The organism is Teichococcus aerophilus, assembly GCF_014490485.1.
In the GTDB taxonomy this organism is placed as follows: Bacteria; Pseudomonadota; Alphaproteobacteria; order Acetobacterales; family Acetobacteraceae; genus Pseudoroseomonas; species Pseudoroseomonas aerophila.
The window spans coordinates 1-50,570 of the sequence record NZ_JACTVA010000040.1 but is presented as its reverse complement, the minus strand read 5'-3'; the positions used below and the strand labels follow the sequence as shown (position 1 = coordinate 50,570).

Sequence of the window (50,570 nt, the reverse complement as noted above, 5' to 3'; positions counted from 1 at the left end):
CCCGGCACCGGTCACGCCTGCCCCGGACGCGCCTGCCCCTGGCGCCCCCGCCCCGGGCGCGCAGCCGCCGGCGCGCTGAACAGGGTAGGGATGCCCCGCCGCGCGGCCGGCACGGCGGGGCATTTCACTCCGCGGCGCTCGCCGGTTACGGCGAGAGGCCGGCAGGCTAGCAGGACGCAGGGGTGCGCCTATTTGTAGGGGGTGTGCTGCTTGGGCTGTCTGGCCTCGCCGGTGCCGGAGGGTCTCTGCCAGGGCCTGTCCGTGACGATCGATGCCCCGGGGAAGCCGTCTCCGGGGCATGCTGCGTCCGGTGGCTGCGGCCAAGCAGAAACGCAGCGATCAGCCGCATCTTTGCGGTGCCGCTGGGGTTAGTCTGGCGATGTGGAGAAAGTCCCCGATGGTGGGCGCGACAGGGATTGAACCTGTGACCCTTCGCGTGTGAAGCGAATGCTCTACCGCTGAGCTACGCGCCCATCGGGGACGGCGCGGGAAATACGGTCCAGGCGCTGTCGTGTCAAGCGGGTGTCACGCGTTCTGCTTCCATTCGTCGCATGCGGAGATCAGTTTATGCCGATGCCCATCCAAGCCACTGTTTCCCATGCGTCTCTTGCCGCGGCCTCCCTGCTGGCGGCGTGTGGGCTGCTGGCTGCGGCGCCAGCTGCGGCGGAACCATTGCGCGCTCTGTACAGCGTGCGCGGCGGTGGCCTGCAAATGATGCAGGTGGAAGCGATTTTCGATGTGGATACGCCGGGCAGATATTCGGTCACCGCCGCCTGGCGCACCACCGGCATGGCGCGGCTGTTCGGCGGGGCGGAATTCAGCGGCGGCGCCGAGGGGCGTTGGGTGGGCAACCAGGCGCGGCCGCAGCGCTACAACGTCGCCGGCACCATGCGGGGCGAGGCCCGCCGCACCCTGATGGAGTACCCCGCCGGCCAGCCCGTCGTGCGCATCCGTCAGGCCGACCCCGACGAGCAGCGGGACCCGGTGCCGGAAGCGCAGACGCGCAACACCACGGACCAGTTCTCCGCCGTCGCGCAGCTGGCGCGCATCATCGCCGAGACCGGCCGCTGCGATGCGCAGACCGTGATCTATGACGGGGCGCGGCGGGTGGAGATGCAGACCCGCACCGCCGGCCGCGACCGCCTGTTTCCCTGGAGCTCCGCCTGGCATGGGGAGGCGCTGCGCTGCGCCTTCACCGGCCTGCAGACCGCCGGCTTCAAGCAGGATGATTCGGAGCGGGCGCGGGAGCCGCAGGAAGGCGTGGCCTGGATGGCCCCGCCGCGCCCGGGTGACATGCCTATCCCGGTGCGGCTGGAAATTCCCAGCCGCCTGTTCGGGGCGATGACGATCTACTTGATGGAAGTCGGGCCGGCGGCGCCGGCGGCCAGGGCGGCGTCCAGCAGCGCCGGCAGTGCGGCCGGGGCTTCCGCCGCCGGCGCGCCATCCGCCGCTTCCCGTGGGCCATAGCCCCAGGCGGCGAACACCGCCGGGACCCCGGCGCCACGGGCGGCGGCCACGTCGTTATGATGGTCGCCGATCATGACGGCGTGGGCCGGGTCACCACCCGCGGCCTGCAGCGTCGCCAGCAGGTGGGCGGGGTCCGGCTTGCGGGTTGGGAAGCTGTCCCCGCCGCCCAGCGCGGCGAAGCGCCCGCTGAGGCCCAGCGCATCCAGCAGGATGCGCGCGGCGGCTTCCGGCTTGTTGGTGCAGACGGCCATGCGCCAGCCCGCGGCTTCCAACTGGTCCAGCACGGCGGGGATGCCGGCGAATGGCTTGGTGTGCACGGCGGCATTGGCTTCGTAATCGGCCAGGAAGTCGGGCAGGGCGGCGGCGTCCTGCGTCGCTTCCCGCGCGGCGAAGGCGCGGGCCAGCAGCGTTGGTACCCCGTCGCCAATGAAGCCCATGACGTCCTGCCGGGTGAAGCCGCGCAGCAGGCGGGAGCCCATCAGGCGGTTCAGGGCGGCGTGAATGTCGGGAACGCTGTCCACCAGCGTGCCGTCCAGGTCGAAGATCGCGGTCGGTTGCATGGGGGTGGCATGCCATGTTTCGGTCGGCAATGCGATGTGACAGGCGCGACCGCTGCGTGACCCTTGCCGGAATGGGGGTGCTACAGGCAGATGGGCGGCATGCAAGCAGCCGCCATCCTCCTCGCCGCCGGTCTCGGCACCCGCATGCGCTCGCAGTTGCCGAAGGCGCTGCACCCGCTGGCCGGGCGCCCGATGCTGAACCACCTGATCGCGGCCTGCGAAGGGGTGTTCGACCGCATCGTCGTCGTGGTCGGGCCGGATATGCCGGCCCTGGAGGCCGCGGCCTCGCCCCACCCGACAGTGGTTCAGGCCGAGCGCCTGGGCACCGGCCATGCTGCCCTGCAGGCGGCCCCGTTGCTGGATGCGTTCGAGGGCGACGTGGCGGTGCTGTACGCCGATAACCCGCTGATCTCGGCCGAGACGCTGCGGCGCCTGCGTGCCGCACGGCAGGAATCCGGCCTGGCCCTGCTGGCGATGCGGCCGGCCGACCCGGCGAAGTATGGCCGCGTGGTGCAGGACGCCGCCGGCAACGTGGAACGCATCGTCGAATTCGCTGATGCGAGCGCCGAGGAGCGCGCCATCGGCCTGTGCAATGCCGGCGTGCTGTGCGCACCCGCCGCAGACCTGTTCCGCTGGCTGCGCGGCGTCCGCAACGACAACCGGGCCGGCGAGTATTATCTGCCCGACATCATCCCCCTGGCCGTCTCCGATGGTCAGCGAGTGCGCGCGGTGGAAGCGCCGGAGGCCGAGCTGCGCGGCATCAACAGCCGGCTGGAGCTGGCCGATGCCGAGGCCGAGGTGCAGGCCCGCCTGCGCCATGCCGCCATGGCCAACGGCGCCACGCTGATCCAACCCGGGAGCGTGGTGTTCTGCCACGACACCGTGCTGGGCCAGGATGTCACGATCGAGCCACATGTGGTGTTCGGCCCGGGGGTCCAGGTGGAAAGCGGAGCGACGATTCGCGCCTTCAGCCACCTGGAAGGTTGCACCGTACGGGGGGGTGCTGTCGTCGGACCTTACGCCCGGCTGCGGCCGGGGACCGATGTCGGGCCCTTTGCCCATGTCGGAAATTTCGTGGAGCTCAAGAATACTACGCTTGGTGTCGGCGCGAAGGCTAATCACCTGAGTTATTTGGGTGATTCGGACATTGGAGCCAAAACAAATATTGGAGCCGGAACGATTACCTGCAATTACGATGGCTTCGCGAAGTATCGCACGACCATCGGCGAAGGGGTTTTCGTGGGTTCGGACAGCGTTTTGGTGGCCCCGGTGAAGCTGGGTGATGGCGCCTTCGTCGCGGCCGGTTCGGTCATCACGCAGGATGTCGCCGCCGATGCCATGGCCTTCGGCCGGGCGCGGCAGGCGGAGAAACCCGGCGCAGCGGCGGAATTCCGCGCGGCACGGCAGAAGAACAAGGGTCAAAGCTGATGTGCGGCATCGTCGGAGTGGTGGGGCGCGTGGACGCCGCCCCCCGTCTTCTGGAAGCTCTGCGGCGGCTGGAATACCGCGGCTATGACAGCGCCGGCATCGCCACGCTGGTCAACGGCCATATCGAGCGCCGCCGCGCCGAGGGCAAGTTGATCAACCTGGAGCATGTGCTGGACCGGCACGCGCTGCCGGGCACCACCGGCATCGGCCACACCCGCTGGGCGACGCATGGCGCGCCGACCGAGCGCAACGCCCACCCGCACGGCACCACGCGGGTCTCCGTCGTGCATAACGGCATTATCGAGAACCACGCCGAGCTGCGCGCGGAGCTGGAAGCCGAGGGCGTGGTGTTCGAGACGGAGACGGATACCGAGACCGTCGCCCGCCTGCTGGACCACCACCTGGCCGCCGGTGCAACGCCGGAAGGCGCGACCAGCGCCACGCTGAAGCGGCTGAACGGCGCCTTCGGCCTGGCGATGATCTTCGCCGGCCATGGCCGCAAGATGATCGCGGCACGGCGCGGCAGCCCGCTGGCCGTCGGCTATGGCGAGGAGGAGATGTTCGTCGGCTCCGACGCGCTGGCGCTGGCGCCGCTGACCCGCCGCATTGCCTACATGGAAGAGGGCGACTGGGCTGTCGTCACCGATAGCGGCGCCCAGTTCTTCGATGCCGAGGACCGGAAGGTAGAGCGCGCGGTGAAGCTGACCGCCTTCTCCGGCGCCGCCGTCGGCAAGGGCAACTACCGCCACTTCATGGAGAAGGAACTCCATGAGCACCCGGTCGTGCTGGGCGATACGCTGCGCCAGTATATCGACCCGTCCAGCCGTGCCGCCGTGCTGCCCGAGCTGCCGTTCGACCCCGCGGTGGTGCCGCGCCTGACGCTGTCCGCCTGCGGCTCGGCCTATCTGGCTGCGCAGGTCGGCCGCTACTGGTTCGAGCAGATCGCTCGCATCCCGGTGGATTCCGACATCGCCAGCGAGTTGCGCTACCGCGAGCCGGTGGTGCCGAAGGGCGGCGCCGCGGTGATGGTCAGCCAGTCCGGCGAGACCGCCGACACCCTGGCGGCGCTGCGCCTGCTGAAACAGCTGGGCCAGAAAGTGCTCTCCGTCGTCAATGTCGACGAGAGCAGCATGGCGCGGGAGAGCGACGGCAAGGTGCTGACGGTGGCGGGGCCGGAGATCGGCGTCGCCTCCACCAAGGCGTTCACGGCGCAGCTGGCGGTGCTGGCCTGCCTGGCGCTGGGCTTCGGCCGTGCGCGTGGCGTGCTCTCGGCCGAGGACGAGGCGCGGCTGACGGCGGCATTGCTGGAAGTGCCGGCCCACGCGGCGGCGCTGCTGGAGAATGGCGAGGATATCCAGGACCTGGCGCGGGAGGTGGTGCAGGCGCGGGACGTGCTGTTCCTCGGCCGTGGCAGCCTCTACCCCATCGCCCTGGAAGGCGCGCTGAAGCTGAAGGAGCTGAGCTACATCCACGCCGAGGGCTACGCTGCCGGCGAGATGAAGCATGGCCCGATCGCACTGATCGACCCGGCTGTGCCGGTGATCGCGCTGTGCCCGAGCGGGCCGTTGTTCGAGAAGACCGCTTCCAACCTGCAGGAAGCGGCGGCGCGCGGCGGCCGTATCATGGTGTTCACCGATGCGATCGGCGCCCCTTCGTTGCGCCGCTTCGCCGAGCGGGTGGTAGTGCTGCCGACGGTGGACCCTTTCGTCGCCCCCATCCTGCACGCCATTCCGGTGCAGTTGCTGGCCTATCATGTCGCGGTGCTGAAGGGCACGGATGTGGACCAGCCGCGCAATCTGGCGAAGGCCGTGACGGTCGAATAACCCGGGTTGCATGATCAGACTGGCCTGGTGCGCATGGCTGGCGGCACCGGGAATTCTTGGCATCTCCGGCGGGGAAGCAGTATGTTGCAACGCAGCATAAGCTTGTCACCGTCGGAGCCATGCCGTGACCTGGACCCGCCCTGCCCAGACCGAATTGATGGCCCGCCGTTACCTCGCCAGCCGAGGTGGGGCGCCGATGGCACCGGACCCGTTGAAGGCCGCCCTGCCACGCTTGCGGATTGAGGCGGCGACCGCCCTGCGGCTGGCGCGGCTCGACGTTATTCTGGCGGTTGGATTGACCTTGGCGGCCATGTTCGTCGCGGTGGTTGTTATCATGGCGCCGCTGCACGGCGGTATGCTGCTCGTCCTGGCGCAAATCTACGTTGCCCTGGCGGCGGGGGTAGCGGCGGCCATCTGGGCCGCAATTGTGCTGGAGAGGTCGGCGCCCCGCATGAAGGCCGCGCGGCGGATCATCCAATCCCTGCAGAGTGGCGCCATGCTGGAAGCGCTGGAGCTGGCTTTGCGGGCCCTGCCCATCAGCCATGCTGATGCCTGAAAACCACAACGCTCTCGAAACCGTGAACAAACGCTAGCTTTGGCTTGTCTGTTCGTTGCAGGTCAGCAATAGCGCCAGGGTTCATAACCACCCTGGAATATTTCTGATGCGGTTGATCTTTCTGGCTCCACTGGCCCTGCTGTCCGCCTGCGCCACCATGATTGAGGGCACGAGCGACAACATCACCGTCACGACGACGCCTGCGGGCGCCACGTGCACGATTGATCGGGAAGGGCAGCGTGTGGGGGCGGTCGCGGCGACCCCTGCCAGCATCCGCATCAATAAGAGCCGGCAGGATTTGTCGGTGAAGTGTGGGAAGGAGGGCTACATGTCCTCCACCATCGTCGTGGAAGCCGGCTTCACCGGCACGACCTTCGCCAACATCTTGCTGGGTGGCGTCGTGGGTGTGGTGGTGGATGCGGCTTAGGGGGCCAACAGCCGCTATCCGGCTGATATCCGCGTCGATCTTGCGGAGACGCCTCGGCCCGCTGCGGCGCCGATGCAGGGCCAGGTGCCGGCCGGAATGCCGCAGCTCACGGAAGCCGCGCCCCTGGCGGGCGTGTGATCTCAAGATCCGCGCCGCCCCTCTGCAGGGGCGGCGCGGGTTAGCGTCAGATCCGGCCCATCAGGAGCAGGATCAGCAGGATGATCAGGATCAGGCCGAGGCCGCCCGACGGGCCGTAGCCCCAACCCGAGCTGTAGCCCCAGCGCGGCAAGGCGCCGACCAACAGCAGGATCACGATAATCAGTAGGACGAGACCCATGATGCCCTCCCAGGCGTAAGATAGTCTGCGGGGTGGCAGAAACGGCCGCCCGGTTTTGCCACCGGAGGTTTCCGGTGTGGGCTCTGAACGCGCGGCTCGCGCGAAATGTTGCAGCCCAAGGTTGATAATCCGCCCGGCCCAGGCTGACAGGGGCCTGCCGCAGGCCTACCTTTCCCCGGACATGCAGCGGCCCCCGAAGCGAGAGCCGCGCCGGAGAAAGGGAAACGCGATGCTCGACGCCATCTCCAAGCTACCTCTGAAGGACCCGGACCTGCTGCGGCAGGCCAATTTCATCGACGGGCAGTGGGTCCAGGCCGATAGCGGCAAGACCCTGGAAGTCCGCAACCCGGCGACGGGCGATCTGGTCGGCACCGTGCCTGCCATGGGCCAGGCCGAGACGCGCCGGGCCATCGAGGCCGCCCACGCCGCCTGGCCCGCCTGGCGCGCCATGCTGGCCAATGAGCGCGCGGCCATCCTGAAGAAGCTGGCCGCCGCGATGCTGGCCAATACGGACGACCTGGCCGCCATCATGACGGCGGAGCAGGGCAAGCCCCTGGCGGAATCGAAGGGCGAGGTGGCCTATGCCGCCAGCTTCATCGATTGGTTCGCCGAGGAAGCGCGCCGGGTGAATGGCGAGACCATCCCGCAGAACGCCAAGGGCCGCCGCATCCTGGTGACGAAGGAGCCGGTGGGCGTCTTCGCCGCCATCACGCCGTGGAACTTCCCGGCGGCGATGATCACCCGCAAGGCCGGCCCCGGCTGGGCGGCAGGCTGCACCGGCGTGATCCGCCCAGCATCGCAGACGCCGTTCTCCGCCCTGGCCATCGCCGTGCTGGCGGAGCGCTGCGGCATGCCGAAGGGCGTGTGCAACGTCATCACCGGCCCGTCCTCCGGCACCGGCAAGGAGCTGACGGGCAACCCGCTGGTGCGGAAGCTGTCCTTCACCGGCTCCACCGAAGTCGGCCGCATCCTGCTGGCCCAGTGCGCCGAGACGATCAAGAAGACGTCGATGGAGCTGGGCGGCAACGCGCCCTTCATCGTCTTCGACGACGCGGACCTGGACGAGGCGGTGAAGGGGGCCATTGCCTCGAAGTACCGCAACACCGGCCAGACCTGCGTCTGCGCCAACCGCCTGCTGGTGCAGGAGGGAGTCTATGACGCTTTCGCCGCCAAGCTGAAGGTGGCGGTCGAGGCGCTGAAGGTCGGCAACGGTATGGAGCCGGGCGTTACCCAGGGCCCGCTGATCAATGCCGATGCGGTGAAGAAGGTGCAGGAGCATATCGACGATGCCCTGGCCAAGGGCGCCAGCGTCGTCACCGGCGGCAAGCCGGATGCCAAGGGCGGCAACTTCTTCCAGCCGACCGTACTGGCCAACGTGTCGCATGACGCGCTGATCTTCCGCGAGGAGACCTTCGGCCCCGTCGCGCCGCTGTTCCGCTTCAAGACGGAGGAGGAGGCGATCAAGCTGGCCAACGATACCGAGTTCGGCCTGGCCTCCTACTTCTACGCGCGCGATGTCGGCCGCATCTTCCGCGTCGCCGAGGCGCTGGAATACGGCATCATCGGCATCAACGAGGGCATCATCTCTACCGCCGAGGCGCCGTTCGGCGGCTTCAAGCAGTCTGGCCTGGGCCGCGAGGGCAGCACCCACGGCATCGAGGAATATCTGGAGACGAAGTACATGGCGCTGGGCGGCCTTGGCGGCTGAGCACGCCTGCCGCCGGCCAGCCTGAGCTGGACGGCCAGGCTTTGAACGGCCAGGCTTGAACGATACGGCGGCGGGGAGCATCTCTGCCGCCGTTCCTCCTTTTTGTGCCCACCTCCGGGAGTTGCTGCATGTCCGCCTATGATTTCGACCTCTTCGTCATCGGTGGCGGATCGGGGGGCGTCCGTTGCGCCCGCATTTCCGCCGGCCACGGTGCCCGGGTGGGCGTGGCGGAGGAGCGTTTCTGGGGCGGCACCTGCGTCAATGTCGGCTGCGTGCCGAAGAAGATCATGGTCAATGCCGGCGAGTACGGGCTGTGGGCCGAGGAAGGCCCTGCCTTCGGCTGGACCGGCATGCAGGCCGGCACGCATGACTGGTCCGTGCTGGCAAAGGCGCGGGATGGGGAGGTCGAACGGCTCTCCGCCATCTATAACCGCCTGCTGACCAACGCCGGCGTCACCAGCTTCGATGCCCGCGCCACCTTCATCGACGCGCACACGCTGGATGTCGGCGGCAAGCGGGTGACGGCGGAGCGCATCCTGATCGCCACCGGCGGCCATGCGGTGAAGCCGGAGATCCCCGGCGCCGACCTGGGCCTGATCTCGGACGACCTGTTCACGCTGAAGGCGTTGCCGAAGCACGTGGCGGTGGTGGGCGGCGGCTATATCGCGCTGGAATTCGCCTCCCTGCTGCGGGCGCTGGGGGCGGAGGTCGAGCTGGTCTACCGCCAGCCGCTGCCGCTGCGCGGCTTCGACCACGACATCCGTGAAGCGATGCGCGACGCGCTGGACCATCTCGGCATCCGCCAGCATGCGGGGCACGAGGTGGCGCGGCTGGACCAGGTGGCGGGCGGCATCCAGCTGACCACCGTGCTGGGCCATACCGTGACGACCGACGCCGTGATGTTCGCCACGGGGCGGGAGCCGAACAGCAAGGGCCTGAACCTGGATGCGGTGGATATCCTCACCGGCCGCTTCGGCGCCATCCCGGTGGATGCACACCAGACGACGCGGCAGCCGCATATCTTCGCCATCGGCGACGTGACGGACCAGTTGAACCTGACCCCGGTGGCGACGGCCCAGGGGCATGCGCTGGCCGACACGCTGTTCGGCCACAAGCCGCGCATGGCCAGCCTGAAGAACGTGCCCACCGCCGTCTTCACCATCCCGCCCGCCGCCACGGTCGGCCTGACGGAGGAGGAGGCGGTGTTGCAGGAGCCGGTGGATATCTACCTGACCCGCTTCACCCCCATGCGCCATACCATCAGCAAGCGGACGCGCCGGACGGTGATGAAGCTCGTCGTCTCCCGCGCCACGCGAAAGGTGCTGGGCGCGCATATGCTGGGGGATGATGCGGCGGAGATGATGCAAGGCATCGCCATTGCCATCGTCGCAGGCGCCACCAAGGAGGATTTCGATGCCACGATCGGCATCCATCCCACCGCGGCGGAGGAGTTCGTCACGCTGCGCACCATGACGCGCCAGGCGGGCTGAGACGATGCACCGGATCGACCCCGAGATGGCCGCCTTCAACGCGATGATGGAGGAGCGCGCCAAGGCCTTCCCGCCCATCCGCCTGATGCGGCCCTTCGATGAGCCGCGTGCCATCAATGACGCGCTGAATCTGACGCTGACCGGCGGTCCGGACATGGCGGAAAGTCAGGATCTGTGGCTGCCGGTGCGGGGCCGCCGCATCGCCTGCCGGCTGCACAAGCCGAAGAATGCGGCGACCGGGCCGTTGCCGGTGCTGATCTATCTGCATGGCGGCGGCTGGGTCTGGAACAGCATCGATACGCATGACCGCACCATGCGCGAATACGCCGCCGCATCCGGCTGCGCCGTGCTGGGGCCGGACTATGCGCTGAGCCCGGAGGCGGTGTACCCGCAGGCGCTGGAGGAATGTGCTGGCGTCACCCGCGCCATCGCCGCGCGCGGCGCGGAATGGGGGCTGGACCCGGCGCGCATCGTCCTTGGTGGCGATTCCGCCGGGGCCAACCTGGCGCTGGGCGCCGCGCTGATGTTGCGGGAAGTGGCGCCGGAGGTCACGTTGCGTGGCCTGCTGCTGGGTTACGGCGTCTATGACAGCCGCTTCGATACCGCGTCCTACGAGGAATTCGCCGAGGGCTACGGCCTGACGCGGGAGCGGATGCGCTTCTACTGGGATTGCTATGCACCCCAGGCGGCCGACCGGGTGAACCCCTTTGTCGCACCGTTGCGCGCCGACCTGCGCGGCCTGCCGCCGGTGCACATGACGCTGACGGAGTTGGATGTCCTGGCCAGCGAGAACCTCGCCATGGCGGCCAAACTGCGCGAGGCTGCTGTTACGGTCAGCGAAGAATATTTTCCCGGCACCGTGCACGGGTTCCTGCGCTCCGCCGGGCATGTCGGTGCGGCGGACCGCGCCATTGCCGCCAGCGGGCGGTGGCTGGCGCAGGTCATGGCGGGCTGAGGCTTCTGGGCCTGAAACGGCCCCGCCGAAGGCTCCTGCCTGCCAGCCTGTGCTGTGCAGGCCGGGTGCCGGCGGGGGCGGCAGCCGGGCTCGCGGGCTTTGCAGCCCGCGCCGTTTCTCCTGATCCGGAGCCAGTTTCGCCGCCGTTCAGCGCGACGCGCCCAGGGTGAGGGCGCTGCGCATTGGTTCTCCCTCGCCGCCGCTGCCATGGATCGGCGCATGAAGGTTGAGCTCCGCATCGGCCAGGGTCGTCGCTCAGTTGCCAGCTCCTATCAGGGCTTGTCCGATGAGCTGATAACGGCCTCGCCAGTGTAAACTTTGGCTTGGCCAATTTCGCTGCGGTGTCAACATCACCGTCAACCATAGTTAGAATTTCGGTTTCGAAATAAATTGACTTCGCGCGTGCACCAGGTTCACGGTTCGCCTCCCACGCCGGCTGTGCGGAGACCCGCAAGGTACGGGGGTGAAGCGTGAGGAGGCCGCGTTGTCTCGCATCAGCTGCATCATGCCGACGCGGGACCGTGGTGAGTTCGTGGCCCAGGCCGTGCGCTATTTTCTGCGGCAGGACCACCCGGACAAGGAACTGATCGTCGTCGATGACGGCGCGGAACCGGTACGCAACCTGCTGCCGGACGATGCCCCTATCACCTATATCAGGCTGGAAGGCCGTACCCCGCTGGGCGCCAAGCGCAACATGGCGTGCGAGGCGGCGCGGGGTACGCATATCGCCCACTGGGACGATGACGACTGGTGCGCGCCGGACCGGCTGAGCCGCCAACTGGCGACGCTGCGGCAGACAGGTGCCGCCGTCTCCGGCGCACGGGACATGCTGCACTACGTGCCGCTGACCGGCGAGGCCTGGATGTACCGCCGCCCGGCTGGCGACCCGCCGTCCTTCTGCGGCGGTTCCCTGCTGTATGAGCGGGCGGCCTGGCAGGCGAATCCGTTTCTCGCAGTGGATGTCGGGGAAGATGAAGCTTTCATGCGCGGCGTGCCGGCCACGCGGCAGGCGCCGATCGACGCATCGTCGCTGTATGTCGCGGTGCTGCACCAGGGCAATACGGCACCGCGCCGGCTGAAGGGGCCGCGCTGGGAACGGCGACCGCTGGAGGAAGTGACGCGGCTGCTGGCCAGTGACCGTGCCTTCTACGCCGGCCTGCGCAAAGGCGGCGCAGCCCCGGCAGCGCCGCGCCCGCCGGGCGACGACATCACCCTGGTTGCTCCCTTCGTTGTCTATGACGGCTACGGATCGCTGGCGGAGCATCTGGCGCTGGGATTGGTGGAAGCCGGGGCCAAGGTATCCCTGCAGCCATTGGCGGTAGATCCGGCCGGGCTGGCTCCCGCAACCCGCGCGCTGCTAGCCCGCCAACCGGCCACCGCGCCGCGCGGGCCCGTCCTGTACTTCGCCTGCCCCGGCGCGGAGCTGGAGCGGTATGCCGGGGCGCAGGACCTGTTCATCTCCACCATGTGGGAAGCCAGCTTGTTGCCGCCGGGCTGGGCGGCGGCGCTCAACCGCGCGCGGGCGGTGCTGGTGCCGTCCCGCTTCCTGGTCGATGTCTGCCGCCGCAGTGGCGTGACGGTGCCAGTGGACGTGGTGATGCCGGGCGTGGACCCGGCCATCTACGCGCCCGTGCAGCGGCCGGAGCGGCAGATGTTCACCACCTTGCTGGTCGCCACCATGATCGGCCGCAAGCATGCGCGCGAAGCGGTGGGAGCCTGGCGCCGTGCTTTCGCCGATGACCCGGAGGCACGGCTGCTGATCAAGTCGCGTTTCCGCCACGGCCACTTCGCATCCGACGACCCGCGTATCCGCTTCGTCGATGAGAACCGGCCCAGCCGCGGCATCGCTGATTTGTATGCGGAGGCCGACGTGCTGCTGGCGCTGGGCAGCGAGGGCTTCGGCCTGCCGCTGGTGGAGGGCATGGCGACCGGCCTGCCGGTGGTGGCCTTCGACTCCGAAGGCCAGGCGGATATCTGCGAAGATGCGCGCGGCCTGGTGCTGCCCGTGGCGCGCGCCGGCATGGAGCCGTGCGAGGACACGCCCTTCGGCCCCGGCGGCGTGCGTGGCGTGCCGGACGTGGAGCAGGCGGCAGCGCAGCTGCGCTGGGCCGCCACGCACCGCCAGGAAGCACGCCAGATGGGGGCGGAGGCGGCGCGCTGGGTGGCACGGCACCGGGACGTGCGGAACATGGGCCCGGCGACGCTGGAAGTGATGGAAGCGCGGCTGACCCGCCCGCGCCCGCTGGCCCGCCGCGTGGTGCTTTGGACCTCCAGCCTCGGGCGGCCCTGCGGCGTGGCGGAATATGCGGCGGCGGTGGCCGCCTGTGCCGGGCCGCGCGCCACGGCCGTGGGGCGGGAGCCTGACCTCGCCGGCGCGGCGGTGCTCCAGATCGAGCACGAATTTGGCCTGTTCACCGATGCAGAGATGAGCCGCGCACTCGCCTTGGCCCGCCACCAGCGCGTGCCGACGGTGGTGACGGAGCACACGGTGATGCCTCACGCCTCGCCCTGGGAGGCGGAGGCGGGCGCCCTGGTCTCGCTGACGGCGCGCGGGGCGGAGATGCTGCGGCGGCGCCTGCCCGGCGCCAGGGTGGCGCATATCCCGCATGGAAGGCCGACCTGGTTTCCGCCACGCAAGACGCAGCGCGGGCGCGTCATCGGCGCCTTCGGCTTCCTCGGACGGCACAAGGGCTTCTGGCGGTTGCTGGACGTGCTGCGCGCCCTGCCGGGCACCGAGCTGCTGATGTTCAGCCACACGCAGGACCCGCGCCTGGAAGCGGAGTGGGAGCAGGCCTCGCGCGGCCTGAAGGTCCGCCGCGTGCGCGACTACTCGCCCGCCGAATATTGCGCTGCACGGCTGGCCGCCGAGGCGGATGTCGTCGCCTATCACTACGACGGCACGGCCCATGTCTCGGCCAGCGGCGCCATTGGCGTCGGGCTGGCCAGCGGCGTGCCCGTGCTGGCCAGCACCGCCAAGTGGTTCGAGGAATTCGGCGAGGCGGTGCACCGCGAGGCTGACCCGGTGGCCGGCATCGCCCGGCTGCTGGAGGACACGGCCCTGCGGGACCGAACCGCCGCAGCGGCACAGGATTTCTGCCATGCCAATGACTGGGCCAGCTCGGCCCGCCGCCACCGCGCGCTGTGGGACGAACTGGCCCGATGAGCGCGCACCACCCCCTGCCAACACAGTGAGAGGACCACGCTGATGCCGGCCAGCTACACCTATCCTGGCGTGTATGTGGAGGAGGTGCCGAGTGGCGTGCGCCCCATCGCCGGGGTCAGCACCTCCGCCACCGCCTTCGTCGATGCATTCGAACGCGGGCCGTTGAACGAGGCGGTGCGCATCACCTCCTTCGCCGATTTCAATCGCCGCTTCGGCGGACTGAGCGCCGGGAGCGAGGCGAGCTACGCCGTGCAGCAATTCTACCTGAATGGCGGCAGCATCGCCTGGGTGGTGCGTGTGGCAGGCGGTGCGCCGGTGCCGTCCTTCGCGCCGCTGCTGGGTGGCTCCCCGGCGCAGGAGACGCTGAACGTCAGTGCCATCGACCCCGGCTTCTGGGGCGATAATCTGCAGGTGGCGGCGACCACGGCCGGTACGCCGGGCCGCTTCAACCTGTTCGTGCGGGAAGTCAGCCGCACCGCCGGCACGCTGAGCGTGGTGCGGGACGAAGCCTTCCTCAACCTGGCGATGGATACCACCAGCCCGCGCTACGCGGTCTCCGTGGTCAATGCCGCGTCCTCCTTGGTGAAGCTGGAGGATGAGGGGCTGGGGTCGCTGCCCATCGCCGTGGCGCCGGACCCGCGCGGCGGCCCGCCCGCGGGCGCGTGGCAGGATCTCGGCGGTGGTGATGATGGCGACCCGCCTGACGCCAACGCCATCATCGGCGACCCGGACCAGAAAGAAGGGATGTATGCGCTGGACCGCATCGCGCCCGAGGTGTTCAACCTGCTCTGCCTACCGCGCGCGGCGGCGCTGGATGATGGCCCCTACAGCCAGGTGATGGCCGCCGCCGGCACGTTTTGCGAGGAACGCCGCGCCTTCGTGCTGTTCGACATCCCGGCCTCCGTCCGCACCGAGGCCGCGATGCGCGGCTGGATGGGCGCGCACGATACGCTGCGGCACAAGAATGCCGCGCTCTACTTCCCCCGCCTGATCGTGCCGGACCCGTTGAACGAAGGCCGCCCGCGCGAGGTCGGCGCCAGCGGCACCATGGCCGGTATCTATGCTCGCACCGATGCCGGGCGCGGCGTCTGGAAGGCCCCTGCCGGCGTCGATGCCAATCTCCGCAACGCCGAGGTGACAGTAAAGCTGACGGACGGAGAGAATGGCGCGCTGAATCCCGTCGGCGTCAACGTGCTGCGCAACTTCCCGGTTTATGGCTCGATCGCCTGGGGCGCACGCACGCTGGATGGCGCGGACCAGAAGGCCAGCGAATGGAAATACGTGCCGGTGCGCCGCACCGCGCTCTACATCGAGGAAAGCCTGTTCCAGGGCCTGAAATGGGCGGTGTTCGAGCCGAATGACGAACCGCTTTGGGCACAGATCCGGCTGAATGCCAGCGCCTTCATGCAGACGCTGTTCCGCCAGGGTGCCTTCGCCGGCACCACCCCCGCCCAGGCCTATCTGGTGAAGTGCGACAAGGAGACGACGACGCAGAACGATGTCGATCGGGGGATCGTCAACATCCTGATCGGCTTCGCGCCGCTGAAGCCGGCCGAGTTCGTCGTGCTGCGCATCCAGCAACTCGCCGGCCAGACCGAAGCAGCGTGAGGAGGGACGGACCATGGCCCAGTTCACAGTCAACGCCCAGCGCTTCGACCCCTACAAGAACTTCAAGTTCCGGCTGAAATGGGATGGGCGCTACGTCGCCGGCGTCAGCAAGGTCGGCGCGCTGAAGCGGACGACGGAGGTGGTGAAGCACCGCGATGGCGGTGACCCGTCCACCAGCCGCAAATCCCCTGGCCGCAGCGAGTACGAGGCGCTGACGGTCGAGCGCGGCGTGACGCACGATACCGAATTCGAGAAATGGGCGAACAAGGTGTGGAACCAGGGTTCCGGCCTGGGCGCCGAGATCTCGCTGCGCGACTTCCGCAAGGACATGATTCTGGAAGTCTACAACGAGGCCGGGCAACTCGCGATCGCCTACCGCCTGTACCGCTGCTGGGTGTCGGAGTTCCAGGCGCTGCCGGAATTGGACGCCAACGCCAATGCCGTCGCCATCCAGAGCCTGAAGCTGGAGAACGAGGGCTGGGAGCGGGATTACGAAGTGGTCGAGCCCACGGAGCCCACCTTCAGCGAGCCGGTGTAGCCCGTGCGTGCCCCGGCGGAGGCCCAGCTGCTGGATGCGTGGGACGGTGCCGTCTCGGCCGGACCCACCGGGCGGGCGCTGGCCTTGCTGGCGGCCGCCGGCGTCGCGCCGGAGGAGGCGCGCGGCTGGAGCATCGGCCGGCGGGATGCCGCCATCCTGGAGCTGCGCCGCGCCGTGTTCGGCGATGCGATGGAAGGCGTGGCCGATTGCCCGCATTGCGGGGCCCGGCTGGAGGCCCGTCTTTCCGCCAAGTCCCTAGGCCCCGAGGCCACGACGGCGGCGCGGCACGTGACGGTGGAGCAGGATGGCTATCGCCTGACCGCGCGCTGCCCGGACAGCGACGATGTGCTGCTGCTGGAAGCCGCGCCGCGCGGCGCCGACCTGCCTGGCCTGCTGTTGCAACGCTGCCTGCTGTCGGCGGAGAAGGATGGCGAGGCCATCTCTGCTCCGGCGCTGCCAGCGAAGCTGCGCGAGGCGCTGGAACAGGCGATGGAGCAGGCCGACCCGCTCGGCGATGCGTCGCTGGCTCTGGACTGCCCGGAATGCAGCCAGGCCTGGGCAGCGGCGCTGGACCTGGCGGACTGGACCTGGCGCGAAGTGGAGCTCTGGGCCGGCCGCTTGCTGGGCGAGGTGCATGGGCTGGCCAGCGCCTATGGCTGGACGGAGGCGGAGGTGCTGGCGCTGCCGCCGCGCCGCCGCGCCCGGTACCTGGAGTTGCTGGGGCAATGAAGGGCTATCTGGCGGCCATCGCGGCGCGGGTCAGCGGCGGAAGGCCGTTGCTGTCGCCCCGCCCGCTGGCGCGCTTCGAAGCCGAGGCGCCGGTTGGCGGCCCACCGCCGGAAGTAGTGGCGGAGACCGCGCCGGAAGCGCCCCCGCCGCGGCGCCGTGGGGCGGACACGCCCGCCCTGCCGCTGCCGCAGCAACCGGTGAAGCCGCCGGTTCCAGCGCCGGTAGCTGCGGCGCCTTCTCCCGCAGTCGCGACTGCGCCGCCAGTGCTGCGCGTGGCGCCCGCCTTACCGCTACCGGCACGCACGCAGGACGTCGTACGTTCGCAATCGTCGCAGGAGCAAGCCGGTTCCCGCCAAGCCGCCGTCCAGGCACCTTTGGAAAGGCCGCAGCAGGCTGCGGCGCCTTTGCCTGGGAACCCGCCGCAGTTGGTTGCCACGGCCTCGCATCCAGCTACGGCATTGCCGGCCCAGGCCGCGTTAAGGGGCGGGCCGGGGAATCAGGCGCCGCAGCAGCACGCACCACCTTCGCCCAGGCAGGCGCGCCTGGAGATGCCCGGTACGCTGCAGGCATCACGCGCGGCCCGGGCGGCAGCCGATGTGGCGCCGGCACCTGCGGCGGCGCCGGTCAGCGTCACCATCGGGCGGGTGGATATCCGCGCCACGGTCCGGGCGCCGCAGCCCGCCATGCCCGTGCGTCCGGCAGCGCCCAACCCCGCCGGCCTCTCACTCGACGCCTATCTGCGCCGCCGGGACGGAGGCAGCGGATGAGCAACTTCAATGCCATCGCCAGCGTCACCGCCGCACTGCGCGCCCGGATATTGGAGGTGGTGCAAGCGGACGTGCCGGGCGCCGGCGTCACCACGCTGCGCCCAGGCGATGCCGGGGTCGGTGGCCTGCCGGTGACGGGGGTGAACATCTTCCTGTACCGCGCCGTGCCGAACCCAGCCTATCGCGGCCAGGAACTGCCGGTGCGGCGGGCGGATGGCGCGGTGGCACAGCGGCCGCGCGTGGCGCTCGATCTGGACTATCTGCTCTGTTTCTATGGCGAGGCGAACCTGGCCTCGCAGCGGCTGCTGGCCAGCACGCTGCGCTCCCTGCACGCGCGCCCGGTGCTGACGCCGGCGATGATCCAGGCGGCGGAAGCGGGCGGCACGCCTTCCGGGCTCGACCAGCAGCAGGACCCGGTGCGGCTGGCGCTGCTGGACCTGACGCTGGAGGATTTGTCCAAGCTCTGGTCAGTGTTCTTCCAGACGCGCTACGTGCTCTCCGCCGCCTGCCGTGCCGGCGCGGTGCTGGTGGAAGCGGCGCTGACGCCGTTGCAGGCCCCGCTGGTGCGGGAAGTGGCGTTGCGTGGCGTGCCACTACGCCGGCCGCTGCTGCGCCGCGTCGTGCCGCTGGCCGATGCCGATGCCGCCATCACCGCCGGCACACGCGTGGCGATCGAAGGGGAGCGGCTGCGCGGCGAGGCGGTACAGGTGCTGGTCGGCGGCGCGCAACTCCCGCCGGAAGAGATCCGCGACGACCGGCTGGTGGTGACGCTGCCGGCGAATCTCCGTGCCGGGGCACAGGGTTTGCGGATACGGCATGACGTGCTGATGGGCGTGCCGCCCACCCCCCGGCCGGGGGAGGGCTCCAACCTCGCCGCCTTCACGCTGCATCCGGCGGTGCGGCGGACGGGGGGTGCCTTCGACGTGGTGGTCATCGGTGCCACGGCGGCCGGCGGCGTGGTCTCGGCCGGCATCACCGTGGGCGTGTCTCCAGCGGTGATGCCAGGGCAGACGGCGACGCTGGAATTGACCGACACGGCCAGCGCCGCCGTGTGGAGTACCGATGCGCCGCCACGCACGGCCGCGCTGACCACCCTGGCCTTCGATGTCGCCGGGCTGACACCGGGGGCCTACAACCTGCGTATCCGCGTCGATGGCGCGGAGAGTGCGCTGGAACGCGACACCACCCCTGGCAGCCCGACAGAGGGTGAGTGGCTGCCCCGCGTGGTGCTGCCATGAACATCGCGCTCGTTCCCAGCTGGGAAGTTCGCAGCCGGGCGGCGCTGGAGCGCGCCTTGGCACGGCTGCTGGCACGGCTGCGCGGCCAGACGGTGGCGGCCGAGGCCGAGAATGGCGACGGCGCCGGGCCTGACGCGCTGGCGCATCTCCGCACCGTGTTCGGCCTGACTTCCTTCGAACAGGATGTGTTGCTGCTGGCGGCGGGGCCGGAGCTAGACATAGGGTTCGCCGCCGCCTGCGCCAGCCTGGGCGGGCAGGGCGCACCATGGCCCAGCTTCGGCCTGGCACTGGCCCATTTGCCGGACGCGCATTGGGGCGCGCTGGCGCCGTCTGGCCCGCTGCGCTGGTGGCGGCTGGTGGAACCTGGGCCGGGGCCGCTGACCACCGCGGCGCTGCGGGTGGATGAATGCGTGCTGCACGGCCTGGCCGGCATCCCGCAGCTGGATGCGCGGCTGATGGGGCTGGTTACGCCGGCCGGCGCCGTCGCGACGCCCAGCCCGTCGCAGGCACCGGTGGTGGACGCGTTGGCGGCAGCGTGGCGGACCGGGCGGCCGGTGGCGATGCGCGCCCCGGCCGATTGCGGCGCGGTGCCGGTGGCCGAGGCCGCCGCGCGCAGCCTGGGGCTGGAACTTTACCAAATGCGCGCCGCTGAAATCCCGGCGCCGCCGCCGGAACGCGCCGCGCTGGCAAGGCTGTGGAGCCGGCAGGCGGCGCTAGATGGCTCCGCCCTGCTGGTGCTGGTGGAGGAGACCGATACGCCGGAGGCCGAGCGTGCGGCGGCGGACCTGCTGGGCCGCATCCAGGGCGCGGTTGCGGCGGTGGCGGCCGACGCGCTGCCGGTGGCCTCCGGCACCCAGCGCCTGGAGTTGCAGCGGCCGGCGCGGGCGGAGCAGGCGGCCTTGTGGTCGATGGCGGCGCCGGCTGCCCCCGCCGCCCTGCACCAGCACCTGGCCGCGCAGTTCGACCTGGGGCCGGAGGGCATCGCCGCCGCCGCCACGGCCTCGGCCGATGCCGCCGGCTTGTGGGCGTCCTGCCGCCAGCAGAGCGGCATGCGGCTGGAAGGCCTGGCGGAACGCCTTTCGCCTGAAGCGGGCTGGGACGACCTGATCCTGCCCCCGGCGCAGGAAGCGCTTTTGCGGGAGATCGCCGGCCAGGTACGTGGCCGGGCGGCGGTGCTGGAGGATTGGGGCTTCCGCGCGCGGCTGCGGCGCGGCCTGGGTGTCGCCGCGCTGTTCAGCGGCCCCAGCGGCACCGGCAAGACCCTGGCGGCCGAAGTGCTGGCGAACGCGCTGGAACTGGATTTGGTGCGCATCGACCTCAGCGCCGTGGTCAGCAAGTATATCGGCGAGACCGAGAAGAATCTCCGCCGCATCTTCGATGCCGCCGAGACCGGCGGCGCGGTGCTGCTGTTCGACGAAGCCGATGCGCTGTTTGGCAAGCGCACCGAGGTGAAGGACAGCCACGACCGCTACGCCAACATCGAGGTCAGCTACCTGCTGCAACGGATGGAAACCTATCGCGGCCTGGCGATCCTGACCTCCAACATGAAGGAGGCGCTGGACCTCGCCTTCCTCCGCCGCCTGGCCTTTGTCGTCGATTTCCCGTTCCCGGATGTGGCGGAGCGGGAGCGGTTGTGGCGCCGTGCCATTCCGGAGGCCGCGCCGACGGAGGGGCTGGACTACCGCCGGCTGGCGCAGTTGAGCCTGCCGGGCGGGCATATCCGCAACGTCGCGCTGGGTGCAGCCTATCTGGCGGCGGATGCCGGGGCGCCCATCGGCATGGCGCATCTGTTGCACGCCGCGCGGCGCGAATGCGCCAAGCTGGAACGCCCGCTGACCGCCGCCGAGATGGAGGGCTGGGCATGACCACGCCCCGGCGGCCCCGTGCCGTGCACCTGCATATCGAGACGCTGGTGGTCCATGGGCTGGAGGTCGCCCGGCCGGAACGCCTGGCACTGGCCTTGGAGCAGGCGCTGGAAAAGGGCATTGCCGCGCAGGGTCTGCCAGACCGCTGGGGCGATGGCCCGGCAATGCTCGCCCTTGGCCCGATCGATCTGCGTTCCACCGAGCCGGAGGCGCTGGCGGCGGCGGTCTCCGCCGCGTTGTTAGGTCCTGGCACGGGAGGCAGGCCGTGAGCGCCCCCGCCACCCGCGCCGCGCCAACCGTGGCGCCGCCCGTCCTGACGCAGCGGGACGACGCGGCGGAACGGGACGCCGACCGCATGGCCAGCCGCGCGCTGGATTTCCGCCAGCCATCGCCGTCCGCGCCGCTGCGCTCCCAGCTACCGGCCGCCGCGGCTGCGCCCCTGCAGCCCGTGCCAGCCCGGGGCGGCGGCAGGCCGCTGGAACGGGTGGAGCGGGACGTCATGGGCGCGCGCTTCGGCCAGGATCTCGGCGGCGTGCGGGTGCATGCGGATGCCGGGGCCGCCAGCGCCGCCCGGGCGCTGAACGCACGCGCCTTTACTCATGGCCAGGACATCTCCTTCGCCGCCGGGGCCTACCGCCCAGGCACGGCGGCCGGGCGCCGCCTGCTGGCGCATGAACTGGCCCACGCGGTGCAGAACCGCCCCGGCGTGATCGCGCGGCGGGAAGCGGACGCACCGCCCGACCACACCGGCGAGGCGGAGGGCGCGGCGGACCGTATCGCCCAGGCCATGGCCGAGGACCCGCAGGACCGCGCCGGCACTGTGCGGCGCATGCTGCGCGCCCTTCCTGCCGCGGAGCGCGCGGCAGTGGTGCAGGAAGCCGGCGCCAGGCTGGGCCCGGGCGGGCGCGGCGCCCTTGCCGCGCTGGCGTTGGAGGTGGCGCGGCAGGACACGCCGCAGCCCTCACAGCCAGGACCGGCATCAGCCGGTGCGGGCGCCCCGACATCCGCGCCAGCAGCCTCCGCATCGTCTTCCGCGCCTCCGGCAGCCGTGGCCGAAGCTGCCCCGGCGCCGCAGGAGCAGGCCGCACCAGACATCGACACCACCGCCTCCCTCCCACCCGCCGCCGAGATCGCAGCGCCCGAATCCGCCGAGGGGGAGATGGACGAGGAAGGGGGCGAAACGCTGCCCCCGCTGGCGCAGTTGCTGGAACCCTTGCCCGCCGCCGCCGCCGATATGGCCGGCCCCGAGCAAGCGCCTGCCGACGCCGCCTCACCAACGCCGGTCGTCGCGATGCAGGAGGACATGGGTGGGGCAGGCGGCGCCGATCCCACCGCCCGCATCCTGGCGGCGCAGCAGGATGCCTCCGCGCGCGTCCTGGCGGGCGCCGCCGCTGCCAAGGCCACCCTGCAGGCCCAGGCCGGGGCAGTCCGCGGTGCGGTGACGCGGGAGGTCGGTCAGGCCACCGAGGCATTGCACCAGCGCTTCGCCGGCGCGCGGGTGATGCTGGAGGCCTCCATCCTCTCCGCCCACGCTCAGATCGACACCCAACTGGCCGCGCGGCGGGCCGAGGCGGCGACGCGGGGCGAGCAGGCGGGCCGCGACTATGCCGGTGTCTTCGCCGCGCACCGGGGCGCCATGGAAGGCACCGTGACCCGCGCCATCGCCGAGGCGGAGGCGCTGCGCACGCGCTACGCCGCGCGCGTCACGACCCGCTCGGGCGAGCAAGCGGCAGAGGCGCGCAACCGGGGCAGGCTGAAGGCATCCGGCTATCCGGGGACGGAGCGCGGCGGCATCCAGGCTTCTGCCGCCACGGGCGTGGCGGCGGGCGTCGCCACGGAGATCGAGGCGCGGGTGCCGGATGCGGTCGCCGCCGTCGACGAAGTGCTGCTGCCCTTGCCCGAGCAGTTTCAGGCCAAGGGCGCGGAAGCGCTGCAGGCCTTCGACGCGGCCCTGCCGGAACTGCAGGCGGGCGCCGCCGGCGCGGCTCTCGACGCTCAGGGATCGCTGTCCCAACTGAGTGCCGAGGCGCACCGGATGCTGGACGCCACCGCCGGGACGATGCGGGCGGAACTGGTGGAAGCTGAATCCGCAGCCGCCGAGCGCCTGGCGGCGCTGGAACCCGCCGCCCACGGGCAGGTCGACGCCGCGTTGCGTTCGGCGCTGCGGGGGGTGGACGCGGCGCTGCCGGGCGCCGTCTCGCCCATCGACGGCTATGCCGGCGAGGCCACCGCCATCCTGGATGGCATCGAGGCACCGGACCCGGCCGCTACCGCGGCCTTCGGCGACACCGTGGCCGGCCTGCTGCTCGGCATGGCGGCGGAGACCGAGACCGCCTTCGGCGAGGCCGCCGCCACGATCCCGGACCAGTTCCGCGCCTCGATGCCGCCGTTGCGCCAGGGCCTGCGTGCCATCGGCAAGGAGGCGGACAAAGGCATCCAGGCGGCGCTGGAGGCCGACAACGCCGCTCTCTCCGGCTTCGTCGGGCAGGTGGATGACGCCTATGGCGGGCAGGTGGCGCAGCTCAGCCAGGGCTACACCGCGGGGCAGGAGGAAGCGGCACGCCGCCTGGCCCCTGCCGCCGCCGCGCTGGATGCCGATTTCCGCCAGACCCTGACGGAGGCCGAGACCCGCATCCGCGCGAATGTCGAGGAAGCCCTGGCCAAGAACGACGAGGCGTTGCGCGACATGGGCGCCTCGATGGAGGAAGCGGCCTCCGACGCCGCCTGGGATTACGACCACCCGGTGCTGTCCACCCTGCGCGACATCGGGCTGGTGATCGCCGGGGTCATCGTCGGCATCCTGGCTGTGATCGCGCTGGTGGTGGTGGTGATCATCGCCGCCAAGATCGCCGTGGCGCTGCTGGTAGCAGCCGGGGTCGCGGCGGCGACGGCCAAGCTGATCGTGGCGATCGGGCTGATCGGCTTTGCGGTCTACCAGGGCTACCAGGCCTACAGCGCCCACCGGGACGCCGGTAGCAGCTGGTACGGCGCGCTGGGCCGCACGGCGGCGGACATGACGGGGCTGACCGCCATCCACGCCGCTTTCGCCCAGCCCGGCCTGACGCCCTACCAGCGTGGCAAATCCTTCGGTGAGGGCGCGGCGACGCTGATCTCTACCTTCCTTGGCGCCCGCAAGATGACGCAGCGCTTCCGGGCGCGCACGCCGCCGCAGATTCCCAACCCGGCGCGGGGTGCTGGTGGCGGCGGTGCCGCGCGTGCCCCCACCGCCCGGCCCGCGGCATTGCCCCCGGCGGAGCCGGTGGCCGCGCCCGCCGCGCCTGCCCCTGCAGCGCAGCCCCTTGCGCCAACAGCGCCGGCCGCAGCCGGGCAACCGAAGCTGTCGGTGTTGCAGGGCGGTGGCCAGACGAGCTCGCCACCCAGAGGGCAACTGGCCTCTGTTTCGGAATCCGGCGCGCTGCGGCCGGCCACACCCCGCCCTAACGTGGCGCAGCGGGCCGTGCCGCAAGCCCAGGTTGTGGCGGAAGCCGCTGGGGCCGAGGGCATGGCGCCCAGGCCACCGACGCAGCCGGCGCTGCGCCTGGTGGAGCCCGGCGGGCGGCAGCCTATCCAGGCCATGGCATCAGGCGGGAAACGCGGCGGGCCGCTACGGCCAGCCAGCCCGGCGGCCCCCGCCCGCGTGCCAGGCACTTCCGGCGGGCGTCCACCCGTGCGTGCGCCGGCACCTTTGCGCCCGGCTGGTGGCCGTGGTGGAGCGGTCAGGCCGCCGCCCACCACGCGCCCGGTGGTACGCCCGCCAGCCGGGCAGCAACCCTCGCTTCGGGCGCCCGCCGCCAGCCGTCCCCCTGCACCGCCGAAGCTGCGCGTGGTCCGCCCGGCGGCGAAGCCCACCGCACCCGCCCGCCCAGCCGCCGAACCCGGCCTGGAAAGCCGTGGCTACCGCCCGAAGCCAGGAGAGCGCCTGACAACCCGCGAGGCCTACAAGGCGCAAAGCGGGCGCGAGCGCTGGCAGCGTGGCGTGGAGCGCGACCTGGACCGGGTGTTCGGGGAGAAGCGGCTTTCCGGGCCCAAGCAGGCACCGCCGGGCGAGCCGCAGCCAGCCCCGGCGCCGGGGCGCCGCGGGCCCGCGATCGGCAGCCAGGTGGAGGCGGCGGTGGACCAGGGCATTGGCGACGTGCGCAGCATCCTGGGGAAGCGCTGGGCCGGGCGGCCGGAATTCGGCACCCGCCTGCACGCGGCGGTGAAGGCACGGCTGCAGGGCCTGAAGCTGCCCCGCGGCTGGCGCTCCCACGCTGACGAGCCACTGCGCAACTTCCAGGGCGCGGACCCGCGGGTAATGCGGCTGACCGTGCGGCAGTGGTTCGCCGAGAATCCGCACCTGCAGACATTGCGGGACTCCCTTCCACCCAAGGTGCTGAACCAGGTGGTGGGCGACATGCGCGCGGACCTGCTGGTGCGTGGCCCGAAGGGGCAGACGGCGATCTGGGACCTGACGTCGCTCTCCCAGCAGGAGCATCTGGCGAAGACCATGCTCTACGGTCACCTGATGGCGCCGGAGGGGGCGATGATCCGCTTCGCGGAAACCTATTGGGTGAAGCCATGAGCGCCCCCCGGTCCCCCCGCATGCTGCGCGGCGCGCTGGTGGGCTTCGACCTGCTCAACCCGGTGCCGCGCGTCATCGCCTTCCAGTACAATCCGGAGACGCTGACCCGCACCATCAAGCCGCGCGCACCGGGGGGCGAGGGCGCGAAGGCCGAGGCGATGCGCCTGGGCGGCGCGCCGGAAGAGACCATCAAGCTGGATGTCGAGTTGGATGCGACGGACTCGCTGGAACGGGGCGAGGGCGCGCTGGGCCTCTACCCGCAGCTCTCGGCGCTGGAGATGCTGGTCTATCCCGCCACGGCGCAGGTGATCGTCAACACCGCATTGCTGATGGCGGGGACGATCGAGGTGGTGCCGCCGGCCAGCCAACTCACCCTGTTCGTCTGGGGGACGAAGCGGATTCTTCCCGTCCGGGTCTCGGAACTTTCCATCACCGAGGATGCGCACGACACCGCGCTGAACCCGCTGCGCGCCAAGGTGTCGCTCGGCCTGCGGGTGCTCAGCTACAGCGACCTGCCAGTGACCAACCCGGCCTACCACGTCTTCCTGGCGCACCAGGTGACGAAGGAGGCGCTGGCTGTGGCCGGCAGCGTCGGCGACATCGCCGCCATCGCCGGCGGCGACGTGAAGCTGCTGTGAGAGGAGGAATGCCGGCATGAGCACGGACCCCACCAGCCGTTACGCGATGGACGAGGTGGCGCAGCTGCGCCTGCCTTCGGGCGAGGTGGTGGCCTATACGCGCCGCCGCATCGCGCCGCAGGGCGCCGCGATGGCGGTGATGGCCGAGGTGGCGGTGCTGCCGGGCGAGCGGGTGGACAACTTGGCGCAGCGCGCACTGGGGGACCCGCTGGCCTTCTGGCGCCTGTGCGACGCGAACGACGCCATGGACTCGGCCGAGCTGGTGGCCGAGCCCGGGCGGCGGCTGCGCGTGCCGCTGCCGGGGCGCTAGCGCCATGCTGCTGGGCATTCACCTCACCCTGCTGATCGGCCCCGCCGTGCCGGTGCCGGCGCCGCCCGGCATCGCCGAGGCGCTGAAGAGCGTGCAGGTGACGCATGCCGATGAAGGCCGCAGCGGCTTCCAGCTGGTGTTCGAGATGGGGCGCGGCGGCCCCACCGATATCGTCGATTATCCGCCTTTGCTCAGCCCGTTGCTGCGGCCGTTCAGTCGCGTGGTGCTGATCGCCCACTTCAACCTGGTGCCGCATGTGCTGATGGACGGCATCGTCACCACCCGCCAGGTGGCCCCTGGCAGCGAGCCGGGCGCCGCGACGCTGACCCTGACGGGCGAGGATGTCAGCGTGATGATGGACCTGGAGCAGAAGCGCGCCGAGCACCCGGCGCAGGACGAGACGCTGATCGCACTGAAGATCATCGCCTCCTACGCACTGTACGGGCTGGTGCCGGATGTGCGGCCGCCGCCAGTGGTGGACGTGCCCGTGCCGATCGACCGTGTGCCGGCGCAGCAGGATACCGACCTGGAATATCTGAAGGCCATGGCCGCGAAGCACGGCTACGCCTTCTTCATCGAGCCCGGGCCGCTGCCGCTGATGAACACCGCCTATTGGGGCCCGCCAAAGCGGCTGGGCATCCCGCAACCGGCGCTGTCGGTGAACATGGGGCCGCAAACCAATGTCGAGACCATCAGCTTCCAGTACAACGCGCTGGCGCCGACCATGGTGATGGATAGCGTGCAGGATGCCGACCTGAACGTGAAGCTGCCGGTCGTCACCTTCATGGGCACGCGGCCGCCGCTGGCGCCGATGCCAGCGCTGCCCTTCAACCTGCCAAACGTAAAGCGCAGCCTGCTGCCGGATAGCAGCGGGTTGAAGATCACCCAGGCCTATGCCCGCGCCCAGGCCATCACCGACAAGTCGCTGGATGCTGTGGTGACGGCGACCGGGTCGCTGGATGCGCTGCGCTATGGCGGGTTGCTGAAGCCGCGCGGGCTGGTCGGACTACGCGGCGCCGGCTTCACGCATGACGGGCTGTACTATGTGAAGAACGTCTCCCACGCCATCAGCCGCGGCGGCTACAAGCAGAACTTCACGCTGACGCGGGAAGGCGATGGCGCCCTGACCCCGGTAGTGCGGCCATGAGCCCGTATTTCGGCAAGTATCGCGGCACCGTCGCCAACAATATGGACCCGAAGCTGATGGGGCGCATCCAGGTCATCGTGCCTTCCGTGTTCGGCGATGGGCAGATGGCCTGGGCCATGCCCTGCGTGCCCTATGCCGGGCCGGGCGTCGGCCTGTTCCTGCTGCCACCGGTCGGCGCCAATGTCTGGGTGGAGTTCGAGGCCGGCAGTACCGAGCGGCCGATCTGGGCCGGTTGCTTCTGGGGGGTGGGGGAGGCCGCCGCCTTCCCGCCGACGCCGGAATTCAAGGTGCTGAAGACCGAAGCCTTCACCCTGACGATCATGGAGCCACCCAAGGCGCCCAACGCCGCCATCGTGACGCTGCAGACGGCGTCCGGGATGAAGGTGGTGATGAACCCCGTGCAGATGGAAGTGACCAACGGCGCCGGGGCCACCATCACGCTGATGGGGCCGAAGGTGACCATCAACAACGGCGCGCTGGAGGTGACGTGATGCCAGGCTTCCTGTTGCATGTCGGCGCCGGAATCGCCTGCCCGCATGGCGGCCAGGCCTCGATCACGGTGGCGGCGCCACGAGTGAAGGCGATGGGCCAGCCGGTGGCGGTGCTGAGCGACCCGACCACGGTGGCCGGCTGTGCCTTCCAGGTGCCGGTGGGCGCCGGCACCAAGCCACAGCCCTGCATGACAGTGCGCTGGCTGGTCGGCGCCGCGCGGGTGCGGGTCAACGGCACGCCGGTGTTGTTGCAGACCAGCAGCGGGCTTTGCCAAAGTGCGGAGGGCATTCCCCAGGGCCCGCCCACCGTCTCGATGACGCAGACGCGCGTGCGGGGGATGTAGCGCCATGGAGATCCGCTTTCCCTTCGGCTTCAACGGGCGTGGCAGGACCGCGGAGGCGGATGGCGAGGCGCATCTGCGCCAGCTGATCGAGCAGGTGCTGTTCACCTATCCGGGCGAGCGGGTGAACCGCCCCGATTTCGGCTCCGGCCTGATGCAGCTGGTCTTCGCCCCATCTGGCGACGAACTGGCCACCGCCGCGCAATTCCTGGTGCAGGGCGCGCTGCAACGCTGGCTGGGCGACCGTATCCAGGTGGAGGACGTGGCGGTGGAAGCGGGCGAGGGGCGGCTGACCGTGCTGGTCCGCTACGCCGTGCCCCGTACCGGCGAACGCCGCATCGAACGCTTCGAGCGGGAGGCAGTCACATGACCCGCTACATCTGCTGCGACGAACGCCGCCGCAACGCCATCGCCGGGCTGCCCGGCATCAATGGGCTGGACTTCCTGGAAGTGCGGGACGACCCCGCCGACCCGTTGCCGGACCGCCAGCGCACGCTGTTCGTGCATTTCATCAACGACCCATCCGGCCTGGTGCTCGGCCCGGCGAATGTGCGGATCGAGGGTGGCGAGCGTATCCGTGATATCCGTGTCAGCAACGCCATCATTGCCATCGACCCCCGAAGCTTCTCCACCCGCCCGGTGCTGGTGGTGCAGGTGGAGGCGGCGGGGGATTTCTCCATCTACACGCTGCGGCTGGTGGAGGACACGGCCCAGGCCGGGCGGCTGGCAACGATCGACCCAATCCTGCGGGCGGTGGATTTCTCCTTCAAGGTGGCGTGCGACAGCGGCTTCGATGCCAGCACCGCTGCCTGCGCGCCGCCGCGCCCAGCCTCTCCGGCACTGGACTACACGGCGCGGGATTTCCGCGCGCTGCGGCAGATGCTGCTGGACCGCGCCGCCACCCTGTCCCCCGAATGGACCGAGCGCAACGCCGCCGACCTCGGCATCACGCTGCTGGAATTGTTCGCTTCTGTCGGGGACCATCTCGCCTACCGGCAGGATGCGGTGGCGGCGGAAGCGTATCTGGATACGGCGCGGCGCCGCGTCTCCGTCCGCCGGCATGCGCGGCTGGTGGATTACCGCATGCATGATGGCTGCGCCGCCCGGCTATTCGCCCATGTCGCCATCGAGGGCGGTACGCTGGCCTTGCCGGTCGGCACCAAGCTGCTGACCGCGGCCCCCGGCCTGCCAGAGCGCTTCCGCGCCGAGGCCGATGCGTATCGCCGCGCACTCTCCCTCGGGGCCGAGGTGTTCGAGACGCTAGGCCCCGCGCGGCTGGACCCGATGCTGAACACCATTCCGCTGCACGCCTGGGGCGACCGCCGCTGCTGCCTGCCACGCGGCGCGGTGAAGGCGACGTTGCGGGGCGACGTCACCGCCGCGCTGGCTGCCGGCGACTGGCTGCTGTTCGAGGAAGTGCGAGGCCCGCGCACCGGCGATGCCGACGATGCCGACCCGGCGCACCGCCAGGTGGTGCGGCTGACGCGGGTGGAAGCGGCGCTGGACCCCATCGGCCGCCGCTTCGAGGACCCGCCCGCCGATGGTGCCGTGGCGGTGACCGAGATCGAATGGGCGGCGGAGGACGCGCTGCGCTTCCCGCTCTGCCTCTCGGCCGAGACCGATGCGGCCTTCGGCGGCGCCTTCGTCGATGGCGTCAGCATCGCCCGCGGCAACCTGGTGCTGGCGGACCACGGGCGCACCCTGCCGGGGGAGGAAGATCTTGGCACCGTGCCGCGCCCGGCGCTGTCCCGCCGCGCGGCCGTGGTGCCGGCGGCATCCTCCGTCTCCAGCTGGGATACGCTGGACGGCTGCGGTGGGGTGGAGCGGGAGCCATTCCCCCTGCGCTTCCGCCCGCGACTGCGGGAAGCGCCCCTGTTGCATGCGGTGCCGTGGGATGCCGCAGCGCCCCCCGCTTCCGCCGCCGCCGCCCTGGCGCCGAAGCCGGAGGACGCGGTGCCGGCGGTGCTGCGGCTGGAAAGCCGTGACAAGGCCGGTGGCATCCTGCGCTGGGTATCGCAGCGGGACCTGCTCTCCAGCGGCGACCGCCCGGATTTCGTGGTGGAAACGGAGGATGACGGCGCCGCCCGCCTGCGCTTCGGCGATGGCGAGCATGGCGACGCACCGCCCGTCGGCGCACGCTTCGCCGCGCGCTACCGCGTCGGCGGCGGGCGTCGTGGCAATATCGGTGCCGATTGCCTGGCGCATCTCGCCAGCGCCGATGGCACCGTGCTGGCGGAAACACTGCTGCTGCGCGTCAGCAACCCGTTGCCCGCCAGCGGCGGCGCGAACCCGGAGACGAAGGAGGAAGTGCGCCGCCGCGCCCCCTTCGCCTTCCGGGTGCAGGACCGTGCGGTGACGCCGGCCGACTATGCCGCCAGGGCCGGGCTGCACCCCGCCGTGCAGCGCGCCGCTTCCTCCCTGCGCTGGACCGGCAGTTGGCGCACGCATTTCATCAGCGTGGACCGTGCCGGCGGCGCCCCGGTGGATGATGGGTTCGAGGCGGCGTTGGTCGGCTTCCTGGAACCCTTCAGGCTGGCCGGGCATGATGTGGAGATCGACCGGCCACGCCTGGTGGCGCTGGAACTTGGGCTTAGCATCCGTGTGCAACCCACGCATTTCCGCGCCGATATCCGCCGCGCGGTGCTGGAGGTGCTGGGCACGCGGGCAGGGCCGGACGGCCGCCTCGGCGTGTTCCACCCGGACCGGCTGAGCTTCGGGCAGACGGTCTATCTCAGCCCCATCGTCGCTGCCGTACAGGCGGTGGAGGGGGTGGAGAGCGTCCGCGTTACCCTGTTCCAGCGGCGGGACCAGCCGGGGCCGAAGGGCGCGGAGGACGGCAAGCTCACCTTCTCCCGCCTCGAGATCGCGCGGCTGGATAACGACCCGAACTTCCCCGAGCACGGCTCCCTGGCCCTGACGCTGGAGGGCGGGCGATGAGCGGCGCACGCGAGCCCACCTTGCGGGACCTGGATGGCTGCGGCTGTTGCGAGGGCACTGGCCTGGATGCGCCGGCGGCGGTGTGGAACCGCCCCGGCCTGTCGGCGATCAGCTACCGCATCGGCGACCAGGCGGGCTTCAAGGCGGCGCTGCTCGCCGGCCTTTCCCGCGCCGACCTGCCCGCCCTGCGCCCGCTGACGACGCGGGACGACCGCGATGCCGCCATCCTGCTGCTGGACGCCTGGGCCGCCGTCGCCGACGTGCTGACCTTCCACCAGGAGCGGATCGCCAACGAAGCTTATCTGCGCACCGCGACGGAGCGCCGTTCGCTGACCTGGCTCGGCCGGCTGACGGGGTATGAGCCGGCGCCGGGCCTTGCCGCCTCCACCCACCTGGCCTTTACGCTGGAGGATGCGGTGGGCACGCCGGACCAGTTGCGGCTGGAGGCGGGGCTGAAGGTGCAGAGCATGCCTGGCCCGGGCGAACTGCCGCAGACCTTCGAGACGGTGGAGGCCATCGACGCCCGGCCGGAATGGAACGCCATGCGCCCGGTGCTGTGGCAGCCGCACCCGGACCCTTCCGCCGCGCTGAAGACCTACACGGTGAAGGGCGCCGATCCTTCCCTCCGTCCGGGCGATACCCTGCTGGTGGTGGCGGGTACGGCGGCGGCGGACCGCGCCGTCCGCCGCATCCGCGCCGTGCAGGTGGATGCCAGGGCCGGCACCACCCGGCTGGATGTGGCAGAGGACCCGCCGGACCCGCCGCCGCTGCTGCGGCTGGTGCTGGCACGGGCGCCCTTCGTGCTTCAGGCGTCGCGGCTGACCACCGCCAGCGTCACCGCCAACGTGCTCTCCGGCTCCTGGCGCCAGGCGGATCTTTCCGCTTTCGCCAGGGTGCAACGCTGGTCGGTGCGGCCGCTGATCCGCACCCTCACTGTGCTGGCGGCGCGGCGGGACGTGCCGGCGGGGAAGGGGCTGTTCCGCTTCCGCAAGCGCGCCGCCGTGTTCGGCCACAACGCGCCGTTGTGGGACAAGCTGCCCGCCACCCAGCGGAAGGGCGAGGCCTACACCACCAGCACTGGCGTCACCGCCTATTCCGCCCCGCCCTATCCCAGCTCCTGGGATGCGGCCACCGCCAACCGGCTGTCCGACGACACGGGCGGCAACGAAGTGCATCTGGACGGCACGCACCCCGAAATCGTCGCCGGCGGCTGGGTGGTGCTGGAAAGCCCCACCGCGCAACGCGCCTATGGCGTGGAGGACAATGCGGAGGTGACGCGCACCGGCTTCACCCTCTCCGCCAAGGTCAGCCGCCTGCGGCTGAATACGCGCGACGGGCTGGACGGCTTCACCCGGCGGGAAACGACGGTGCATGCCGAAAGCCAGGCGCTGGAGCTGGCGCCGTTGCCGGTGACGGAGGTGGTGGCGGGCGAAACCCTGGTGCTGGACGCCCCGTATCTCGGCCTCGCCGCCGGGCGGCCCGTCGCCATCTCCGGCCGGCGGGAGGACCTGGAAGGGGTGGACGATGCGGAGGTCGTCATCCTCAGCGAGGTGCTGTTCCAGGAAGGCCGCACGGAATTGCGGTTCGAGACGGCGCTGCGCAACCGCTACATCCGGGACAGCGTGCGGGTGAACGGCAATATCGCCCGCGCCACCCATGGCGAGACGAAGCTGGAGGTGCTGGGCGGCGGCGATGCCACCCAGCCCTTCCAGCGCTTCACCCTGCGCCAGGGGCCGCTGACCTATGTTCCGGCCCGCATCGCCGCAGGGGCGGAGGCGGCGCTGGAGGTGCGCATCGGCGGCGTGCTGTGGCGGCAGGCGGAAAGCCTGTTCGGGCTCGGTGCGCAGGACCGAGTCTACACCCTGCGGCGAGAGGAGGATGGCCGCACCACCATCGGCTTCGGCGACGGCATCTCCGGCGCGCGGCTGCCGACCGGGGCGGATAACGTCACCGCCCGGCTGCGTCAGGGCATCGGCGCCGCCGGGCTGGTGGGGGAGGATCGGCTGACCCTGCTGGCCACCCGCCCGCTCGGCGTCCGCGGCGTGACCAACCCGGTGGCGGCCATGGACGCGGCGGAGCCCGAGGGCGCCGATTCCATCCGTGCCTCTGCGCCGCTGCGGGTGCTGACGCTGGGCCGGGTCGTCTCCGTGCAGGATTACGAGGATTTCGCCCGCGCCTTCACCGGCATCAGCAAGGCGCTGGCGAGTTGGAGTTGGACGGGGCGGGAGCGCGCCATCGTGCTGACCGTGGCGGGGGAGGAGGGACGGCCGGTGGAATCCACCGGGCCCGTCGCCACCAACCTGCTGGCGGCTTTGCGGGAGGCGGGGGACCCGCTGGTGCCGGTGATGCTGCATTCCTTCACGCCGGTCTTCTTCCGTCTGGCCGCCAAGCTGAAACTGGATGCGGACCTGGCGCCGGAACCGCTGCTGGCGGCGGTGGAAGCGTCGCTGCGCCAGGCATTCGGCTTCAGCCGGCGGGCCTTCGGCCAGGGCGTCACGGCCTCTGAGCTCATGGCGGTGGTGCATGGCGTGCCGGGCGTGCTGGCGATGGACCTGGACGCCCTGTTCCGGTCCGATCAGCCGGAGACCCTGGAACAAGCCCTGCCGGCCGCCCTGCCGCGCGCCGGGCAGACCACACCCGCCCCGGCTGAGTTGCTGACGATCGACCCCCGCCCCATCGCCTTCGGAGTGCTGCCATGAGCTTCGACATAGAAAGCCTCTATGCGCTGCTGCCGGCCGTCCACCGCCTGCGCGATGCGGAGGCCGCCCGCAATGCGCCGCTGCTCTCCCCCGCCGAGGCGGCGGAGCTGGCCGCGCTGCAGGAACGGGCCGAGACCACTGGGCTGGCCGGCGAGGAGGCGCTGCGCCACACGCGGCTGGATGCCAAGGCCCGCACCGGCCCGCTGAAGGCGCTGCTGACCCTGGTGGCCGAGCAGGCCCAGGCGATCGAGGCGGATCTCGACCAGCTCTACGAGGACAGCTTCATCGAGACCTGCGCCCCGTGGGTGGTGCCCTATATCGGCGACCTCGTCGGCTACCGCGCCGTGCGGACCGGCGGCGCGCTGGCGGCCCCGCGTGCCGAAGTGGCCAACACCATCGCCGCGCGCCGCCGCAAGGGCACTGCCGCGATGCTGGAGCAGACGGCGCGGGACCTGACCGGGCTGGATGCCTCGGCGGTCGAATATTTCCGCCGGCTGGCGGTGACGCAGCAGCTGAACCACCTGCGGCCCGGCATCGGCACCGCCCGGCTTACCACCGGCGCCCATGACTTTCGCGGTGGGGCCTTCGACCACTCGGCCCGCAGCGCGGAAGTCCGCCGCATCGGCAGCCGGCGCGGCCGCTACAATATCGGCCATCTCGGCATCTTCCTGTGGCGCAGCGTGGCCTTGCCGATGCGCCATGCCCCCGCGGTGCGCGTGGATGCACGGCGCTTCCTGTTCAGCCCGCTGGGCATTGACACCCCGCTCTGGGCCGCGCCGGCGACGGAGCGGGACCTCCGCAGCCTGGCGGGGCCAGAGAACGTGCCCGCGCCGCTCGGCCGGCGGCTACTGGCGGCGGAACTGGCGCGCCACTACGGCGACAGCCTTTTGGTGCTGCGGGGCGAGGTGCCGGTGCCGCTGGCGGAGGTGCAGGCGTGCTGCCTGGCGGATACCGGGCCGGACCCGGCCACCAGCCCCTGGGCCAACATGCCCGCCACCGGCATCGCCCTCGACCCGGAGCTGGGCCGGCTGGCCTTCGCCGCTGACCAGGGCAGCGACATCGTCATCCGCGTCTCCTGCCTCACCGGCGGCAACGGCCGCATCGGCGGTGGCCCCTATGCCCGCGCGGCGACATTGGAGGCGGAGGCGGCACCGTTGCGTATCCCCGCCGACGCACCCAGCCTCGGCGCCGCCCTGGCCGACCCCGACTTCGCCGGGGAAGGCGTGCTGGAATGGGTGGGCGACGACCGCGCCACCGGCGCCGCCGTACCGCCCGCCATTCATGTGGCGGCACAGCGGCGGCTGGAAATCCGCGCGGCGGATAGCGCTTTCCCGACCCTGGTGGCCACCGCGCCCATCCTGCTGACCGGCGGCGACGGCGCGGAGCTGACGCTGAACGGGCTGCGGCTGGATGGCGCGCCGCTGGTGGTGCCTGCCCTGGTGGGCGGCGTGCTCAACGGCCTGCAGGTGCTGCGGCTGCGCCACTGCACGCTGGTACCCGGTGGTGGCCTGGACCGGCGCGGCGACCCCCGCACCCCCGGTGCGGCCAGCCTGATCATCGAGGCGGAGAATGTGCGGGTCGAGATCGAATCCTGCATTCTCGGCGGCATCCGCGCCACGGAGGAAGCGCGGCTGCGCATCCGCGACTGCGTGGTGGATGCCAATGCCGCCGGCAATGCCGCCATCGCCGCGCCGGATGGCGCATCGGCTGGCGCGCCGCTGTGGATGTTCAACACCACCATCATCGGCACGGTGCATACGCGGCTGATGGGCCTGTGTTCCAACTGCATCCTGCTGGGCACTGCGAAGTCCAGCCAGATGCAGCAGGGCATCGTCCGTCATTCGCTGGTGGCGCCCGGCTCCGTCCTGCCGCGCCGCTATGCCTGCGTGGCGGCGGAGGAGGTCCCGCCACGTTTCTCGTCCCTGCGCTACCCGGCGCCGGACTATGCCCGCCTCTCCCCCGAATGCGACCAGCGCATCCGCCGCGGTGCGGATGACGAGGGCGAGATGGGTGCCTTCCACGATGCCCAGGAGGCTGCGCGCGAAGCCGCGCTGCTTTTCCGCCTGGAAGAAAGCCTGCCCCTCGGCCTGGAGGCCGGGATCTTCCACACCGCGCCGCGCTGACCGGAGGACCACCCATGAAGGGCGATTTCACCCGCTTCACCTTCGGCCCCAAGCGGCACGACGTGGCGGTGCTGATGCAGCAGGGCCGCGTGCAGCTGGACGCCGATTGGAATGAGCAAGGCGCCATCGACCGCCATTTGCGGGAGGCCACCGCCCGCGATGTCATCGGCCCCGCCGGGGCGCCGAAGCAAGGCGGCGGCTTTGCCATCGGCCTGACCGCCGATGCGCGGGACCTGACGATCGGCGCCGGCCGCTTCCACATCGATGGCGGCCTGCTGGCCAATGAGGCGGAGGCGGCACTGACCCGGCAGCCGTATCTGTGGCCTGCCGCCAGCGGCCTCTCCGGCTTCGCCATGCCGGCGGCGACCGGGCGCTACCTGGCCTACCTGCTGGGCTTCGACTGGCACGTGACGGCGGCGGAAGACCCCGCCATCCGCGAGACCGCGCTGGGCGGCCCGGATACCGCCACGCGGCTGCGCCGCATCTGGCAGGTGCGGCTGGAAGCGGTGGCGGCCGCCGCGCTGCCCGCCGCCTTCGACGCTGCCTGGCGCCCCGCCGGCAGCGCCACCACCGGGCGGCTTGCCATCTCCACCGGCGCGGTGGGGCAGGCGGGGCCGTGCCTGCTGCCACCCACCGCTTCCTACCGCGCGTTGGAGAACCAGCTCTACCGTGTCGAGATACATCGCTCCGGCGACCGCGACGGCGCGGTGCCGGCGACCTTCAAATGGTCCCGCGACAACGGCGTGGTGGTGACGACGGTCAGCCGCTCCGGCCAGGTGCTGATGGCGGCCGATCTGGGGCGGGACGAGGTGTTGGGCTTCCACCCCGGCCAGTGGGTGGAGTTGATCGATCGCCGCATGGAGATGTGGGAGCGGCGCGGCCGCCTGCTGCTGATCGAGGCGGTGGACCCGGCGACCCGCGCCATCACCATCGCCGCCGCCACGCCGGTGCCGGCGGTGGATGGCACCTGGCCCGTCATCCTACGCCGCTGGGACCAGATGGGCACATCGGCAGGGGACCAGGGCATCCCGATGAGCGGCGCGACGGTGCCGTTGGAGCAGGGGGTGGAGGCCAACTTCGCCGCCGGCAGCTACCAGGCCGGGGAATGGTGGGTGGTGCCGGCGCGCACCGCCATCAGCGTCGAGACCGGGGTGGTGGAATGGCCGCGCGACGGCACCGGCAACCCGGCCTTCCTGCGCCCCCAGAACGCGCCGGACCGCACCTGCCCGCTGGCGCTGATGGATTTCGATGCCAGCACCGGCCGCTTCGCCCTGGTGGGCGATTGCCGCCCGCGCTTCCCAGCGCTGACGGCGCTGGAAGCCGCCGATATCGGCTTCGACGACACGGTCTGTGCCCTGGGCGGCGCCGCCACGGTGCAGCAGGCACTGGACATGCTGTGCGCCCGCAACGGCACCGACTGCACCTTGCTGTTCGGCCCGGGCGACGACCTGCAGGCTTTGGTGGCCACGCTGCCGGCGGGCGCGCATGCCCGGCTGTGCTTCCGCGTCGGCGATTATGCGCTGACGGAGCCGTTGCGGCTGGAAGGGCTGGGGCATGTGCTGCTGCAAGGCGGTGGCCCCGGTACGCGGCTGATGGCGGCGGGGGCGGAGATCGCTGTGCTGGCGACGGGCTGCGCCAGCCTGGCGCTGAAGGACTGCGCGCTGGTAGCCGGCGTGGCGGGCCACGACACGCCGGGCCTGCCGGCGCTGAATGGCGCGCTGACGGCCATCGACTGCGCGGACGTGTCGCTGGAGGGCGTGCATCTGCGCAACGCGGCGGGGCCGCTGCGCGCCTCCAGCTGCATCACCATTCGCCATACGGGCAAGGTGGCACCCGGCAGCACCGCGCGCATCCGTGGCTGCCGGCTGGAGGTGGCGCGGGGCCAGGTGGGGCTGCTGGCCATCGGCGTCGGCCGGCTGACGGTGGAGGACAACCTGCTGCTGGCCCAGGCCGCCGCCACGCCGCCGGATGCAAAGCGGGACCCGCATTACGCCGGCCGGTTGCGCCGCGTGCTGCTGCGCAATCTTGGCACCGCGGCCACGGTGCCCGACACCAACGCCCTGGTCAGCCACAACGGCCAGACCGTGCGCTTCCGCACCGACGCTTCGCTGATCTTCGTGCCCCCCGGCAACAATGCGTGGCAGCAACTGGTGACACGGGAAAACCCCCCCGTCCGCACGGCGCTGGAACTGGCCGCCTTCCTGAAGCGCGCGGCGGCGCGGATCGTGCAGAAGGGCGACGCGGTGGAGGGGCGCTTCGCCGTGCTGCTCGGCCGCATCGCCACCGAGGAAGGTACGGCCATGGCGCAAGGCATCGTCGTTGGCGGGGACCGCGCGGCGGAGGTGCGGATCACCGGCAACAGCATCCTCGGCGCGGTGCAAGGCGTGCATGTCGGCCTCAGCCGGCGGGACCTGCCGGGGCGGATGGTGTTCTCCACCGACTGGCTGCGGATCGAGGACAATGTGGTCGAGCTGCGGCTGGGCGCCACCACGCTGGGCGAGCGGCACGGCATCTTCATCGGCAATTGCCGCAGCATGCAGGTGGAGAACAACCGCATCACCGTCCTGCGCGATGCGCGGAGCGGCGACCGGCGCATCGAGGCCATCGTGCTGCACGGGGTGGTGGAGCGGCGGCTTGTGGTGCGGCAGAACCATATCAGCGGCGCGACGGTGGGTGTGGCGCTGCGTCCGCTTGGCGCCGCCTTCGCCCGGCCGCAATGGATCGTCACGGATAACCTGGCGGTTTCGGCCTCGACCGTCGTGACGGTCGAGCCGGATAATCTGCGCGCGCTGGTGCGTGGCCTGGCGGATAATTATGCCTGAAGCGCGCGATGGTTCTTGCAAGCCGGGGTGGCGCGGGAGCAGTCTTGGCCTGCGCGATGTGTTCCCATGGTCGGGTCGGCTTAGAGCGTTGTTTCGGTAACGAGTCCGCATTCAGCTGGCACGTTTAAGGTCTTCTGCAAAGTTGTCGAAGGGTTCGAATCCCGCGTCGTGCACCTTGTGCCCCAATGCCGAAGACGCCCGCCGCCGGAAGGCCGCGGGCGTCTTTCGATTCCAGGCTCACTCCGCCTTGATGTTGCGGCGGCGGATCAGGTCGCCCCAGCGGCGGCCTTCCTCGGCCAGGTAGGGCGGGAAGGCCTCGGCGCTGCCGCCGATGACGTCGATCGAGGCGGCGTCCAGCTTGGCCTTTACCTCCGGATTGTTCAGCACTTCGCGCGCGGCGGTGGAGAGCCGTGTGAGAATGGCCTCCGGCGTGCCGGCCGGGGCGAAGAAGCCGAAATCGTTGGTGGCGTGGTAGCCGGCTAGGCCGCTTTCGGCGAGGGTCGGCACATTCGGTGCCTTCGGGTCTCGCGCCCGGCCGGTTACCGCCAGCGCCCGCAGCTCGCCTGACTGGATGTAGGGGATCGCCGTCACGGTATCGACGAAGCCCATCGTCGCCTCCTTGGTCAGCAGCGCCTGCAGCGCCGGGCCGCCACCGCGGTAGGAGACGTGCAAGATGTCGATGCCGGCCATGTCCAGCATCAGCTCCGGCGCCAGTTGCCCGACGGTGCCGGAGCCGGGGGAGGCGTAGGACAGCTTGCCTGGCTGGGCCTTCGCCGCCGCCACCAGTTCCGCATAGGTGTTGATGCCGCTGGAAGGATGCACGCAGATGAACATGGCATTGCTTGCCAGCAGGCTGATCGGCGCGAAGGCGCGCGCGTTGTCGTAGGGCAGGGGGCTGAACAGGAACGGCGCCACGGCGAAGGTGCCGGTGGGGGCGACGTCCAGCGTGTAGCCATCCGGCCGCGCCCGCGCCAGCGTGCCATGGCCGACGGTACCGCCGCCACCCGCGCGGTTCTCCACCACGAAGGAGCCGCCGAGCGAGGCGCCCAGGTACTGCGCCAGCAGCCGCGCGACGAAATCGGTGGAACCACCGGGCGCGAAGGGCACGATGATCGTCACCGGCCGGTTGGGGTAGGGCGCCTGCTGCGCCAGAGCGGGCGTGGCGGCCAGCGCCACGGTGCTGCCCAGCAGCGCGCGGCGGGTGAGGCGTGTGCCTTCGATCATGGAGAGGTTTCCTGTTGTTATCGTTGTCGTCGCGTGCTGCCGCTGCTGCGGTTCAGCCCATCAGGTCCTGCAAGGCGCGGATGGCGGTGCCGTAGCCCCGCGCGCCCAGCCCGGCGATCACGGCGGTGGCGGCGGTGGAGACCAGCGAGCGGTGATAGATCGCGTCCCGCCGATGGATGTTGCTGATATGCAGCTCGATGAACGGGCGCGGGAACATCTTCAGCGCGTCCAGCACCGGGATGGAGGTGAAGGTCAGCCCGGCGGGGTTGATGACCAGCCCATCAGCCGGCGCGTCGATCGCCTCGTGGATCCACTCCACCATCTGGCCTTCGTAGTTGGTCTGGCGGAACACCAGCTCGTCGGCTCCGGCGGCCTCGCGGCACATCGCCTCCACCTCCGCCAGCGTGGTGTGGCCGTAGATCTCCGGCTCCCGCCGCCCCAGCCGGTTCAGGTTGGGACCGTTCAGTACGTGGATGACCCGGCTCAAGGCCCGTTCTCCCGCCGGCTGCCCTGTAGGGCGCTGTCTGCCTGTCGCACCGTCATCCTCCTTGCCAGGCCTCTTCGGCCCGTTGGCGGCAGGTTGCCGCGCGGCGAGTGTCTTTTCAACCTATGATTCGTAATTCATAGGATGAAATAGGTTTTGAAGGATATTCTAGGCGAGCTTTGAGCTTGCGCCGTCCTGGTGCATCCTGGGTGCGCAGCAGCGGAGGCTTTGGGCTTGGACGAACTCTCCATCGGCGAGACCGCCTATCGCCGTATCCGGGCCGACATCGTCTTCGGCCGCCTGGCGCCCGGGCAGCGCCTGGCGCTGGACTGGATGCGGGAGACCTACGGCGCCAGCATCAGCACCCTGCGGGAACTGCTGAGCCGGCTGTCATCCGAGGATCTGGTCCGGGCAGAGGGCCAGCGTGGCTTCGAGGTCTCGCCCGTTTCCGCCGCTGACCTGCGGGAAGTCGCGGCGTTGCGCCTGCTGCTGGAGACCCATGCGCTGGAGCAATCCTTCGCCGCTGGCGGGCTAGAATGGGAAAGCGGGGTCGTCGCCGCCCATCACAAGCTGGCGGCGCTGGAGCGCATCCTGCTGGCGGGCGAGACGGCCGAGGCCGAGCGCTGGAAGCGCTACGACTATGAGTTCCACCACGCCCTGGTCGCTGCCTGCGGATCGCGCGCCCTGCTGCAGGCCCATGCGGCCATCTATGACCGCTACCTGCGCTACCAGATGGTGGCGGTCATATTCCGCGGCGAGGTCGCGGCCGCCGAGCATCGCAAGCTGCTGGACGCCGCTCTGGCGCGAGATATCGCCACGGCACGTTCGGTACTGGCCGAGCATGTGGATGGCTGTGTGGTCCAGGTGCTGCAGACGGGTGGGCTGGACCGCTTCGCCGGCGGCACCGCCGAACCACAATCCAAGCCGGGCCGCCGAGGCCGCCCGCGCGCTGATACGGCGCCTGCGAAGAGCCAGCCGTCAAAACGTAAGGTCGGTTAGCCGGCGCCTCCAACGCAGTGCGGCCGGCGGCGGCCACGCGCGGTTCGGGCAGGCACGGCTACGGCTGGATGTCAGGGGCACCCGTTAACAGCGGGTCGACTGCCGGGAAACACTTCAACCGCCCGCGACGCCCTTGATGACGATCCCGGTCCCACCGCAATTCTCGCAGGCCTTGCCTTCGATGCGGCCGGAGCCCTGGCATGTCGGGCAGACATCCTCGCCCGTGCCCGGTGTCCCCGGGGCGGCATCGTCGCCCGGACTCTCGGGCGCACTGGCGACCGGCTCAACACCTTCGGCCGACCCTTCCTGCTCTGCCTGCAGCCAATGATCCGTATGCCGACCCTCCGGTCGTCCTTCCCGTTCCCAGATGGCGTGGGCACGGTCCCGGATGCGGTCCTGCTGTTCGTCTTGCATCGACGCCTCCCTGTTTGGGCACCGGCAGTACAACGCGGCACGAAACGATCCGTTTTCCGAGGATCGCAGGCAGCGCGTTATGCCAAGGCGGCTCGCTGGCAAGCGCTGGCGACAAGGCCAAGTTGTGTTCAGTCAATGGAAAGTCGACGGTCGAAGCCATTCGCAGCCTGGAAGCAGAGGCTGGAAGAGAATGCTCTCAGATTGTAGTGGGCTTCTACGCGAGGTGGCTGGGGAACCTGGATTCGAACCAAGACTGCCCGAGTCAGAGTCGGGAGTTCTACCGTTAAACTATTCCCCAACGGCGTGGGCGGGCAGATAGCATCGCCTTGGGGGTGGTGCAAGCCCGTCCGTGACACCATTTTGTCTTCAGGCACGAAATAGCTTGCCCCGGCCACCCTCAGGCCGGATCATCCTCCGTGTCGGCGCAGTCCGGGCACCTCTTCACCTGTGCCCCATGCGCCGCCGAACCAGAATGCCATGTCAGACCCCATTGTCCCGCCCCGCGCCCGTCCCGCATTTCCCTCCGCTTCTGGCCCCACCGCTTCGGGGCAGTGGGCCGGGCATCAGGGCGCCTATGCGGCGATCGACCTCGGGACGAATAATTGCCGCCTCCTGGTCGGCACCCCCACAGCCTCCGGCGCGATGAAGGTGGTCGACAGCTACAGCCGCGTCGTCCGGCTGGGCGAGGGGCTGGCCGCGACCGGCTGCCTGTCCGAGGACGCGATGGGCCGCGCCATCACCGCGCTGCAGGCCTGCGCGCAGAAGATGCTGCGCCGGCCGCTGCGTCGCATCCTGGCCGTGGCCACCGAGGCCTGCCGCCAGGCCGGTAACGGCGCCGCCTTCATCCAGCATGCGCGGGATATCACCGGCCTGCCGCTTCGCATCATCCCGGCGCGGGAGGAGGCGGAGCTGGCGATGGAATCCTGCACGCCGCTGTTGCGGGCGGGTGACCGGCGGGCCCTGCTGTTCGACATCGGCGGCGGCAGTACCGAGATCGCCTGGATCCGGCGGGAAGGCGGCACGGCCTCGCTGATCGGCTATGTCTCGCTGCCGCTGGGCGTGGTCACTCTGGCCGAGCGCGCCAATCTCTGCTGCTACACCCCCAAGGGCTTCGACACGGTGGTGGACGAGGTGGCGGAGGCTCTGGCGCGGTTCGACCGCGTGCATTGCATCGGCCAGGAAATGCGCGCCGGCGGCGTGCGGCTGATGGGCACCAGCGGCACCGTGACCACCCTGGCCGGCGTCGCCCTGGCCTTGCCTCGCTACTCCCGCCCGCTGATCGACGGCAAGGTGCTGGATTGCGAGGCGGCGGACCAGGCGCTGCGCGACCTGTTCGCCCTGGGGCGGGACGGCCTGCGCTCCCACCCCTGCGTCGGGCCGGAACGGGCGGATTTCGTCCTGCCCGGCTGCGCCATCTATGCCGCCATCCGGCGGGTCTGGCCCTCCTCCTGCGTCACGGTCGCGGACCGGGGGCTGCGGGAAGGCATGCTGCAGCGTATGATGCGGGAAGAAGGCGCCGCACCCCGGCGCCCGCCGTTTACCGCCCGGCACGCCGCGGCGCCGTTATCCTGAAGGATTGCTGTTAAGTGAAGCCGCCGACTGAGGGCGGGCGTGGCCTGTCCACCCGCCTGCGCACCGCCAAGGGCCGTACCACCGCCAGCCAGAAGTGGCTGGAGCGGCAGTTGAACGACCCCTATGTCCGCGCCGCCAAGGCCGCAGGCTGGCGGTCCCGCGCCGCGTTCAAGATTCTGGAGCTGGACGAGAAGTACAAGCTGTTCCACCCCGGCCAGCGGGTTGTGGACCTCGGCGCCGCCCCCGGGGGCTGGACCCAGGTGGCGGTGCAGCGCGTGGGCGATGCCGGCAGGGTGGTTGCGCTGGATTTGCTGCCGATGGACGTCATCCCCGGCGCCATCCTGCTGGAAGGCGACTTCCAGGAGGATGCGGTGGAACAGGCGGTGCTGGCGGCGATGGACGGCCCGGCCGACCTGGTGTTGTCCGACATGGCGCCCAACACCACCGGCCACAACGCCACGGACCATTTGCGGATTCTGGGGTTGATCGAGCTGGCGCTGCATTTCGCGGCCAAGGTGCTGACGCCGGGCGGTGCCTTCGTCGCCAAGGCCTTCCAGGGCGGCACGGAGAAGGACCTGCTGAACATGATGAAGCGGGACTTCGCCAGCGTGAAGCACGCCAAGCCGCCCGCCAGCCGCAAGGGCAGCGCGGAGATGTACGTGGTCGCCCAGGGCTTCCGGGGCGAGGGCTTCCGCGGCTGACGCAGACGAGCCACGCGCAAGCGTCACGTTCGTGACGCTTGCAGCGCGGGGGGAATCGGGGGTAGGACGCACCGCCAAGGCAGCGGAACGCACCCGCCGTTTCTGCGAAAGGTCCCGGCCATGGCACTCGACTCTCTCCCGATTGAAACCGCGCCCCAGCGCAAGTTGATCGCCGAGGCTTATGCCTTCGACGACGTGTTGCTGGTGCCCGCTTACTCCACCGTGCTTCCGGCCCAGGCCGATGTGCGCACGCGCCTGACGCGCGAGATCTCCCTGAACATCCCGCTGGTGGCCGCCGCGATGGACACGGTGTCCGAAGGCAACATGGCCATCGCCATGGCGCAGGCCGGCGGCATCGCCGTCATCCACAAGAACCTCACGCCCGAGCAGCAGGCCGCGCAGGTCCGCCAGGTGAAGAAGTTCGAGAGCGGCATGGTGGTGAACCCCGTCACCATCCACCCCGACCAGACCCTGGCCGAGGCGCAGGCCCTGATGGCCTCCTTCCACATCAGCGGCATTCCGGTGGTGGAGCGGGAGAGCAACCGCCTCGTCGGCATTCTCACCTATCGCGACGTGCGCTTCGCGACCGACCCCGGCATCCGCGTCTATGAGCTGATGACGCGGGAGAACCTGATCACCGTCACCGGCGACGTCACGCCCACCAAGGCGCGCGAGCTGCTGCACAAGCACCGCATCGAGAAGCTGCTGGTGGTGGACGACCAGTATCGCTGCATCGGCCTGATCACCGTCAAGGACATGGACAAGGCCCAGGCCAACCCGAACGCCGCCAAGGACGTGATGGGCCGCCTGCGCGCCGCCGCCGCCACCGGCACTGGCGAGGACGGCATCCGCCGTGCCGAGCTGCTGATCGAGGCCGAGGTCGATGTCGTGGTGGTCGATACCGCCCACGGCCACTCCGCCGGCGTGCTGAAGGTGATCGAGCGCGTGAAGCGCATGTCCAACACCGTGCAGGTCATCGCCGGCAACGTGGCGACGCCGGACGCCGTGCGCGCCCTGGCCGATGCCGGTGCGGATGCGGTGAAGATCGGCATCGGCCCGGGCTCCATCTGCACCACCCGCATCGTCGCGGGCGTCGGCGTGCCGCAGCTGACCGCGGTGATGGAATGCTCCGCCGCGGCGCATGAGAAGGGCGTGCCCGCCATCGCCGATGGCGGCATCCGCTCTTCCGGCGACCTGGCCAAGGCCATCGCGGCCGGCGCCGACTGCGCCATGATGGGCAGCATGTTCGCCGGTACCGATGAAGCGCCGGGCGAGGTGTTCCTCTACCAGGGCCGTTCGTACAAGGCGTATCGCGGCATGGGCTCCATCGGCGCCATGGCGCGCGGCTCGGCCGACCGCTACTTCCAGGCCGAGGTGCAGGACCAGCTGAAGCTGGTGCCCGAGGGCATCGAAGGCCGCGTCGGCTACAAGGGCCCGGTCGGCAACGTCATTCACCAGATGGTGGGCGGGCTGAAGTCGGCCATGGGCTACACCGGCAACGCCACCATCCCCGACATGCAGCAGAACTGCACCTTCCGCCGCATTACCGGCGCCGGCCTGCGCGAATCCCACGTGCATGACGTCGCCATCACGCGGGAAGCGCCGAACTACCGCCAGGAAGGCTGAAGCACCTTGACCCCATCCGCCCGCGTCGCTGCCGCCATCGCTCTGGTGGCGGATATCGATGCCACGCCACGCCGCCCGGCCGATGCCACGGCCAATGATTTCTTCCGTGGCCGCCGCTATATCGGCAGCGGCGACCGGCGCGCGGTGGCGGAGCGGGCCTGGGGCGTGCTGCGCCAGCGCCTGCGCCTGACCTGGCACCTGGAGCAGGTGGGCCTGCCCGGCCGCGCCCGGCAGCTGGTGATGGCGCATCTGGTGCTGGTGGACCGCTGGACGCCGCAGGGCGTCGACCAGCTTTTCGCCGGCGGGCGCTTCAACCCGCCGCCGATGGACCCAGGCGAGCACCAGGCGGTGGCCACCATGGCCAGCCGCAAGCTGGCCATGCCGGAGATGCCGGAAGCCATCCGGCTGAACCTGCCGGACTGGGCGCTGCCCTCCTTCCGCGCCCGCTTCGGCGACGACCTGCCGGCCGAGGCCGAGGCGATGGACGTCTCCGCTCCGCTGGACCTGCGCGTCAATCTGCTGCGCACGACGCGTGAGGCCGCCGCCGCCGCCCTGGCGGAGGAGGGTGTGCTGACCGAGCCTACCCCGTGGTCCCCCTGGGGGCTGCGCATCGCCGACCGCCGCCCCATCCTGGCCACCAAGGCCTTCGCGGACGGGCTGGTGGAGATCCAGGACGAGGGCAGCCAGCTCATCGCGCTGGTGACGGGCGCAAAGCCCGGCATGCGCGTGGCCGATTACTGTGCCGGGGCGGCTGGCAAGACGCTCGCCGTCGCCGCGACCATGGCCAACAAGGGCCGCATCGTCGCCTGCGACGTTTCCGCCACGCGGCTGGAAGGCGCGGTGAAGCGCCTGCGCCGCGCCGGCGTCGACAATGCCGAGCGCCATCTGCTGGAACCTGGCGACCGCTGGGTAAAGCGCCGCGCCGGGCAGTTCGACCGCGTGCTGGTCGACGCACCCTGTACCGGCACCGGCACCTGGCGCCGCAACCCCGATGCACGGCTGCGCACCACGCCCCGCGATGTCGAGGAACTGGCCGCCAAGCAGCACGAGATCCTGGACACGACGGCCGGGCTGGTCGCCAAGGGCGGGCGGCTGATCTACGCCACCTGCTCCATCCTGCCGGAGGAGAACGTGGCCCAGGTGGAGGGCTTCCTGGCCCGCCACCCCGCGTTCAGCGCCGTGCCCTTCGCCCAGGCCTGGGGGGAGGCGACCGAGACGCCGGTGCCGCCGGTCGATGGTCCCTGGATGCAACTCTCGCCGCACCGCCACGGTACGGACGGCTTCTTCGCCGCGGTGCTTCAGCGCCAAAGCTGAGACTCTTCTCGCCCGACGCTCCGGAAAGCGTGATAGGGGCGCCACAGCTGTGGCGCATTTGTCACGTTAACCGACTCTTCGCACCTGCGGGCCCGACTGGGCGGTTCGGACGCCGTCGCGCGGTTGACGCCAGAGGGCGATGCCGGTTTTCTTTGCAGTAGAGTGGGTTGCGAGGGATTTCTGGCATGGGCCGCGTCCGGTCATGAACACCATTACGCGCGCGCAACTGGCCGAGGCGATCTACGCCCAGGTCGGCCTTTCCCGCAACGAAAGCGCCGAGCTGCTGGAAGATGTGCTGGAGCGGGTTTCAGCCGCGCTGGAAAGCGGGCGAGCCGTGAAGATTTCCGCCTTCGGCACCTTCACGGTGCGGCAGAAGGGTCTGCGCGTTGGGCGCAACCCGAAGACCGGGGTGGAGGTGCCGATCATGCCCCGCCGCGTTCTGTCCTTCCGCCCCAGCCAGGTCCTCAAGGCCCGGCTGAACGGCGAAGCGGTGCCGGCCACCGATGAGTGACGATGACCTGCCCCCGATGGGCGATGATTTCGAGCCGCATGAGACCGGTGGGCCTGAGGGCCCTGGCTCGGAAGGCCCGGGGCAGGATGCATCCGGCCGCCCGCGCAAGGCGCCCACGGCGTTCCGAACCATCAGCGAGGTCGCGGAAGACCTGAACATCCCGCAGCACGTGCTGCGCTTCTGGGAGACCAAGTTCCCCCAGCTGAAGCCGCTGAAGCGCGGCGGCGGCCGCCGCTACTACCGGCCCGAGGATATCGCGCTGCTGCGCCGGATTGGCGATCTGCTCTACACCCAGGGCTACACCATCAAGGGCGTGCAGCGCCTGCTGCGCGACGGCCCCGACGCCGCCGAGCATCCCGAAGCCGTGGCGGAGGCCGAGACCGCCGCCGTCCCGGAACTGCCACCGGCCGAGCCGGCGCAACTGGCGCTGCGCCAGGCCCTCGGCGAGCTGGAAGCCCTGGCCAGCGAGCTACGCGCCCTCGCGGCCCAGCACGGCGGCCGCTGACCGGGCCTCGGCTGGCGGTCCTCGCCACCGGCTTCGGCGGGACAGAATTTGCCCCAACGCGACGTCATTGCTTGCGAGGGGCTTGAGGCATCACCGAGCCGGTGCTATGCCCCCGCTCATCGGAATGTGGCGCAGCCTGGTAGCGCACTTGTCTGGGGGACAAGGGGTCGTGGGTTCGAATCCCGCCATTCCGACCATCGACTGAAGCCGGCATACAGCCCCTGGCGGACCCCCGTCCCAGGGGTTTTTTGTTGCCCGCCGCTCGCCCCGTTTCAGCATCCTCGTCTCAGCCGCCCAGGCTCCATCCCTGGATGAATTCATGGATGCCGGAGGCGATGAACTGCACGGCGATGCAGGTCAGCAGGAAGCCCATGATCTTGGTCAGCGCCCCCACGCCGCTGCGCCCCAACATGCGGGCGATGCGGAAGGAGGAGGAGAGCACCAGCCAGGCGATACCCAGCGTGATCAGGATGCCGCAGATAATGACGAAGTGGCCGATGATCGGCCGGTCCGCCGGGATCTGTGAACTGTAGCTGAGCACCGCGGCGATCGAGCCGGGGCCGCTGAGGCTGGGCATCGCCAGTGGCGTGAAGGCGATGTCGGGCTGGCCGGGATGCTCGGCCGCCGCCACGTTGTCGGCCGTCGGGCCGCTTTCGTCCTGGCCGGTGAACAACATCCGCATGCCCAGCGCCAGGATGATCAGCCCGCCCGCCACCCGGATACCGGCCAGCGAAATGCCGAAGGCGGCGATGATCAACTGCCCCGCCAGCAGGAAGCTGATCAGCACGCAGGCTGCATACAGCACCGCCAGACGGATCTGCCGCGTCCGCTCCGCCGCCGTCATTCCGCCGGTCAGGGCGATGACCAGCGGCACGGTGCTCAGCGGGTTCATGATGGGCAGGATGCCGAGCACCACGACGAAGATGTAGTGGAGGATCGACATCAGTTCGGACATGCCTCCGTCTGTCTAGCAATTCCCCTGCTACGGCAAGCACCGTGTCAGCCCATGCGCAGAGCGTGTCCGCCGCGGATCTTGGCGGACACGCTCCTGCCGATCGCGTGATTCACGTCTCTGTCCGGGCCACCTGGCGGCGGTCGCCTTCCAATCCGTCCAGCACCTGCGCCGTGGCGGCGGCGAAGCGGTCCCGCACCTCGCCGGCGAAGGGGTTGTCGCGCGCGATGGTGCGGAACAGCTCCTCGGAATCGTGCCGCACCGTATCCACCATCCGTGTCAGGTGCTCGAAGGTGGTGGTGCGCAGGTCCAGCGCCGGCACGTCCATACCGACGACGATGCGGGAGACGATATGCGTCAGCCCCTGCACGTAAGCCATCTGGCGGTCATGCGCCTCTGCCGTCGTCACGAACACCTCCAGCCCGAAGGCACGGCGCAGGAAGCGGGCGGCCAGCCGGGCGTTGCGGCCGCGCACCGGGCACAGCGCCATCCGCAGCCCGGCGATGCCCAGCCGGCCGCTCTGCGGCCCAAACAGCGGGTGGGTGCCGAGGATCTCCACATGCGCCGGCAGGGTCGCGGCCAGGATCTCCAGCGGCCGCATCTTCAACGAGCAGACATCGACCACCAGTGTGCCCGGCTGCAGCAGCGGCGCCAGTTCGCTGGCCACGGCTTGCATTCGCGCCAGCGGCACCGCCAGCACGACGATGGTCTGCGCCGCGGCCGTCGCCAGGTCGGCGGCGCGGCCGGGCAGGCTGCCGGGGTCGCGCCCCGGGTCATGCACCTGCACGTCGAAGAAGCGGGAGAGATGGGGCAGGATGAACGCCCCGAAGGCGCCGTAGCCGACCAGCCCCAACGAGAGGCGGGGGCGGGCGTGGCGGGCGGGCCTGAAGGCGGCGTCAGGAGTGGCAAGGTCGAGCATCGGGTTCCTCGGGGCGGGCATGGCGGTCGCCGGGAGAGGGGCACCCTGAAACACAACATGCCGCCTCTCGGCGGCATGGTTTCGAAAAGGTCGATCCTGCCGCGCGCTATGAGAGCGGGCGGTAATACTCGCGCGGTGCGGGCAGGGTCGTGTCCATGCGCCTAGAGGAGCCTCCGTTTCCCGCCCGCGTCAAGCGCTGTTTTCACAACCCGTGGAAGAGATCCGTCGAGAGGTATCGTTCGGCGAAGGATGCGGCGATGCCGATGATGAGCTTGCCGTTGTGCTCGGGCTGGGTGGCGAGGTCGAGCATGGTGTGCAGGACGGCGCCGGAGGAGATGCCGATGGGCAGGCCCTCGGTGCGGGCGCAGAGGCGGGCCGCGGCGTAGGCCTCGCGCTCGGTGACGCGGCGCAGCAGGTCGATCCGCTCCATCTCCAGCACCTTCGGCTTGAAGCCGGCGCCGATGCCTTGGATTTCGTGCGGGCCGGGATCGTCGCCGGAGAGCACGGCGGATTCGGCCGGCTCGACGCCGACGATGGTCAGGCTGTCGCGGCGCGGCTTCAGGGCGCGGGCGATGCCGGTGAGCGTGCCGCCGGTGCCGAGGCCGGCGACGACGATATCGA

42 protein-coding genes and 3 tRNA genes are annotated in these 50,570 nt (G+C 70.6%); 35 read left to right on the top strand and 10 right to left on the bottom strand.

Going from position 1 to position 50,570, the window contains the following annotated elements:
• Positions 1–398: 398 nt before the first annotated feature.
• A tRNA-Val gene (locus IBL26_RS18655) sits at positions 399–473 on the bottom strand.
• A gap of 94 nt (positions 474–567) precedes the next feature.
• On the opposite strand from IBL26_RS18655, the gene IBL26_RS18650 reads away from it, so the two are divergent.
• Positions 568–1,467 carry a DUF3108 domain-containing protein gene (locus IBL26_RS18650; RefSeq protein WP_241749543.1) on the top strand — a complete coding sequence of 300 codons (900 nt, stop codon included), beginning with the start codon at positions 568–570 and terminating at the stop codon, positions 1,465–1,467.
• On the opposite strand, the gene gph is transcribed toward IBL26_RS18650, so the two are convergent.
• Positions 1,350–2,027 (bottom strand): phosphoglycolate phosphatase, encoded by a 678-nt coding sequence (gene gph, locus IBL26_RS18645; RefSeq protein WP_187786022.1) that lies wholly within the window; start codon positions 2,025–2,027, stop codon positions 1,350–1,352. The genes IBL26_RS18650 and gph overlap by 118 nt on opposite strands.
• 90 nt (positions 2,028–2,117) lie before the next feature.
• On the opposite strand from gph, the gene glmU reads away from it, so the two are divergent.
• From glmU to IBL26_RS18625, 4 genes are all read left to right on the top strand, one after another.
• Positions 2,118–3,455, top strand: coding sequence for a bifunctional UDP-N-acetylglucosamine diphosphorylase/glucosamine-1-phosphate N-acetyltransferase GlmU (glmU, locus tag IBL26_RS18640; RefSeq protein WP_187786021.1), 1,338 nt, complete (start codon positions 2,118–2,120; stop codon positions 3,453–3,455).
• On the top strand, positions 3,455–5,278 hold the full coding sequence (glmS, locus tag IBL26_RS18635) for a glutamine--fructose-6-phosphate transaminase (isomerizing) (protein ID WP_187786020.1): 1,824 nt from the start codon (positions 3,455–3,457) through the stop codon (positions 5,276–5,278). Before glmU ends, glmS begins: the two co-directional genes overlap by 1 nt.
• 196 nt (positions 5,279–5,474) lie before the next feature.
• The gene (locus tag IBL26_RS18630) at positions 5,475–5,834 is read left to right on the top strand and encodes a hypothetical protein (protein ID WP_187786019.1); all 360 of its coding nucleotides are present in this window, start codon (positions 5,475–5,477) and stop codon (positions 5,832–5,834) included.
• A 106-nt stretch (positions 5,835–5,940) separates the two neighbouring features.
• A complete protein-coding gene (locus tag IBL26_RS18625; RefSeq protein WP_187786018.1) occupies positions 5,941–6,261 on the top strand; it encodes a PEGA domain-containing protein in 321 nt (106 codons plus the stop codon).
• Between the two features lie 184 nt (positions 6,262–6,445).
• On the opposite strand, the gene IBL26_RS18620 is transcribed toward IBL26_RS18625, so the two are convergent.
• Positions 6,446–6,598, bottom strand: a complete 153-nt coding sequence (locus IBL26_RS18620) for a DUF3309 family protein (protein WP_194443648.1) — start codon at positions 6,596–6,598, stop codon at positions 6,446–6,448.
• Between the two features lie 229 nt (positions 6,599–6,827).
• Between IBL26_RS18620 and IBL26_RS18615 the strand changes: the two genes are divergently transcribed.
• The 22 genes from IBL26_RS18615 to IBL26_RS18510 all read left to right on the top strand — a co-directional run bounded on the left by IBL26_RS18615 (position 6,828) and on the right by IBL26_RS18510 (position 38,728).
• On the top strand, positions 6,828–8,306 hold the full coding sequence (locus IBL26_RS18615; protein ID WP_187786017.1) for an NAD-dependent succinate-semialdehyde dehydrogenase: 1,479 nt from the start codon (positions 6,828–6,830) through the stop codon (positions 8,304–8,306).
• A gap of 128 nt (positions 8,307–8,434) precedes the next feature.
• On the top strand, positions 8,435–9,796 hold the full coding sequence (gene gorA / locus IBL26_RS18610; RefSeq protein WP_187786016.1) for a glutathione-disulfide reductase: 1,362 nt from the start codon (positions 8,435–8,437) through the stop codon (positions 9,794–9,796).
• 4 nt (positions 9,797–9,800) lie between these two features.
• On the top strand, positions 9,801–10,751 hold the full coding sequence (locus IBL26_RS18605) for an alpha/beta hydrolase fold domain-containing protein (RefSeq protein WP_187786015.1): 951 nt from the start codon (positions 9,801–9,803) through the stop codon (positions 10,749–10,751).
• 484 nt (positions 10,752–11,235) lie between these two features.
• Entirely contained in the window at positions 11,236–13,914 is a 2,679-nt protein-coding gene (locus tag IBL26_RS18600; protein WP_187786014.1) for a glycosyltransferase, read from the top strand.
• 42 nt (positions 13,915–13,956) lie between these two features.
• Complete coding sequence (locus IBL26_RS18595; RefSeq protein ID WP_187786013.1) at positions 13,957–15,522, top strand: phage tail sheath family protein; 1,566 nt, start codon at positions 13,957–13,959, stop codon at positions 15,520–15,522.
• Between the two features lie 13 nt (positions 15,523–15,535).
• A complete protein-coding gene (locus IBL26_RS18590) occupies positions 15,536–16,060 on the top strand; it encodes a phage tail protein (RefSeq protein WP_187786012.1) in 525 nt (174 codons plus the stop codon).
• A 3-nt stretch (positions 16,061–16,063) separates the two neighbouring features.
• Complete coding sequence (locus tag IBL26_RS18585) at positions 16,064–16,789, top strand: hypothetical protein (protein ID WP_187786011.1); 726 nt, start codon at positions 16,064–16,066, stop codon at positions 16,787–16,789.
• Positions 16,790–17,337: 548 nt separating this feature from the next.
• Positions 17,338–17,556, top strand: coding sequence for a hypothetical protein (locus tag IBL26_RS18580; protein WP_187786010.1), 219 nt, complete (start codon positions 17,338–17,340; stop codon positions 17,554–17,556).
• On the top strand, positions 17,553–18,794 hold the full coding sequence (locus IBL26_RS18575; protein ID WP_187786009.1) for a DUF4255 domain-containing protein: 1,242 nt from the start codon (positions 17,553–17,555) through the stop codon (positions 18,792–18,794). The genes IBL26_RS18580 and IBL26_RS18575 overlap by 4 nt, the downstream gene beginning before the upstream one ends.
• The gene (locus IBL26_RS18570) at positions 18,791–20,659 is read left to right on the top strand and encodes an ATP-binding protein (RefSeq protein WP_187786008.1); all 1,869 of its coding nucleotides are present in this window, start codon (positions 18,791–18,793) and stop codon (positions 20,657–20,659) included. The genes IBL26_RS18575 and IBL26_RS18570 overlap by 4 nt, the downstream gene beginning before the upstream one ends.
• Positions 20,656–20,928, top strand: a complete 273-nt coding sequence (locus tag IBL26_RS18565; protein WP_187786007.1) for a hypothetical protein — start codon at positions 20,656–20,658, stop codon at positions 20,926–20,928. The genes IBL26_RS18570 and IBL26_RS18565 overlap by 4 nt, the downstream gene beginning before the upstream one ends.
• Complete coding sequence (locus IBL26_RS25565; protein WP_206684262.1) at positions 20,925–25,220, top strand: eCIS core domain-containing protein; 4,296 nt, start codon at positions 20,925–20,927, stop codon at positions 25,218–25,220. Before IBL26_RS18565 ends, IBL26_RS25565 begins: the two co-directional genes overlap by 4 nt.
• On the top strand, positions 25,217–25,858 hold the full coding sequence (locus IBL26_RS18555) for a hypothetical protein (protein WP_187786006.1): 642 nt from the start codon (positions 25,217–25,219) through the stop codon (positions 25,856–25,858). The genes IBL26_RS25565 and IBL26_RS18555 overlap by 4 nt, the downstream gene beginning before the upstream one ends.
• A gap of 16 nt (positions 25,859–25,874) precedes the next feature.
• A complete protein-coding gene (locus IBL26_RS18550; RefSeq protein ID WP_187786005.1) occupies positions 25,875–26,168 on the top strand; it encodes a hypothetical protein in 294 nt (97 codons plus the stop codon).
• A gap of 4 nt (positions 26,169–26,172) precedes the next feature.
• Entirely contained in the window at positions 26,173–27,315 is a 1,143-nt protein-coding gene (locus IBL26_RS18545) for a hypothetical protein (protein ID WP_187786004.1), read from the top strand.
• Complete coding sequence (locus tag IBL26_RS18540) at positions 27,312–27,806, top strand: phage baseplate assembly protein V (RefSeq protein WP_187786003.1); 495 nt, start codon at positions 27,312–27,314, stop codon at positions 27,804–27,806. Before IBL26_RS18545 ends, IBL26_RS18540 begins: the two co-directional genes overlap by 4 nt.
• Positions 27,806–28,150: an uS7 family ribosomal protein gene (locus tag IBL26_RS18535; RefSeq protein ID WP_187786002.1), complete on the top strand. Its 345-nt coding sequence runs from the start codon at positions 27,806–27,808 to the stop codon at positions 28,148–28,150. The genes IBL26_RS18540 and IBL26_RS18535 overlap by 1 nt, the downstream gene beginning before the upstream one ends.
• Before the next feature lie 4 nt (positions 28,151–28,154).
• Positions 28,155–28,517, top strand: coding sequence for a GPW/gp25 family protein (locus tag IBL26_RS18530; RefSeq protein WP_187786001.1), 363 nt, complete (start codon positions 28,155–28,157; stop codon positions 28,515–28,517).
• A complete protein-coding gene (locus tag IBL26_RS18525; protein WP_187786000.1) occupies positions 28,514–31,084 on the top strand; it encodes a putative baseplate assembly protein in 2,571 nt (856 codons plus the stop codon). The genes IBL26_RS18530 and IBL26_RS18525 overlap by 4 nt, the downstream gene beginning before the upstream one ends.
• The gene (locus IBL26_RS18520; RefSeq protein ID WP_187785999.1) at positions 31,081–33,783 is read left to right on the top strand and encodes a baseplate J/gp47 family protein; all 2,703 of its coding nucleotides are present in this window, start codon (positions 31,081–31,083) and stop codon (positions 33,781–33,783) included. Before IBL26_RS18525 ends, IBL26_RS18520 begins: the two co-directional genes overlap by 4 nt.
• Complete coding sequence (locus IBL26_RS18515) at positions 33,780–35,906, top strand: hypothetical protein (RefSeq protein WP_187785998.1); 2,127 nt, start codon at positions 33,780–33,782, stop codon at positions 35,904–35,906. The genes IBL26_RS18520 and IBL26_RS18515 overlap by 4 nt, the downstream gene beginning before the upstream one ends.
• Before the next feature lie 14 nt (positions 35,907–35,920).
• Positions 35,921–38,728 (top strand): DUF6519 domain-containing protein, encoded by a 2,808-nt coding sequence (locus IBL26_RS18510; RefSeq protein WP_187785997.1) that lies wholly within the window; start codon positions 35,921–35,923, stop codon positions 38,726–38,728.
• A 237-nt stretch (positions 38,729–38,965) separates the two neighbouring features.
• Here the strand turns inward: IBL26_RS18510 and IBL26_RS18505 are convergent, their stop codons facing one another.
• On the bottom strand, positions 38,966–39,952 hold the full coding sequence (locus IBL26_RS18505) for a Bug family tripartite tricarboxylate transporter substrate binding protein (protein WP_187785996.1): 987 nt from the start codon (positions 39,950–39,952) through the stop codon (positions 38,966–38,968).
• A 52-nt stretch (positions 39,953–40,004) separates the two neighbouring features.
• Positions 40,005–40,439, bottom strand: a complete 435-nt coding sequence (locus IBL26_RS18500) for a type II 3-dehydroquinate dehydratase (RefSeq protein WP_187785995.1) — start codon at positions 40,437–40,439, stop codon at positions 40,005–40,007.
• Between the two features lie 231 nt (positions 40,440–40,670).
• Between IBL26_RS18500 and IBL26_RS18495 the strand changes: the two genes are divergently transcribed.
• The gene (locus IBL26_RS18495) at positions 40,671–41,435 is read left to right on the top strand and encodes a GntR family transcriptional regulator (protein WP_187785994.1); all 765 of its coding nucleotides are present in this window, start codon (positions 40,671–40,673) and stop codon (positions 41,433–41,435) included.
• A gap of 114 nt (positions 41,436–41,549) precedes the next feature.
• Here IBL26_RS18495 and IBL26_RS18490 read toward each other — a convergent pair whose 3' ends face one another.
• The gene (locus tag IBL26_RS18490; RefSeq protein ID WP_187785993.1) at positions 41,550–41,849 is read right to left on the bottom strand and encodes a DUF2934 domain-containing protein; all 300 of its coding nucleotides are present in this window, start codon (positions 41,847–41,849) and stop codon (positions 41,550–41,552) included.
• Positions 41,850–42,073: 224 nt separating this feature from the next.
• Positions 42,074–42,147, bottom strand: a tRNA-Gln gene (locus IBL26_RS18485).
• Positions 42,148–42,326: 179 nt separating this feature from the next.
• Between IBL26_RS18485 and IBL26_RS18480 the strand changes: the two genes are divergently transcribed.
• The 7 genes from IBL26_RS18480 to IBL26_RS18450 all read left to right on the top strand — a co-directional run bounded on the left by IBL26_RS18480 (position 42,327) and on the right by IBL26_RS18450 (position 48,275).
• Positions 42,327–43,421, top strand: a complete 1,095-nt coding sequence (locus IBL26_RS18480) for a Ppx/GppA phosphatase family protein (RefSeq protein WP_241749541.1) — start codon at positions 42,327–42,329, stop codon at positions 43,419–43,421.
• A gap of 14 nt (positions 43,422–43,435) precedes the next feature.
• On the top strand, positions 43,436–44,122 hold the full coding sequence (locus IBL26_RS18475; RefSeq protein WP_187785992.1) for an RlmE family RNA methyltransferase: 687 nt from the start codon (positions 43,436–43,438) through the stop codon (positions 44,120–44,122).
• A 120-nt stretch (positions 44,123–44,242) separates the two neighbouring features.
• Positions 44,243–45,748, top strand: a complete 1,506-nt coding sequence (gene guaB, locus IBL26_RS18470; protein ID WP_187785991.1) for an IMP dehydrogenase — start codon at positions 44,243–44,245, stop codon at positions 45,746–45,748.
• 6 nt (positions 45,749–45,754) lie between these two features.
• A complete protein-coding gene (locus IBL26_RS18465) occupies positions 45,755–47,062 on the top strand; it encodes an RsmB/NOP family class I SAM-dependent RNA methyltransferase (RefSeq protein WP_187785990.1) in 1,308 nt (435 codons plus the stop codon).
• Positions 47,063–47,264: 202 nt separating this feature from the next.
• Positions 47,265–47,573 (top strand): integration host factor subunit alpha, encoded by a 309-nt coding sequence (locus IBL26_RS18460; RefSeq protein WP_187785989.1) that lies wholly within the window; start codon positions 47,265–47,267, stop codon positions 47,571–47,573.
• Positions 47,566–48,078 carry a MerR family transcriptional regulator gene (locus IBL26_RS18455; protein ID WP_187785988.1) on the top strand — a complete coding sequence of 171 codons (513 nt, stop codon included), beginning with the start codon at positions 47,566–47,568 and terminating at the stop codon, positions 48,076–48,078. Before IBL26_RS18460 ends, IBL26_RS18455 begins: the two co-directional genes overlap by 8 nt.
• A 120-nt stretch (positions 48,079–48,198) precedes the next feature.
• Positions 48,199–48,275, top strand: a tRNA-Pro gene (locus tag IBL26_RS18450).
• Between the two features lie 89 nt (positions 48,276–48,364).
• On the opposite strand, the gene IBL26_RS18445 is transcribed toward IBL26_RS18450, so the two are convergent.
• The 3 genes from IBL26_RS18445 to IBL26_RS18435 form a co-directional block, all read right to left on the bottom strand.
• Positions 48,365–49,033, bottom strand: coding sequence for a MarC family NAAT transporter (locus IBL26_RS18445; RefSeq protein ID WP_187785987.1), 669 nt, complete (start codon positions 49,031–49,033; stop codon positions 48,365–48,367).
• 109 nt (positions 49,034–49,142) lie between these two features.
• Positions 49,143–49,949 (bottom strand): prephenate dehydrogenase/arogenate dehydrogenase family protein, encoded by an 807-nt coding sequence (locus tag IBL26_RS18440; RefSeq protein WP_187785986.1) that lies wholly within the window; start codon positions 49,947–49,949, stop codon positions 49,143–49,145.
• Between the two features lie 202 nt (positions 49,950–50,151).
• Positions 50,152–50,570 (bottom strand): pyridoxal-phosphate dependent enzyme (locus IBL26_RS18435; protein WP_187785985.1); only part of this gene is annotated, 419 nt, incomplete at its 5' end.

Excerpts from the sequence above, each read along its gene's own strand:
- IBL26_RS18650 (WP_241749543.1), top strand. The coding sequence starts at position 568 with ATGCCGATGCCCATCCAAGCCACTGTTTCCCATGCGTCTCTTGCCGCG.
- gph (WP_187786022.1), bottom strand. The coding sequence starts at position 2,027 with ATGCAACCGACCGCGATCTTCGACCTGGACGGCACGCTGGTGGACAGC.
- glmU (WP_187786021.1), top strand. The coding sequence starts at position 2,118 with ATGGGCGGCATGCAAGCAGCCGCCATCCTCCTCGCCGCCGGTCTCGGC.
- glmS (WP_187786020.1), top strand. The coding sequence starts at position 3,455 with ATGTGCGGCATCGTCGGAGTGGTGGGGCGCGTGGACGCCGCCCCCCGT.
- IBL26_RS18630 (WP_187786019.1), top strand. The coding sequence starts at position 5,475 with ATGGCACCGGACCCGTTGAAGGCCGCCCTGCCACGCTTGCGGATTGAG.
- IBL26_RS18625 (WP_187786018.1), top strand. The coding sequence starts at position 5,941 with ATGCGGTTGATCTTTCTGGCTCCACTGGCCCTGCTGTCCGCCTGCGCC.
- IBL26_RS18620 (WP_194443648.1), bottom strand. The coding sequence starts at position 6,598 with ATGGGTCTCGTCCTACTGATTATCGTGATCCTGCTGTTGGTCGGCGCC.
- IBL26_RS18615 (WP_187786017.1), top strand. The coding sequence starts at position 6,828 with ATGCTCGACGCCATCTCCAAGCTACCTCTGAAGGACCCGGACCTGCTG.
- gorA (WP_187786016.1), top strand. The coding sequence starts at position 8,435 with ATGTCCGCCTATGATTTCGACCTCTTCGTCATCGGTGGCGGATCGGGG.
- IBL26_RS18605 (WP_187786015.1), top strand. The coding sequence starts at position 9,801 with ATGCACCGGATCGACCCCGAGATGGCCGCCTTCAACGCGATGATGGAG.
- IBL26_RS18595 (WP_187786013.1), top strand. The coding sequence starts at position 13,957 with ATGCCGGCCAGCTACACCTATCCTGGCGTGTATGTGGAGGAGGTGCCG.
- IBL26_RS18590 (WP_187786012.1), top strand. The coding sequence starts at position 15,536 with ATGGCCCAGTTCACAGTCAACGCCCAGCGCTTCGACCCCTACAAGAAC.
- IBL26_RS18580 (WP_187786010.1), top strand. The coding sequence starts at position 17,338 with ATGCCCGGTACGCTGCAGGCATCACGCGCGGCCCGGGCGGCAGCCGAT.
- IBL26_RS18575 (WP_187786009.1), top strand. The coding sequence starts at position 17,553 with ATGAGCAACTTCAATGCCATCGCCAGCGTCACCGCCGCACTGCGCGCC.
- IBL26_RS18570 (WP_187786008.1), top strand. The coding sequence starts at position 18,791 with ATGAACATCGCGCTCGTTCCCAGCTGGGAAGTTCGCAGCCGGGCGGCG.
- IBL26_RS18565 (WP_187786007.1), top strand. The coding sequence starts at position 20,656 with ATGACCACGCCCCGGCGGCCCCGTGCCGTGCACCTGCATATCGAGACG.
- IBL26_RS18555 (WP_187786006.1), top strand. The coding sequence starts at position 25,217 with ATGAGCGCCCCCCGGTCCCCCCGCATGCTGCGCGGCGCGCTGGTGGGC.
- IBL26_RS18550 (WP_187786005.1), top strand. The coding sequence starts at position 25,875 with ATGAGCACGGACCCCACCAGCCGTTACGCGATGGACGAGGTGGCGCAG.
- IBL26_RS18545 (WP_187786004.1), top strand. The coding sequence starts at position 26,173 with ATGCTGCTGGGCATTCACCTCACCCTGCTGATCGGCCCCGCCGTGCCG.
- IBL26_RS18540 (WP_187786003.1), top strand. The coding sequence starts at position 27,312 with ATGAGCCCGTATTTCGGCAAGTATCGCGGCACCGTCGCCAACAATATG.
- IBL26_RS18535 (WP_187786002.1), top strand. The coding sequence starts at position 27,806 with ATGCCAGGCTTCCTGTTGCATGTCGGCGCCGGAATCGCCTGCCCGCAT.
- IBL26_RS18530 (WP_187786001.1), top strand. The coding sequence starts at position 28,155 with ATGGAGATCCGCTTTCCCTTCGGCTTCAACGGGCGTGGCAGGACCGCG.
- IBL26_RS18525 (WP_187786000.1), top strand. The coding sequence starts at position 28,514 with ATGACCCGCTACATCTGCTGCGACGAACGCCGCCGCAACGCCATCGCC.
- IBL26_RS18520 (WP_187785999.1), top strand. The coding sequence starts at position 31,081 with ATGAGCGGCGCACGCGAGCCCACCTTGCGGGACCTGGATGGCTGCGGC.
- IBL26_RS18515 (WP_187785998.1), top strand. The coding sequence starts at position 33,780 with ATGAGCTTCGACATAGAAAGCCTCTATGCGCTGCTGCCGGCCGTCCAC.
- IBL26_RS18510 (WP_187785997.1), top strand. The coding sequence starts at position 35,921 with ATGAAGGGCGATTTCACCCGCTTCACCTTCGGCCCCAAGCGGCACGAC.
- IBL26_RS18505 (WP_187785996.1), bottom strand. The coding sequence starts at position 39,952 with ATGATCGAAGGCACACGCCTCACCCGCCGCGCGCTGCTGGGCAGCACC.
- IBL26_RS18490 (WP_187785993.1), bottom strand. The coding sequence starts at position 41,849 with ATGCAAGACGAACAGCAGGACCGCATCCGGGACCGTGCCCACGCCATC.
- IBL26_RS18480 (WP_241749541.1), top strand. The coding sequence starts at position 42,327 with ATGTCAGACCCCATTGTCCCGCCCCGCGCCCGTCCCGCATTTCCCTCC.
- guaB (WP_187785991.1), top strand. The coding sequence starts at position 44,243 with ATGGCACTCGACTCTCTCCCGATTGAAACCGCGCCCCAGCGCAAGTTG.
- IBL26_RS18460 (WP_187785989.1), top strand. The coding sequence starts at position 47,265 with ATGAACACCATTACGCGCGCGCAACTGGCCGAGGCGATCTACGCCCAG.
- IBL26_RS18455 (WP_187785988.1), top strand. The coding sequence starts at position 47,566 with ATGAGTGACGATGACCTGCCCCCGATGGGCGATGATTTCGAGCCGCAT.
- IBL26_RS18445 (WP_187785987.1), bottom strand. The coding sequence starts at position 49,033 with ATGTCCGAACTGATGTCGATCCTCCACTACATCTTCGTCGTGGTGCTC.
- IBL26_RS18440 (WP_187785986.1), bottom strand. The coding sequence starts at position 49,949 with ATGCTCGACCTTGCCACTCCTGACGCCGCCTTCAGGCCCGCCCGCCAC.